Source organism: Pseudoalteromonas sp. Z9A4 (genome assembly GCF_011378845.1).
Taxonomy (GTDB): domain Bacteria; phylum Pseudomonadota; class Gammaproteobacteria; order Enterobacterales; family Alteromonadaceae; genus Pseudoalteromonas; species Pseudoalteromonas arctica.
Genome location: NZ_WTLA01000024.1, coordinates 1 through 57,671, shown reverse-complemented (window position 1 = coordinate 57,671; position 57,671 = coordinate 1). Strand labels below are relative to the sequence as shown.

Below are 57,671 nucleotides of genomic sequence, written 5' to 3'. Positions count from 1 at the left end.
AGCGGCTAAACGCAGCAGTGCTTTAACATCAGGGTCATGAGGCTGTGATGCTAGTGGGTCCCAAAAAAATATTAAAACATGTATCTCATGTTCTGCTATTTTAGCGCCAAGTTGTTGATCGCCGCCCATAGGACCACTTAAAAGCTGAACTACATCAAGTCCCGTGGTTTTTTGAATTAAATGCCCGGTAGTACCTGTGCCATATAAAGTGTGCTTACTTAGTATTTCTTTGTGTTTTTCACACCATAATTTTAATGCTGCTTTTTTACCGTCGTGCGCAACTAAAGCAATATTTTTTTGTGCGGGAAGAGATTGTGTTTTTTGTTCCATGCTAATTCTTTTTATTGGTGAACCTAGACTCGGAAGAATAAATCTCTTAACCAAAGTACAGGTTAGTTAAAATAATAGATTGATAGCAAGGGCAATAAATACAATGCCGGTGATCCTATCAATCCAAAGTTGGCTATTTGGGTTACGTCTAAAAAACTGTGCAATTTTGTCGCCAAAATAAATATACGTGCAGTCAATCGGAAAAGCAAAAAGAGGGTAAAGTAAGCCAAAAAAAGCGAGTTGAAAAGTAGCAGATGAAAGCGTTGGATCTACAAATTGCGGAATAAATGCAATAAAAAACAGCGCCACTTTAGGGTTTAGCACTTCAGTCATCATGGCTTGAAACATGACATTACTTTTTTTACTGGTACTTATATGCGGTTTATCGGTTTGCTTGCCCTCAGATATAGGTTCTGGCTGCTTTAGCGTGCCTTTAATCATCATAAACCCCAAATAACATAAATATGCTGCGCCTGCATATTGCACTGCGGCATAGGCGCTAGGGGAAGCTTTTAGGACTGCGCTTAGGCCTACAACAGCAAATAGAGTATGAATAACCCCACCTAATGCAAAACCAAAAGCACTTTGCATGCCGGCGCTTCGACCATTAGCAAATGTTTGTGCCATCAAAAATGCATTTGATGGCCCAGGTGCTACAGCCATTAAAAAGCTGGCTAATAAAAACGAGACTAAAAAATCAGGATTGATCATTGAGCGCTTTTAGTTGGGTGTAAAGTATGTGCTTTTTTGCTCATTAAAATAATCCAAAGCGGAACTAGTAATAATAAATGAAAAGCAATTAACCACGGTGTACTTAACCCTAAATATTGGGTTAAAACAACGAGTATACTCGCGCCACTCATTTGCATAGCACCAAGTAATGCCGAGGCTGTGCCTGCTTGTTTAGGAAAACTCGACAGAGCCATACCTGCAGCTGAGCCTAAACTTAGAGCAAAGCCTAATGCTGCAATTAAAATAGGTAACATAAGCGCAAATGCCGTTTCTATACCGCTAAGGGCTAGCATTAAAACGCCTGAAAAAACCAGTACACTCACACCGACACGTAAAGCACGTTGGCTATTTCGTTTAATGTACGTTGGTAAAATAAAACTAGCGACAATACTTATTACGGCGTTTAACGTAAACCAAAAAGTAAAGTCGGCTACGGTGCCGCCTAAATGCGTAATGAGCCAGCCTGGAGCTAGCGTCACATAAACTAATATGGCCGACATTGAGACCATGCAAATTAGGCTATTAAACAAAAATACCGGTGTTTTTATAATAGGTGTAAAGCGACGTAAATCTAAAATATGCCCCTGATAATGGCTATCAGCAGGACGAGTTTCTCTAAAAAAGAATAGCGTAACAACAAGGCCTACAATGGCAAACGCGGTTAAAAACATAAAGTTCATACGCCAGCCAAATTGTACGGTAAGCCAAGCTCCTAAAATAGGTGCCATTGCCGGAATAAAGCACACAATCCCGTTAAGGTAGGTGATCATTTGTCCACTTCGTTCACTGCCATATTTGTCACGTACTATCGCAAATGCGACAACAAATGTGGCACAGGCTCCAAAACCTTGAAGGGCACGTGCAATCATCAATATCTCAAAAGAAGGCGAGTAATAGGCAAGTAATGCTGAGCCTGCATATAAGCTTATACCCACTATAGCCACTGGCTTTCGGCCAAACCTATCGGCCAAAGGCCCCGCAATTAATTGGCCCAAACCTACTGTTAGCATAAAAATAGCAACGGTTTGCTGAACTTGTTGTTCTGTAACTGCAAATTGTTCTGCAATAGTAGGAAAAGCGGGTAAGTAAATATCAATTGCCATAGGGCAAAATATAACGAGTAACACTAAGATAAGTAACAAAGTCATATTAGGTTTAGCGGGCTGTGTTTGCATTGAGTCTCCTTTTGCCGAGTATTTTAGGTGGGCACTCGTAAAAAAGAAAGGGCTTATGACCCCTGCATAGGTTGTCATTTTTATTTTTTTGATTGGATTAAGCTAAAAAGGCAGTGTAAATGCACTTTTTAAAACTGGTCTGATGTGTTAGTTTGATAAAAGTAACTGTTGATGGAAAATAATAATGAGTAATAAATCTGCACTTGTACAAACATGGCACAAATTTAAGCACTTACCTTTTGGGAACTGGCTTTTTACTAAAGCTGTTTGTTTTAAAGCGCCATATTTTGGTTCGATGAAACCTTACGTGCTCGATCTTCGAGAAGGGCATTGTAGCGCAGTGGTAAAAAATCGTCGCAGCGTCCATAACCATATTGGAACTATTCATGCTATTGCGCAGTGTAACTTAGCTGAGTTGTGTGCAGGTGTAATGGTAGATGCAACAGTACCCGTTAAAACGCATCGTTGGATCCCTAAAGGGATGACAGTTAGGTATTTGGCTAAAGTAGATACAGATGTAAGAGCCGTCGCTGAAATTGATTTACCACATAAATGGATTGACAAAGAGGACCTAGTAGTACCCGTTAAACTTTATAATACCCGCAATGAACTTGTTTTCACTGCCGATATTACAATGTACATTACAGAGAAAAAGTAACTTACTTTTTCTCTACAGCTTTCTTATTAGTAAAAGACAAACCACTGGCATCATCTTCTTTAAGCAATACTTTAACCTCACTTACAGAAGGCTTAGATTTATCATTAATCAATTCAACATTTTCCTTTTCAAAGCGCTGCTTTAAGCTGCCCTCAATAACTGCACCAGCATCAATACTCAACGTATCATGTAATACATCGCCATTTACATGTGCCGTATGCTGAATTTTTACTTCACTGGCATTTAAGGTACCAATAATTTTACCTTTTACAACAACACTTTTAGCTTCAACAATGCCTTCAACAACCCCAGTAGAACCTATAACTAAATGTTCAGCTTTAATATCACCATCTATACGACCATCTAGTTGCACTTCTCCTTGGCTGATTAAAGTACCAGTCATACGTACATCCTCAGAGATGATAGAGGGAGTTTGACTTGTCTTTTTTAAAGGTGAGTTATTTGAAGATGAGTTATCTACTTTTTGCTTTTTTTTACTGAACACTAGAAAACGCCTTTGTTATTTTTAGAGGATTGACTTGCTTGCCATTAAGTAATACTTCGTAGTGCAAATGAGTACCTGTACTTCGACCTGTGCTACCCATTAGACCAATTACGTCGTGTTTAGTGATTAGCTGCCCTTTTTTAACTTTGATTTTATTTAAATGACCAAATCGTGTTACTAAGCCATTTTTATGTTCAAGCTCAATAAAGTTACCATAACCGCCGTTGCGACCAGCTCTAAGAACTACAGCGTCGGCAGGGGCAAATATTTTGGTTTTATGCCAACCAGCTAAGTCAATTCCTTTATGAAATGCATGATTGCTATTCATCGGATCTTTTCTGAGTCCAAAATTGCTCGAAATATAATATTTAGCATTAACCAAGGGAAGAGTGTTTGGCAACTCAGTCAAAAAATTTTCTAAATTATTTAATACTAATAATTTATCAACAATGGCTAGAAAGTGGCTTGGGATTTTTGTTTCGTCAAATATATCAAGCGGACCACCCTGCGCTGTAATTTGTGCGCTTAATATTAAATGTTGTTCAAGAGCCGACTCAAGACCTGCACCTTTAACCATGGATAAAATAGCTTCGTGTCGCTCTTTTATCTGACTACCTAACAGAGTAAAATTTTGTTCGTAATAGTTATTTAAACGAACAGATCTTTCTGTAAATGTAATTGGGCTTATTGATTGTACTTGTTTATCTTTTTTATTTTCATCGATTAACGGCTCATGAAACTCACCGCTACTTTCATTAATTGGTGATTGAAGTTCTTCATCAAATTTAATTGCATCTTTACTAATCGAATTTGGAAGAGATTCTATCATGTTCTGTAGCAGCGCTTGTTTTTGCTCAAGTACTGCAAGTTGTTCTAATTGGGTAGCTTGAAGGGCATGCTGTTCAGAGGCTTTTTTCTGCCAAAGTGTTTGTTTATTTATTTGACTTTGTTCTATGTCAGAAATTTTATTTGTTTGTGTGTAAACACGAAAACTCGAAATACTCAGCCAAGCAAAAGTAACTAAAATAAGCAATGCTACAAGAAGTTGAAACCAAGGTGCTAAAACAACATGCTTAACCTCTCCATTTTGGCGAATAAGCAGCTGACGAGCCGGGAAAAATTTTTGATAAAAAGACTTTATAAATACTGACATGGCATCTAAATACTGGCTATTAACTAGATTAAGATAGCAATTTGAGTTTAAAAAGCCAGAAAAATATTGTAACTATTCGAAAATTAATAAAAAAGGGCTGCTTTTAGTAAGCATCCCTTTTCATGATGTTTTTTAATATGCGTATTATTTTGTAGGCAGTACTGTGCTCTCTACAGAGCCAAAACCAATACGTACATAACCTTCTTTTTCACACCAACCGCGCATAATAACGTTATCGCCATCTTCTAAAAAGTTGCGTTGTTCGCCATTACTTAGCGTGATTTTTTCTTTACCGCCACGAGAAAGCTCAAGTAAAGAACCCGCCTCTTCATGCGTTGGACCAGATTGAGTGCCAGAACCTAACATGTCACCTGGCATAAAGTTACAGCCGTTTACTGTGTGATGAGTAACCATTTGTGCCACAGTCCAGTAAGAGTGCTTAAAGCTAGATGTTGATACGCGTGTAGGGTTATGCCCTTCGCTGCGCATTTTTTGCGTTTGAATTTTAACATCCATTTGAATATCAAAAGCACCTTGGTCGCGGTTCGCTTTTGATTCTAAATAGTCCATGGGCTGTGGATCGTTTTCATCACGTGTCCAGCTTGTTCTATAAGGCGCTAATGCTTCGGTTGTAACAATCCAAGGTGATACAGTTGAGGCAAAGTTTTTAGCTAAAAATGGACCAAGCGGTTGGTATTCCCATGCTTGTAAATCGCGTGCTGACCAATCGTTAAATACACAAAAGCCAAATACGTGATTTTCTGCATTTTCAATCGCAATTGCATCGCCCAGTGCATTACCTTTACCTAAGTAAATACCTACTTCTAGTTCGTAATCAAGGCGCTTACACGGACCAAATGACGGTACTTCTGCATCTGGCGCTTTAGTTTGACCTTTAGGGCGATGAAATGTTTGACCCGATACGTCAATTGAAGAAGAACGACCATGATAACCAATAGGTACCCATTTATAGTTAGGTAGTAATGGGTTATCAGGGCGAAATAAACTGCCCACGGCGGTTGCATGGTAAATAGAGGTGTAAAAGTCGGTGTAATCACCGATGCGACAAGGTAGTGAAAACTCTATATCAGATTGTGCAACAAGTGTATCGCTAAGTGCTTGTTGGTGCTCAGAGCCTGCTCGTAGTGCTTTTGAAAGCGCTAAACGAAGTGCTGACCAATATTGCTTCCCTAAACCCATAAATGTATTTAGGGTTGCTTCACTTGCTGCATCAGCGGCTGTTTTTGCGTCACCTTTTAAAACGTTTAATTTGCTCAGTTTTGCTAAATCAATTACTTGGTCGCCAATTGCAACACCACCACGAAAGGCCTCATCAGACCCTTTGCGACGAAACTCTGCAAACGGTAAGTTTTGAATAGGGAAGTCACAATTATCAACATTAGCTGACTCTACCCAGCTGGTTAAATTAATATCATGGGTTTCGTTAATTAGGCTCATTACATTTCCTTTGGATTTTACTGTATGGCGACAAGGTATAGTTTATTTAATCATACTTGTACTCAGCGCAATACTTTTTAAATATTAAAACGACAAAAAGCAGCGAAGTTCGCTGCTTTTAATTTACTCAAATATTTTATAAAACGCCGCGACGCTCTTGGTCGCGTTCGATTGATTCAAATAATGCTTGGAAGTTACCTTCACCAAAGCCACCATCATCAACGCGTTGGATCATTTCTATAAAGATTGGACCAAACAAGTTTTTAGAGAAAATTTGTAATAAATAACAATTTTCACTCTGGCTATCTACGAGTATTTGATGCTGACGAATTTTTTCTTTGTCTTCTGCAACCCAAGGTACGCGGTCAAAAATAGTATCGTAGTACTCTGGAATAATATCCAAAGTAGCGATTGTTGATTTATCAAGCTTATCAAGAGAGCTTACTAAATCATCTGTTAAAAACGCTAAATGCTGAACACCAGGGCCGTTGTATTCGCCAAGGTATTCGTCAATTTGGTTATTATCGTTTCCTTTACCTTCGTTTATTGGAATAGAGAAGGTGCCACAAGGGGATTTAAGTGCATACGAAATAAGCGCTGTTTTTTGACCTTTAATGTCAAAGTAGCGTACTTCTGTAAAACCAAATACGTCTTTGTAAAAGTTAGCCCATTTTTCCATGGTGCCTTTATAAACGTTATTAGTTAAATGATCGATTCGGATAAAGCCTTTATCTTCTACAACATTTTGCGTTTCTAAATCTTCAAAATCACTTTCGTAAATAGTGCCTTTGTCGCCAAAATTTTCAATAAAGTAAATTAGGCTGTCGCCAATGCCATAAATTGCCGGGTAAGGCATGTTTTTATGTGTTGAATCAGTGGCTGGTTTTGCACCACGCTCTACTGCAGTTTCAAATGCTTTTTGCGCATTCTCAACACGCCAACCCATTGAACAAATAGCAGGACCATGGCTTTTAGCAAATTCGGCAGAAAAACCTTCACGCTCGTTATTCAGTAAAAAGTGAATATCGTTTTGGTTGTAATAAACAATGTCTTTACCTTTGAATTTTTTAAGCTTGGAGAAGCCAAAATCAGTAAATACTTTATCCATATAATCAGCATCAGGTGTTGCGTATTCGGTAAATTCAATACCGACTAAACCTAAATAGTTATTTACTTCACTCATCATTATTACTCCCGCAATTAAGCACTGCGATTATGTGTTGTTGTCATATTGCAGTAGATAATCAACCAGATTTTTGATTTGGGGAAGAGGGGAGCGCTATTTAGTAAATGTGGTATGTGTAAATTTAATAGGACGGTTATTATAAAGTTACGCGTTTGTAATACAGTTAAGTGAAATGAAGAAATATACCATAGGATTGAATGGTGATCTTTTATCATTAATTAGTTGTTTTTAAACGATAAAAATGAGGTTTAACCTGTGTTAAACCTCCTTTTATAATCAACAAGTCAAAGCCTGTTTGTATTTAATTGTTTACACTTTGAGAGGCGTTACCAAAGAACTTGTTTCGCTGCCCTATCCATAAGTTAGTTTTTATTGCTGGAGCTGCTTTGTAGTGACGTTCAATCGTTTGATTTAACACACGCGTTGGTTGTTCAAAGGTTAATTTTTGTTGTGCAGCGCCCATACTTTTAATTTCGCCACGGGTCATTGCACGGCCAGCATAAAGTAGTGCGTTTAAGTAACCGGGTACTGTTTCGTAGTTATTATCGGTAAATAAAAGTACCGCTTTATCGAGCGCCCAGCGTTTGTCTATTTCACCAAATTCTTTTACACCTGCTAATTCGCCATCAATATATACCTCAAATACGCCATTTGTCGGTGCTGTGTAGAACACAAATGCTACACGGTGCCATTTTTCTGGCTCAGTAGCACCAAAATAACCGCTTTTAAAGGTAGATTGGCCATAGCCACCAGTGGGATCAATAAATATATCAGCATCATCTTCTGAGTAATTCACTGTTTCAGCTTGTATTATAGCCCGATAAATATCTTTGCCTTCAGACGGCCAATATAAATCCATTACTAGAGTATAGTCAGATACCATACCTTCACTTGCAAAGTCACCATTTGCTTGCGTGTTTAATTCAATTTTAAAACCCTCTGTAGGTGAGTGATCAGTAAAAGCCATTACACCAGAAGGACCATCAGTTAAATCCGCAATATCAAGAGCAGTGGTTGTCTCATAGCGTGTATCTTCTGGGCCCCAACCGTCATTTTCTGGATCAAAGTAGCTTAAAACCGATGGGCCAGAGTCTGGAGTTAGTGGGTTTGTTGGATCGTCAAAGTTCCAAGTTGTTATATTAGCCACATCTTGGCAAGCATTAAGCTGTGTGTCTGTATCAAGGTGAAGACATTGAGTTGTTCTAAAGCGTGCGTATTGATCAAGTAGCCACCATGCTTCGGCAATTGGTTTAACATCATTGAAAGTAACACTGCTAAAAAATAAATCTGGATTAAGTGCCGCACCTTTAAATAAAGCGACATTATAATTTGTCGTTACTTGAATATCTTCTGGCTTTAACACAAACCAATCGGGTTGGCTGGCAATCATTGTGTTTAAATCAGTGCCCGTAACAGTTACTTGATACAGTGAATTAAAGCCAGGTGTGTTTGATGGCTGTCTTTCAACATAAAATGTTTTGTGAAAATCTTCTTGTGTAACTGTACCTGGCGTCCATCTTTTTTGCACAAGCTCAGGGTTAAGCAGTGCTGCATTAATTGAGCTTGAATGTTTAGTTGCAAGTGCAGTAATACCCGCAACTTCAAAATCACTCGGATAGTTTTCTGAAATGGCAATTTCGGTATCAGCATCGGGTGCGTAACGTCCCATTATTTCATCGATAGCTAGCTTGGTTTCTTCGTCAGGTTCTATAGATGTTCGCGTATCTACATGTTGATAATCGTAACTACTTAGTGTTTTATTGGCAGTATTAAAGATCAAGTTTAAATCGGTAACACCGCGTGCATAAAAATCAGGCTGAATGACTAATGCGTTATTATCAAGCTCTATAAAGTCCTCACCACCGTGAGTATGCCCGCCAAGTACTAAGTCTATACCCGGTACATTGGTTGCTATCTCAACATCAGTTCCTTTACCTAAGTGGCTTAGCATAATCATGTAATCAACGTCATCACTGTATTGGCTTACAATACTTTGTGCGATTTGTTGCCATTTCCAACTCATTTTAAATTGTTTTATAAAGTCAGGAATAGGGTCACCTTCAATTGGCTTGTCAAGCTCATCCCATGGTACCGAAGTCATCCCAAACACACCGAATGTTATGCAGCCAACCTGTACCTTAGCAAAATCGACACCACCAAATTTCTGGTTTTTCTCTCCCTCAAAACGGGTATTACTGGCAAGTACAACAGCATTGTTGTCTTGTGAAAACTCAAGTAGCTTTTCAGGACCCCACGCATAGTCATGATTGCCTAAAACACGTAAATCAAAAGCCATTAGCTTTACAGTTTCATCAGAGGCTAACCCTTGTGATATTTGCTCTGCAACAGTTCCTTTTTCATAATCATCGCCACCATCGGTAAATAATGTATGCGGCGATTCGCTTAGCACTTTTTTATAATAGGCTTTGATGCGACTAAAGTACTGCTCTTGATACCCAAAGCGAGCATGCATGTCGGCAACGTGAACAAATCGTATTGATTGCTCTGTCGCATTAGCATCACATGTAGGGCCAACATCAGAAAATGCCACAGTACGTTGCATTTCTAATGCATAGCTACCTAGTTGATCTACTTGTGCGCTAACAAAACCTTGCGATACCGTTGAATTAGTAATGCTAGACCAAGAACCCCCGTTTAAATGAGCAATAGTTAGTTGCCCACCTAAGGCGTAGTCGTCAGGTATTTTTATGGTGATTGTCATTAAGCTTGAAAGTTGCAATGTACCTGGAGTGAGCGTATGTATATCTGAAATGATATTTTTTGTTTGATTATTTTCATCGAGGATTGATTTTTCGTAGGTTATTTCAGTATCGCTAGCAACTATTTGCCCGGGGGCATTGATAGTAAAGTTACCTTCATCTAATGACGTTTGTAAGCCATTAATATTGGTAATAATTAAACCACTAGGCTCAGACTCCACTGGATCGTTTGGATTGACTGTTACTTCATCACCGGCACCGCAGGCGGATAAAAAAAAGCTAATAATTATAAATGTAATAACACGTGATATCGTTAATAATTGCATGTACTGCTGTCCCTGAGTCTATTCCATAGCTAATTAGGACATAATATCAGTTAACGAGTGTGTGGGGGCAAAGTTGAATAAAAAAATTCCCCCATAGAAGCTATGGAGGAATGTTCAGGTTATGTTGTTATATTTAAAATAAACAACAATTAAGAGGCTTTCTCTTCTAACCCTTGTTTTTCCCATACTTTAGCTTTAAAGGTCATTAGTACTAAAACAACACCAACACCAATGCTAAATAATGCAATTTGTAAATATAAGTTAGGAATTTCATCAACATTATTCGGATCGAAATTACCAGCAAGTAAACCTGCAATAATATTACCGATTGAGTAAGTTAATACAAATACACCCATCATTTGACCTGTGTAACGTTTAGGCGATAACTTACTTACCGCACTTAATGCTACAGGGCTTAAACAAAGTTCACCCACAGTATGCAAAAAGTACGTAGTAACAAGCCAGTAAGGCGCTACTTTTAAGCCTTCAGCTGCGTAATGAGCCGCCATAAACATAACTAAAAATCCTGATGCCATGATAATTAAACCAAGCGCACACTTAACACTATAGCTAGGTGACACTAAACTTTTAGATAAATTAATCCAAAGCGCTGCAAAAAATGGCGATAAAGCAATAATAAACAGCGAGTTTAATGATTGAAACCAAGTGGTAGGGATTTCAAAAGTACCAATAAGACGGTCAGTATAGTCGCGAGCAAATAAATTTAATGATGAACCGGCTTGTTCAAAGCCTGACCAAAAACATGCAGATGCAATACATACTAAAAAGAGTGCCCACATTCTTTGTTTTTCGGCATCAGTTAATTTACCCGTAAAGTAAATAACACCAAAATAAACAAAAAATATAACAGTGAATACAATCGCGGTGTAACCTGCAACAACTGTAGGGTTAATAATAATAGTGCCAGTCATCGCGGCGGTGGTAATTGCAGCCGCTGCAATTATAAATATAGCAATACCACCCCAAGCGCGTGAAGTGCCTTTTGGACCTAATGGATTAGCTGGTAAAGCACTGTGCTCAGGTAAGTTATTAAGTGAGCGTTTATACTGCACTAAACCAATAGCCATACCAACAGCTGCTGCACCAAACGCCCAGTGCCAACCTACGTTTTCCATAAAGTAACCACAAACGTAGTAACCAATTAAAGAACCTAAGTTAATACCCATGTAGTAAATAGCGTAACCGCCATCACGACGCTCATCAGCATCGCTGTATAATTGGCCGACCATTGCGCTGATATTTGGTTTTAGCAAACCAGTACCTGTTGCTACAAATATTAAGCCAATGAAAAAAGAATAATCATGTGGAATAGCCAAAATAATATGACCAATCATAATAATTATGCCGCCATACCATACTGCTTTTTGACCGCCGAACAATCTATCAGCTAGCCAACCACCAGGTAAACCTAAAAAGTATACTGCGCCTGTGTACAAACCATAGATTGCAGCAGCTGATGCAACAGTAAAGGCAAGGCCTTCTTCTTGTAAGCTTGCTGTCATAAACAATACGAGCATAGCTCGCATACCGTAATAACTCATTCGTTCCCACATTTCAGTGAAGAACAATGTTGAAAGTCCTTTAGGGTGGCCAAACCAGCCACTATCTGGAGCTGAACTCATATTTACTTCCTAACTTTAAGTATTGTTATGATGGCCTTATAATTTTTTGCTTTAGCTATTTTAGAATTTGTAACGACTAAAATGCTCGACCATCAGTATATTATTTGTAGCTAAGATAATGATTTGCTATATGGCAGTAACACCACAAGGTAAGAGACACACCCTTATCCTAGTTACAATTGCGCTCAAGTATACATATACCTTAGTGCTAGGGGAAGTATTCGCGGTATATCACCCTATGCCAAGTTAAAACTCAGCATAAGGAACAATTGGAGTACCTGGAAACTCAAGTGTTCCGTACACAGGATTAAAGTAATAACGTATATAAAGCTGACCAAAATTTGGCTCGTAGAAGTCAGAACGATCAATGGCTAAGTAGCCACCAAAAAACCAATTTGGCGTAATTCTATACTCAAAACTACCTTCAAGGTTATATGAAACACCAGAACTTGTTTCACCTTCAAAAATAGGGTCAACACCTGTTATTGATTCTATAGCGTATGCGTCTAATTGCAGATTAGTGTTGTTGGGGAAGAAATCAATAGATTGAGTCGTTGTTTGTGAATACGAAACACCGGTTTTTAATCGATAAACAAAATCATCGCCCCAACGTGCATCATAAGTGAGAGGTACAGATAAACCTACATAGTTTTGTGGGCTGTAATAACCACCATGGCCCCATGTTTCTTCACTTAAATTATATTTGTATGCCCAATGTAATAAGCTAGCGCCTGCGGTAAATTCACGATCTTGATTGCTAATTACACGGTAATAAGTGCCGCCCATCATACGATAGCGTTGATTGTCTTTTACATTTTGGCCTTTATACAGGGTAAAGTCGGCACTTGACCAAAAACCCCATTTTCCGCCTAAGTCGTGCGATACATTAGCAGTTAGGCCTGTAGAGCGTACACCACCCCAAACTTCACCTGTTTTTACATCTTTAAGACCTGCATAAGAAAGTACCGAACTTGTAACTGGGCGCTTTTCAAGTTCGAGGCTGTAACCAAAGTCGCCAAAACTGTCTGCGTAATTTACACCCCATACAATATCTTCAATTAAAAAGCCGAGTGGGGTCGTACCTACATCAACACGCCAGTTTTCATTTTGCCAACCAATACCTACATCTACACCACTTTCCTGTGGTGTTACTTCATCGATTGAACAGGTGAAAATACACAGTGCACCTTGTCCATAGCGACTGCCAGCAAATTGCTCATCAAAACGCGTTGTTTGTGCGCTAATAGTAGTCGGGTCTATTTTAATAAACCCTTGGCCTTGCCAAAGAGGAAAGTAAGCTTCAATTGGGACTAAGCCTGCACCAAGCGTTGCTTCGCTTTCAGTACTTGTTTGTCCGCTAAAGTTAACACCAATGGCAATGTAAGCTTGGTTTTTATTTTGCTCGTTTATTAGCTCCCGTTTAGCACCGTTTACATACCATTCGTCGTTTTCATCTATTTTTGAAAGCGCCCCGTAAAGTTCTTTTTCATTTAATGTACGATTAGGAAATAGGGTTTGTGCGTACCAAGATTGTGCTTGTTCGGTTTCATTAAACTTACTGGCTACTTGAGCACCTAAATAGCGTAACTCTTGATCGTTGGGTGACTTTTCAACAAGTTGGTTAGCTAAATAAAGTGCATCCCCTGAGTAATTAAACTCATTAAGAGATGACATGATTTGGCGTTGTAAATAACCTTCTTGCGACGTGGTTTGCGTAATCGCTTTTTGCGTTACTTCTTTTGCTTGAAAGTCGTCCCCAAGTTCTAGGTAGGTATTAGCAATAGCGAGCAGTGCCTGAGGCTCTATGGTTTGTTTATTTTGTACTTTTTGCTGATACAAAATAACGGCCGCTTCGCGCTGTTCAAGTGCTAAATTTGCATTAATAAGGGCAGTAGTTGTTGCTGGAGTATTTTTATATTTTTGATCCAGCTGGTTAAGCTTCGCGATTAAATCACTACCAATGTAATACTGAGTAATATAGCTATTTTGTAGTTGTACATATTGAGTTGTTTCGTTTTCAGTGGCGCTCTCTGGTAGTACGTAATTTTCAAACCATTGCTTCGTTTTATTCTCATCACCTTGATTTAAAAGCCATTCACCATAAAGTGTATGCCAATAAGCAGAAAGCGAAGGCTCAGCTTTCAGTGCTTTGTTTATAAGTTTTATAGCGTGCTTTTTTTCGTCGATTCTATACCAGCTTCGTGATAACTCAGCCTGCATAGCAGGTGTTAAGCTCTGTGCTTCTAAGTTACTTAAATGATAAATAGCAGTGGCTTTATCTTTAGCGTCAAGGTGGCGCTCACTTTGTGTTAAAGATTCATTAAGTTGCAGCTGCTGTTCAAGCGCAATAATGTCTTTATCTCTGGATTTAAATGGAATGTACTGCAAGGTTTTAATAGCACCTTGATAGTCATCAAGAGAGCGTAAAAAAAGCGCGTGGCTGTAACGAATCTGAGGGTTCAACGGGAATTGCCACAGCACATTATTAAATAAAGCGCGGGCCTCTTCTGTCAGCCCCTTTTGTTGGTATATAAAGGCTAAATCGTAGTATAACCAAGGCTGTTCTGGCGCTATTTCAATAGCGTCTTTTAATACTTTTTCGGCTTCCTCTAAATCTCCCGACTGTGCAAACGTATTTGCCTTTGCGCGGTACTGACTGCTTAAAGATACAGAATAAGATTCTTTAATTAGTTTCTTTTGATTAAACGATAAGCTGTTATAAAAAGAGGTTAGGGCTTTTTCATTCTGATCTAATTCAGCTATTTCAAGTAGGCCTATTAAAGCGCTGCTATTAAGTGGATCACTTCTTAAAACAATTTGATATGTAAGTGCAGCCTGTGAATATTGCCCTTGAGCAAATTGTAATAAACCTTTGTTATATATTACTGTATTAGTTTCTTGCTCTAAGGTGGCTGCTAAATCAAGCTTAAGCTTAGCCGTTTTAAATTCTTTATTATTAATGGCATTTTTAGCTTCGCGTATATAAAGCCAAAGCTTAGCTGTTTTTGCTAATTCTTGTAGTGTTTCACGTTCAGCGAACTCAGTTGTGTACTTTTGTGCACGAGTAAAATATTGATACGATTTTTGGTTTTCACCAAGGCGTAAATAGAGTGTGCCAAGGCTTCGCATTATAGCGCCGTCTTGCGGTCGGCCTCTTAAAGCTTTTAAAAGTAAAGGCTCTGCGGCAGCAAGTTTATTTTTCTCAAGTAATCTATCGCCCCTAACCCAAAGCTGATAGGCGGGGTCGACAAGAAGTGTTTGACGTTTTTTATAATCTTTTAGAAAATCTTGGTATTGTAATTCACCTTTACTACTAAAAGGATAAAGAGTGAAATAGCGCTGATACTGCTTAACTGTATCATTCGTTAAGGGCATTTCTAGCAAAGCACTAAGCCAAATATATTCTACTTCATTAATAAAAGTAGAGCCTGCGCCATATTTACTTAAAATATCAATCGCTTTTTTATCTGTAAGATTACGCCTAAGTATGTGACGGGCATAAGCAATTTCTATCTGCGCAATACTTGGGTAGCTTTGAGTTAATTTATTATAGCCTTTTTTAACACTTTCCCATTGGGAGCTATCTTGTCCATACCAGCTTAAATGCTCAAGCTCGTAACCTAATGTAGGGTAGACGTTTTTAAAAATATTATTATAGATTTCGCGAGCTTGTTCATAACGACCCGCACGAGCCAATAATTTAGCTTGCTGAATTGAAGATTTGTCTTTTCCTTCAGTACGAGAAAGAACTTTTAGCTTTTCAACGCACGGAGCTTGTTTGGTAAGCCCATTATCTATTTTACTTAGTAATTGGTTGGCTTTCGCTGATTCGCCATTGGCAAAATCATAACGCGCTACTGCGCACTGTGTTTCTATGCGGGCAGGGGCAATAGCGACTAGCTTTCGCAAGCTATCTTCAACTAGTTTTTTATTTTGCTGTGCTTCACCAATACCTATTTGGCTTAGTAACCAATCAACAGATTGCGTATCAATATCGTTGACTGTGTTAGCGCTTAATCCAGAGCTAAGCGCTAATGTGCAAGCGAGGGCAAACCTTAACGGCATTCAGTGCTCCATACCGGTTGTAGCGTCCCATCTGCTGTAATTGAAAAACGCTTATTTAAAGCACTTGTACCAAACAAGTTAAGTACGCTGTCGTAATAACGAGTCTGGGTAAATGATTTATCAATCATTAGTTTTTGCTGAATCGCCATTACTGTAGAATTATCGTTATTAGTCGCTAGTAAAGGTAATAAAGCTGAGTTAAAGCCTAGAGGGCCTCTTTTTTCAGATTTTCCTGATTTAGCAAAAGTATTTAAAGGCACGTAACCACGTTTATTAATTGTTTCTATAAAAGGGTTGAATTGCGCTAATAGCTCTTTTTTATAAGGCGCGTTGTCTGCCATCATACTTGCCCATAAATACACTCTAATAGCGTTGTAACTGCCCAAGTCGCTCGTTTTTTTATCGTAATAAAAGCCGTTATTTGCATCAAACATTACCCAGTCAGGGCTAACACCTTGCTTTGCTGTATCTAAAATCAACTTTGCTGAGCCTTCGTGCAGTTGATGCCAAGGCGAGTGTGGATAAAGCATTTTAAACTGCTGATAAATAAATAACGGTGAGTAGCTCGGGTTTAACTTAAAACGCTCATTATCAAATTCAAAACCAGTAGGGGCGGGTAGTAATGATAAACCTAGCCCCGAAATATAGGCGGTTTCTTCACGCATTATCCGCTTCGCAAGTACGGCTGCTAATATGCTGTAGCGGCGGTCATCCCAAAGAATAGCAGCTTGCGATAAACTGTATGCTATCCATAAGTCAGAATCAGACGCTGGATTTGAATCTAAAATTCCGCCAACATTTTGATTGTTAACACCCCATTGCCATGCTGGTAAACGAGTGCTTAAATCACCCTCTGACAAATGTTCTTGCGTCCAATCCAGGACTAGGTCAAACATTGCTTTGTCATTTGCTACGACAGCAAAAAATAAGGCATAAGATTGGCCTTCAGAGGTTGTGACTTTTTGCTCACTCCCCAAATCAATAACGCGACCATCTTGGCTTATAAAGTTACTTTTAAACGTTTGCCATGCATCCCATGGTTGGCATTGCTCTATTTGTGCATTGGCATTAAAGGTAAATAATGCAATCACGGTAAAAAATACATTAATGAGTGACTTCATTACTTATCTCCTTCAGCTAATCGCTTGTATGTTAATGCTTGCAGTAATCGCCATATTATAAATGAGATCAACAGTAGTGTTAAAATAGACAATAGCGCTAGTACAAATGGGTGATCCGATAAATGGAACCAAATTAGGGTATGCACAGGAATATGACCAACAAAATATTGCTCATCAGTTTTAATTGTCTTAATGCCTTGAGAATTTATGACCGCAGCACTGCCTTTAATTTGCGCAAGAGCTTCTGAACTCATTAACGCATCATCTAGTAGAGTAAAGGCTTTTTGTGATGTTGCACTAAGCGATACAATTGAACGCTCTGAATCAAACGGTGATTGAAAGCCAGTAATAACGGCCATATCACCACTACTTTTTATACTTACTTGGACTTTATCTGTTGTCTGCTCATCGTAAGCACCATTGTATATGGCTTGTTTTATAGCGCGCTGATTATTATCAAGCAGGATATTGGTTTGCGCATCTTCATCTAAGTTATTAGCAATGCTATTAGGTTTTGCGATAACTAAGATATCTTTATCATCTAAGTTGGCATCTTGATTTAAATGAGCAACACTTATTCTATGAGCGGGGTAGCCTGTAATAGCACCAAAGTGGCCTGTTAAATTAAACAATACAGATAGTGCTTTAGGTGATGGAACTTCATCTATCAATACTAAAGTTTGTTGTAAGTCTGCGTATTTTGTAAATGGGAATCCGCTATTTGCAAATACATTTAAATCAGGCAAAGCCATGTAATGATCAAACCCACTTACATCAATGTTAGAGTTTCCATCAATTACCCCGTACTCGCCACCAGGTGGAGCAATGGCACACTCGCCTTTTTTAAGTACTGCAAATCTAAAGTCAAAATTTAACTCATTTCGGCTGGCAAGATTAATACCGTCTAATGAAAAGTCTTCAGCGCTTTGCGTTGTGTCTGTATTAGCGATTAAAGGCAGCAAGGTTTTTGCGGTAGTTAACGATGTGTCTTTTTTATCAAGTAAAAAACCACTTATAAACTCTTGGTTTATTAACATGTTTAAACGTGAATTTAAGGTTTCGCTCTCTGGCGTATTACGGTATTGCAAAGTAATAGGAATACCTTTTTCACGCCAAGTAAATAAATCAGGTGCAAAACGAACATTTAGTTTTATAGGACCGTTGTTAAGTCCCTCAGCCTGTAACTGAGTTGGATAGTCAATAAGCTCGTCAAAGTGCACGGGACGATCGTTTCTAAGCCATCTCGGCGCATCATAAGCTTTACGCAGTGGGAGTTTGTTAATTGCTTCGATGCTTGCACTTCGGCCAGTCATAATTTTATGACCAAACACAAGACCAGTAACCGCTGTTTTTAAGTCTTTTTCGTCACGCCCTAAAATTAGCAGCATTTTATTGTATCTGTGAATAGGGCTTGAAATTAGCTCGACGGTTGGCTTTTCAACATCTGGATAATCTTTTAAAAAATCAGGTTTTGAGTCATTAGTAATAAACACCACACTGTGCTGCTCTGGTGCTTTATTTAAAACTACGGGAAAGTTAGCGCCACGCCAGTCTGCTTGTGCGCCAAACCAACTTGATAAAGTGGCTGCCGCTTCTATAGCTTGTGTATTAGGTGTGCTTGCAAATACAAAAGGTAAGTTTAATTTGTTGTAATCTTTAGCATCAAAAAATGGTTCTGGTAAATATTCAAGGCGGCTATCAATTGCTAACTGTTTTTGATCAAGCGTGATGTGGCTTGATTTGTTTATTTCAGTCCAAATTGAGCGGCTAAAGTAATCTTGGCATCGTAAGTCGTAGTAGCCAACTAGTTCAAAGCGAATTTGGTTGTAGTCTTGAATGTATTTAGCATTTAGGTCTAGACTATGACTTACCGTATTTTTTACAATACTTAATTGCTCATTAATAGGTAAAACAGTAACTAAGTTATCGTTAAAATAAACTTTTAAATGCGATACATTAGCCAGCAATGAAGGTGAGTTAGTATACGAAAAGTTAAGCTTTAAATTAGTGCTTAATTTATCAATTCTATTTGTGAAATCGACTCGAGAATTATTATTCACGCCGTCGAGTTTATAGTCGTTGAATCCTAACTTTTCAAAGCTAAGACGTAGACTAGATACCTGAGCGCTCTCAGGGTAGCCATTTACAAACATAGTTTTGTCGTGCATAGGCTCGATAGCGAGCACTTGATATGCGCTACTAATAAGTAACAATGCTAGAAATGTATTAAGTAACTTTTTAATCATAATTATTATGCACTATCGGTTTTTTTGGAGTAAATGAATTTATGTAAATGACAGTATTAGTCATAAACTTAATTATTGGTTGTAACGCTCTTGGAGCATGAAATAGTAAATTACTAAAGCCCCGTAAACTGGTTTTTTGTACTTCTTTGAAGCTATATGATGGACGGTCATGTCTAAAGTTATTTTGCCAATCTAACCAAGCATCTGCTCTGGAGAAAGTACATTGTATAAAAGCTCTTTGCTTTTCGAGAGATAAATCTTTAAGTGTAAGGCCAATTTGTTTTTTACGGGTATTACATACATAAGTTGTAAACGAAAATTGCTTGTTACCGCGACTCATTAGTAATTCAATTTTATCGTTAACGCGGCATAAATGTGCGTGTTCAGTCTCTATGCCTACACCGTTATCTGAATAATCCGTTATTTTTACTTTTAAAGTATGACCATTTGCTAAACGAACGCCGGCAGGAAAGTTTGCCTTTATACGATGCGAGTGTCTCACTTGGCGAGCCTCAGCAGCAACCGCAACCGCAGCACCCAAAATAATAATATTATAAAAAGCCCAACCCATACTTATTATAAGTACGCCAATCTGGCTTGAATCACCTAAAAACAGACGTAATACACCCACTATTATTCCAAGTAAGTTAATAAGTAAGAGAATTAAATACGGTTTTGAAATCCCCCAGTCGTAATGCTCTTCATCATTTAAACCGCCTTTTTCGGTTACGTTAAATTTACCTTTATTAGGATTAAATAAAGCAACGGTAGTTGGTTTTAATATGTACCAAGCAAGTACTGACTCATACACTTCCCCCCAGAAGGAGTAACGGTATTTACCTTGAATGCGTGAGTTAGTTGCTTTTATCTGAATTAACGTTGGCACCACATAGATAAAAATAGCGATAAAAGGGGCATAAATTATGTACGCGTTAAAATATATCAACGCTAAAGGGGCTGTTAAAAATACAATGCGGGGAATACCAGAAAGGAAATGCAGCATTGCATTTATATAACATAACCGTTGAGGAAAGCTTAAGCCTTTACCCATTAACGGATTATCAAGTCTAAATATTTGCGCCATACCACGCGCCCAGCGAATTCGTTGACCTATATGCGCTGATAGACTGTCGGTGGCAAGACCTGCGGCTTGTGGAATGTTTATATAAGCAGTTTTATAACCAGCTCGCTGCATACGAAGAGCCGTGTGAGCATCCTCAGTTACTGTTTCAAACGCAAAGCCGCCAATATCATCAAGTGCTGCTCGTTTTAATACGGCGCAAGAACCACAAAAGAAGGTTGCATCCCACATGTCGTTACCGTCTTGAATTAGTCCATAAAACAACATGTTTTCGTTAGGGATTTGACTGTGGTTATTAAGATTTCGCTCAAATGGGTCTGCTGAGAAAAAGTGGTGCGGCGTTTGAACCAAACACAGCTTACTGTCTTTTAAAAATTGGCCCATTGTCATTTGCAAAAACGAGCGAGCAGGCACGTGGTCACAATCAAAAATTGCAATATATTCGCCATCAGTATAGCGCATAGCGCTATTCATATTACCGGCTTTAGCATGATTGTTATCCGAACGAGCTAAATAGCCGACTCCAATTTCCTCTGCAAATTCCTTAAACTCTGAGCGCTTACCATCATCTAATATATAAACATTTAACTTGTCTGCAGGCCAATCGATACTTAAAGCAGCGAGAGTAGTGGGTCTTACAACGCTTAATGGCTCGTTATAAGTTGGAATATATACATCAACCGTTGGCCATAAGTCAGTATTTTTTGGTAAAGGTATTGGTTTTCGCTCAAGTGGATTAATTGTTTGGAAAAACCCTAAAATAAGTACAAGCCAGGCATAAGTTTCAGCAAGTAGTAAGCCGCCACCTAGTGCAAGTGCAAGCGGATCATCCCAATTTAAAGTCTCAGTATAACGCCACCATAAGTAACGAGAAGACGTAGTTACTGAAAGGGTGATCATAACAATGGTTGCCATTTGGCCTTTAACTCGCTTAAGTGCATACGCAACTAACAAAATAAAGCTTATAAAAATGGCTTGAGCTTCTAAGCTAAAAGGAATTGTAATGAATATTGCTAATAAAAATAAAATAAACGCGAGAATGACATACTTAACTAATTTATTTTGCCATACACGCGCATCAGCTATTGCCTTAGTAGCACTTTTTTTAGGACCTTTTTTATTTTTCGATAGTAGGCGCTTTAATAATTTACCTAACTTTAAATCAAACCAACGTAATTGCCTTAAAAGAAAGCTAACGCCACCGTAAAAATAATTAATGGCATCTTCTTTTACTGAGCTCGGTTTAAGTTGGTTTTTAAAAAATACTAAAAAAACACTTTGTATAACAAAGCGTAATATATTTGAGTAAATATAGGTTCGGTAAGGTAGCCTTAAATGAGGGTAGTAGTCATAAAGGGTAAACTCAAAGCTGATTTTATGCTGCTTAATGTTTATAAATAGCGAGCTTAAAAGTGTAATAAATGGCATTAAAAAAGCTTCAATTACATTTACTTTGTGTTGATTAAAGTAGCTATGAAACTTGAATAAAATGTACCTTACTAACTTATCAGTAAATAAAACACTTAGCAGCAAGTATAAAGTGCTGTGAATGGGGCGCTGATAAAATAGTGTAATACTCATTTTATAAGTTCGCTTTACTAACTAGCCAACCAGCTAGCGTTTCAAAGTCATCGTTTGCGATACTATATGGCGCGCAATTGAGTGCTACATTTCTATAGGCGGTTGACTCTTTGATAACTTCGTCACTGTTGATAAAAAAGGGAGCTATAAGAGGAAGTGTTGATTGCCATAGGGAAAACAAGTCAAATTCTAGCGTTGATGCAGAATTATAGCGATTAACTAAAAAGTAATGCTTCCAATTGTTATCTGAATTCTTGAGTGTTTGTAGGCGTCTATAAATTAAACTATGGCAAATGGCATCACAATTAACCAATTCAATTACAATATCGTTTTTCTCTAACGGATAGTAAGGAAGGTTGATATGCGAAGGACAGTCAAAAAGTACCCAGGCTTGGTCGCTATAATTTAGATTTTTGCATTTATCGACCATGGTAGTGATGTCATTGATGCTAGTGCCATCGTTGTCACCAAACGGTAAAAATATAACACCATCGTTATCTTGATGAAAATGCGCAAGTGCATCTTCAATGCAGGCTTCATTACTCCAGCCTTTGGTGTATTTCCACGGTAAACCAAAATGCAAACCTAAGTCACTTTTAGTATCTAAATCGATAGCAATAACATCAACGTCAGATTTTTTTAGTACGCACGCAAGGTTAGCAACTACAGAAGTGCTACCTAAGCCGCCTTTGATACCTTTAATGAAAACTCTTTGCAACGGATGTTTTACCTATCGTTAATTGAACGAGCTTGAATGTTTAGTTCGTTATTTATTTCTTTAAGTAATGCATATTTATTAATTGTATTTTTATTTTGCTGCTTGTTTACAATTTCTATGTAGTCATCGCTCTTTCCACCAAAACGCAGTACAAGGTTTTCTACGTCACTTGATGTTAACGTTTGTGAGTTTTTAGAGCTTAAGTTATTCATCTTCACCTTTGTAGTTACGTTAATTATTTTGATTAAAAGTAGACAATATTTTGCTATTATATATAGAATAACGGTTAAAACTAGTAAAGAAGTATTTTTAATAGGGCATTTCAAGTGCATAACTTTAACATAACAGGATTAGAGCCTGTTGCAAAAGAGTTAAAATTGGCTTCAAGTTATGCTGTTTTAGCCCCTTTAGATAATTTAGTGATAGAACTTGCTTTACATGCAATTAATCCAAGTTTAGTTAATGACATATTTATAGTTTCTCAAGAGGTTGAGTCATTTTTTGATTCTTCTTTTTCTGCGCCATTAAATTATGCTTATGAGCATAATCGAGTACATCCTTTTTCGTTGACTCCAGAAACACAGCACTATTCAATTGAGCGAATTAATTCAGGTATTATAAAAGAGATAAGTGCTTATAAACGCCTAAACGAAGCGCTTATTTTTGTTCACTTTAATACGAGACTGCTAAACAGTGCTAGTGAAAAAAGCTTAGAACTGATGATGAAGGGGTACAACGATTTTGTTCGTAGTACAGGGGCAACATTATTATTTTTAATATCAGGGCCTGGTATTGCTAATTATCGCTTTTTAGTTAGGCGATTAAATAATGTATTTGATGGGCTTGTTTTTGTCGATAACGATTCTGTAGCGCGAGTACTTGGATATGATTATTGGCGACATAGCACCGGTGTTATTGCTGGTGAGTATTATCGTCTAATATTAAGTAACAATCAGTTTGTTGTTGAAGCGGGGTCGATAAGTGAGGGGAATAAACCTAAAGGCTCAGACTTCTCTGATGAAGGTGACGTCTGGCTCGTACAAAGTGCTGTGCCCGAAGGTACTAAATTACCTTTGCACTATAAAAGTGTAAAAAATAATAATGATTTATTCGCTATAGGCCCAAAATTAGAAGCTGCCACATTGGTGTTTTCAGTAACGCGTTACACCGATTTAGCATTATTAGGTAAACAGTGCTTTGAACTTAGAAAAAACTGCGGACGCTGGTTAAAACTTGTTATTCAAAATGTAGATGGTGTTATTCGTCATCAAGATGAATGCTTATTTTTAACTTTGGGTGTAAACCTTATTTTGTACAGCTTTTCAGAGCCCTCTCGATTACTCTCACAAATTCAATCTATTCAAGGGTTTAAGTTTTCAAGACCTTTGCCACCCTCAGTTGAGGATGTGTTGAAATACACTGAAAATACCTTTTCTAAAGGTTACTTACCTTTCAATGAGTTTACAAAACAAGTAGAAATTCATAGTGACTCAGCGGTTAACTTAGGTGTGAGTGGTGTGTTAGTGAAGCTTGAATTATTACCAAGAATTGATCCTATTCACCCTTTGCATTTATTTCACATTAAGCGTGAAGGTGATGTATTTAGTCTTGCAGAAAATACAGTTTACTTATACCTGCATGCTTGTAGAGAAAATGATGTTGATAATGCAATTAAGCATTTGTTTAAATTAAAAACGAGTGATTTTTTTGTGCAGCAAAATGTAATTTCTGACCATTTTTATATTCAACAAGAATGTAAGCAATTGAGGCGTTTTTATAAAGGTAAAAGTATTATAGATTTCTCAAAAAAACTTGCTGAAAATAATAATTATAAATTTGCACCTGATATAGCACAAAGTGTTACTGAAAATATGGAAGCACCCGATTTTTCTAACGAAAGCCGCCCCGATGCTAAGCCTTATGTAATGAAATTAAGAGATAGTTTATGAGTATAAACCAGCTTTTAATTACCATATTTTTTGCAATGCTGCTTGGCGCTGTGCTTTGTGTGCTAGGCAAATACATTTTATCTAAAATAACAAAATATTATTATAAACTTACTTTTAAACATAAAGTACTAGAGCCTTATACACCAAATACAGTAAAAAAGGATAAGCAGTGAAATTATCAGGTTTAGGGGTTTGGAACCTTTATTTTTTAGTTAAGTTTGCTCTGTTTTATTACGGTGCAATTGATTTTAACGTATTAACTAATGCGGCTTTTGCTGCATTGCTTGCGATTAAATTTAAACAGCCATTAATAGAGAAGGCAAAACATATAGTAGGTGCTGTGTTTGCTGTGGTATTACTTTACCAAGACTCATGGTTGCCACCAATAAACAGATTGACTAAACAAGCGGGTAACGTTCAAGATTTTAGTTTTGGTTACTTTGTTGAGTTATTAACCCGTGTTATTAACATTGATATGTTATTGGCATTGTTCGTAATTAGTGTGTGTTTTTGGTATACATCGCAATGGATACGCTTTACAACAGTCACTATCATTGGGCTGTTAGTTGTGGGTTGGCAAGGGAGCAGCTCTCAATCACAATTCGTTAATAATGCGGCTAACCCTCAATCGGTTACACAAAATCAAAGCAATCCCCAAACACAAGTGATCACTCAAGCGGCTCAATCTCCCGATCAAAAACTAGCTGATTTTTATCAACAACAAAGCTTATTAATGAGCCATTTTCCAAGCCAAGCAAATGGCGAGTTGTTTGATGTAATTATTTTGAACATATGTTCAATGGCTGTTGCTGATTTAAATGCTATTGGTGTAAGTATTACTGACATGTATAAAGATTTTGATGTGGTGTTTTCAGACTTCAACTCGGCTACATCATACAGCGGTCCGGCTGCGGTAAGGCTGCTACGTGCCAGTTGTGGGCAAACGAGCCAAACAGCACTATTTAAAGAGGCGCCTGAACAATGCCACTTATTTAAAAACCTAGAGAGACTAGGTTATCAAAATAATGTTGTGATGAATCACGACGGACATTTTGATGAGTTTAAAGGCTTAATCAATAAGTACGGAGGCTTAGATAGCACGCCTTTTAATATTGATTCAATGCCAGTTGCGCTCCGAGGATTTGATAATAGTCCAATTTACTCAGATGAAGCCGTGCTGGATAGTTGGTTAGAGCAAGCTGATGATTGTAAGCCTTGTGCAATGTACTACAACACAACAAGTTTACATGACGGTAATCAGCTAGAGAATCAACCAAGGGTGAATAGTAAAGAAACATACCCCATCAGACATAAAAACTTGTTTGCAGATATTAACCAATTTGTAAAAAAATTAGAAAAGCGTGGCCGCAATGTTATGTTAATGATAGTGCCTGAACACGGCGCTAATTTAAAAGGTGATAAAGTGCAATTTGCAGGTTTACGTGAAATCCCTAGCCCTGCGATTGTGTCTGTACCTGTAGCGATTAAATTTATAGGCCCAGACGTACAAAACTACTCGCAAATTGTGGTTGATGATTCAACAAGTTACTTTGCGCTTTCAGAGCTGGTAAGTAAGACGCTGCAAACTGATGTGTTTGGTGGGAATAATAGTGTTGCTAATTTACTTGAAAACCTACCTAAAGCACCTAAAGTTGCTGAAAATGAAGGCACAATAATGATGTATGTTAACCAACGACCATTCATACAATTAGATGGTGGTGATTGGTCAGCTTACCCACAAGGTAAGTAGTTCCATAATAAGATTTAATAAACAGCACTGGTATAGTTAAGTATAAATATCAGTGCTGTTTTTCTTCATTTAATTACATCCCACCCTTTGGCTCTAAAAGCTATTTTGTCCAAAAATGTTTACAATAAACTACCTTCTCAAAGCGACTTAGCGTATTATTCGGCTAATATAGTTTTTCCTTCTTTGAGGATGTATGCGTCTAGATATTCACTGTGCTGATCGAATTGGTATTGCTCAAGAAATCCTTAATATATTAGTTAACTACAGCGTTGATCTAAAAGGAATTGAAGTTGATTCTGTCAACTGTCGTATGTACGTTAGTTTTCCTGAAATTGAATTTGAACAATTCCAAAAAATTATGCCATCGATACGTTTAATCGACGGCGTACATGATGTACGTACCACTGCATTCTTACCATCTGAGCGTGAACACAACGAACTAAATACTTTACTACGTGCCTTACCTGATGGAGTTATCTCTATTGATGCTAAAGGCTGGGTACGCTTGTGTAATGATGCAGCATGTAAAGATTTACAGCTTGCTGAAAAAGAAGTTATTGGGGAAAATATTAATAACTTACTTAAAGGCTTTAACTTTACACGTTGGTTAGAAGGTAAAGAAGTACTCGGACAAACCACTCGCGTTGAAGTTGCTGGTGAGGATTTTATTGCAGACATTTTGCCAATTGCGGTACCGCAAGGTAGTGAAGGTGATGTTCTTGCTGGTGCGGTTATTAACATTAAATCGCAAAGTCGGTTAGGGCAGCAAGTCAGTGCATTTAGACGTTACGGACAAGAAAGTTTTGCCACTATCCATAATTTTAGTACGTCAATGCGCCGAGTAGTGCGCGAAGCACGCAAAATGGCGCAATTAGAAGCCCCAATTTTGATTACTGGCGAAACAGGCACTGGTAAAGAATTATTAGCTAGAGCGTGCCATTATGCTTCCAATCGCTCTGTTAAGCCTTTTATTGCGCTGTCGTGTGCTTCACTTCCTGATGATGTTGCTGAGTCTGAATTATTTGGTTATGCCGGATACGAAGAAAATACAGCGCCAAAGCGCGGTGTATTAGAGCAAGCCGATGGTGGAACTGTATTTTTAGATGAAGTTGGCGAAATGTCGACTCAACTACAAACTAAGTTATTGCGCTTTTTACAAGATGGTACATTTAGAAAAGTAGGTGATGAGAACGAGGTTAAAGTAAATGTTCGTATTGTTGCTGCTACTCAAAAAGACTTACCCGCAATGGTACAAGAAGGGGTTTTTAGAGAAGACTTATATTACCGTATAAACGTGCTCACTTTGGAAATTGCGCCACTCAGAGACAGGAAAGCAGATGTAGGACCACTAGCTGAGCATTTTATTCAAAAATATGCGCAGCAAAATGGCCATGCAATACCTGTTTTATCGCAAGAGTGCTTGAGCTTTTTACAAGCGTATCCGTGGCCAGGAAATGTTCGTCAGCTTGAAAATGCAATTTACCGTGCAGTGTCGTTACTAGATGACAGCGAGCTACGTGTTGAGCATTTACAGTTACCCACTTTTACCCATGATTTAGGGTATTTAGAATCTGATTTTGAAGGCTCACTAGACCAAGCCGTTAAACGTTTTGAAGCAACCTTACTTCGTAAACTCTACCCAGCTTATCCGAGCTCACGCCAGTTAGCTAAGCGATTAGGCCTAAGCCATACAGCCATAGCTAATAAGTTACGTGATTACGGCATTAATCGAAAAACAGTTAAAGTTTAGCTTTTAAATATGGGTACTCGCTTTTAGTGCCCGTTTTGTTATCACCTTCTTTATAATAATATAAGCTTTTTATCGGATAATAATAAAGTCAGTCACTGAAACGTAATTAGGTGTTGTTCTGGTTAGCCAATTGATAATATGAATTCCTATTTAATAGGCTAGTTTTCTTATTGTAATAACGATTTAAGATTAAAGTAGAATATACGTCCTCGTAAGAGGCTATGCTACACTGAAATATATTTAACTGGTAAGACCTTTTTTGTGAATCTATATATTCGACTTTTATTATTATTTTTCAAAATTAAACGTAACAAGCAATATCAAAATTTACTTGATACAGTAAATATTGATTACAAAGCTTTACCTACTGATTGTGACATTAATCTACACTTAACTAATTCACGTTATCTCGCGATGATGGATTTATCTCGCACTTGGATGACTGAGCGAGTTGGTTTACTAAAGCAAATAATGAAACGTCGTTGGTTTCCGATTGTCAACGCGACGGCCATTACTTATATCCGTGATATTAAACCTATGCAGCGATACACAATAAGCACTAGGTTAGTTGGATGGGATCATAAATACTTTTATATTGAGCAAAAGTTTCACTCAGAACGAGGCTTACATGCTATCGCTTATGTACGCGGTGTATTTAAAAGTAAAAAGGGTATTATAAGTATTGAAGAAATGCTTGAAGTTGCTGGTTTTGATGGTCAAACGCCTATATTGCCAAGTGAAGTTATGCACTGGAAAGAAATGCTAGAGCAGAAAAAAATAAGTAACTTACCTAAGTAACTTACCCAAGTAACTTATAATTTTATAAATGAAAAAAGGCCTTTCGGCCTTTCAACACACATTGTAATTGGGTAACTACGTGCTTCTTTATTATATGCTTTAAAAGCTATATCTAACACCGAACATAGCAACAACAGGGTCAAGCTCAACAGTTGATGTAAGTGCTTTTGCACCATTAGCATAAACAGTCGCATCTGTATCAATATCCATAATTGATACCATAGCGTGTAAACCCCAGTTTGCATCAATTTTATAGTTAGCACCTACCTGCGCTATAAAACCAAACGAATCATCTAATTTTACTTCTACATCGTCTGTTCCCAGCGTCGCTTTAAGTGCTTCAGAAGGCTGCTCATCAAAAAATGCAGTGTAGTTTATGCCTACACCTATAAAAGGTCTTAGCGCATAGCTTGTATCTAAAAAGTGGTATTGCGCAACTAATGACGGCGGAAGTTGTTTTATATCTGCAATTTTATTACCCGCTAAGCCACCAGCGCCATTCACATCGTGTGAAAAAGGTGTTGCAGCTATCAGTTCCAACACCCATTGATCGTTAAATGCATAATCTACGGTGATACCCAGTTGAGTATCAGAATCACCTTTAAGACCCAGTGTAGGCGCTTCATTGATTGCTGAGCTACTATTATCAGGATTTACGTTAATAGCGCCAACATTTACGCTAAAGTTAGCGTGCGCAGCAGGAGAGAGTGCTAATAGAGAGGTTAATAATGCGATGCTAATTTGAGTTTTCATGTTGTTCTCCAAGAACTACTGTTTGATTGACGCTAGTATTACCGAGAAATAAATATGAAAACCTGTTCTAGATCAAAGTTTAAAAATATTTTATTCTTGTGAAATTTTTTATTGATTTAGATTAACTTTAGTGTCGTTCTGCTTTCATAAAGATTGACATATTTGTTTGATTAACAGCCACATGAATATATTAATACTGACCTTGCTTGGCTATAGGCTCGTATTTTAATAAAGGCTTTTTGAACAATAAATTTTGCCATAACATATCTTTAGTCGCATTCGTAAAACAATTAAAACAGGGGGATTTAAAAAAGCTCTAGAAGATCCAAAATGCTATTGAGTGGGTATTTTATAAATAATTAAATATGAACTAAGTACTTTGTAAGTTATGAAAGTACTAGGTGGGCTGGTCTTATCATTAATAGTTATTTTAAATAACGTTTAGCTTTGTTTTCTTTAACATTTTCAAGATCGACTAACACCAATCCATCAATGCAATTATTAAAATCGGGATCAATACTAAAACTTAAAAATTGCACGCCACCCGGTTTGCAAAGTTCAGTGTATTGTTTAAATAAAGTAGGGACTTGAGCACCTATATTAGCTAACACATGTTTTAACTCTACAAAATCTTCTTTCACGTTATCTCCGCAAAAAAGAGTATGGCATTGGATTAGCTGTTGCTCAGTTAACTTAAACTCATTATTAGGCGTAGCTAGTTCAATACTGCTTTTATAGTAATGCTGATAGTAATAAACGAGCATGGCTTTTGCTCGCTCGGGTAGTGCGTTTGATACGCTTACAGCTCCAAATAAATATCTGTACTGTGGATAGCTTTTTATAAAAGCGCCAATACCATACCATAAATAGTCGAGGCTCTTACGACCCCAATATTTAGGTTGCACAAAGCTTCTACCAAGCTCAATTCCTTGGTGTAGATAAGGCGTCATAGCATCAGTGTAAGAAAACAAACTATCAGTATATAAACCTTCTCGGCCATGTTTTTGTATTATCTGTTGTGCGCAGGCTAATCGATATGCGCCCACCAACTCCAGTTGCATAGGATCCCACAGTACAAGATGTTGGTAATCCATATCGTATTTATCTATATCACGGCGTTTACCGCTACCTTCGCCTACTGCTCTAAATGCGATTTCTCTAAGGCGCCCTAGTTCTCTAAAAATAGGTGAGCTACCAGTATATTGATATAGATGAATATGCATACCGTCTTGCGTTTTGCCGAGTAGTTGGCACTGCTCAATTGCTTTTTTTAGCTCCTTCCTGCATTCGGGAACAGCGATAGGTGTTTGTGTTTTTAGCGGCAGCGCTTTTTTTGTAGTAAGCCTATAAAGCTGTTTACGGATAAGGTTTACAACTTCTTTATCTTTAAGGTTTTCTATTAAGTAAGATTGAGGAGGGATAGAGGCTCCAATTTCAAACTCTAAAGATTTTTGGCGCTGCTTAAACATTTCTGCGACTAATAGTAAACTTGCCAACGGTTTATAAATCATTGAGGTGCCATAAAAAAGTGGACTGTTTTTGGCTTTAATATAAATAGGTAAAATAGGGCAATTGGCTTTTTTTGCCATACGTAAAAAGCCACTATTCCATTTGCAGTCTTTAATGCCAGTTGGCCCTAATCGCGACACTTCTCCTGCCGGAAATATAAGCAATGCACCATCATCTTTTAAATGGTTTTGTATGTTACTAAGCTCTTGCTTTTTACTCATACCAGATAAATTATCAACGGGGAGCAAAAGTGAGTGCATTGGGGTAACCGACATCAACATGCGGTTTGCCACTACTTTTAAATCCTGTCTTACAGTTGAAAGCACTTTAATAAGTGCTAAAGCATCTAAAGAGCCAATAGGGTGGTTGGCAACGATAACAAGTTTACCTTCATTGGGAATATGCTCTATTTGCTTAGGTTTATAGCGAGTATCAAAATTGAGCTCATCAAGAACTTGCTCTACAAATTCTAATCCTTGTAGATGGGGGTACGTATCACCAAAAGCGATAAATTCTTGTTCATGTAATAAATAGCCTAGGCCTTTTTTTACTAAACCTTTTACTTTTGGAGAGTTCTCTAGTTGTGGTAAGTTTGCAGCAATTACTTTATCAACACTTATCATATTAACCTCATATTCCGTTTGGCCTATTTGCCATACATGTAATATTAAAAAAAGGGTGTGACAGTTACTTTGCAGTTGTGTGACTTTTTAAAGTGCTAACTTATAAACTATGTATTGTTAGGAGAATTTATGTCGGTATTGGTTGCTATAACTGGGCGTGACAACACAAAACTAATAACGAAGTTACAAGAACGATTACCAAATACGTTGATAGAGCAGTGGCCTGATTGCGAAAACGTAAATGATGTGGATTTTGTACTTGCATGGAAGGCACCAGAATCTATGTGGGCGCAGCTCCCTAACTTAAAGGCTGTGTCGTCATTTGGTGCTGGAGTAGACAGCATTGATTTAACACTGCTTGCACAAAATGTTGAAGTAGTACGTATTGTTGACATGCAACTGGCTGAGGATATGGCTGAGTATGTACTTACACATGTGTTGGCGCAAAAGTTACGTTTAAAAGAGTATTACATTAAACAGACGCAGCAAACATGGAAGCCAAAACGTGCATACAGTAATAAACATGTCGGTATACTTGGGTTCGGTGAATTAGGTAGAGCCTGTGCTCAAAAACTTGTAACTAATGGTTTTAAAGTAAGTGCCTGGGCGCAAAGTAATAAAAGCACGACTAATGTAGATATTTTTTATGGTGAAGAAGGGCTTAACTATATGCTTCCTGAGGTTGATTATCTCGTTTGCCTATTACCCCTCACGCAAGCAACGACAGGTATTATTAATCACTCAATGCTTGCAAAGCTACCTTCACATGCGGTTGTTATTAATGTGGCACGTGGTCCTCATGTGGTTGAGCAAGACTTACTAAATGCATTAAATAACGATAGATTACGCGCTGCTACCCTCGATGTATTTGATCAAGAACCATTACCACAAAACCACCCTTACTGGGAGAACCCAAAAATTACGCTTACACCACATTGCGCGGCACTTTCTGATTTAAATAGTGTTATAGATCAAATTGTCGATAATATTGAATGTTTAAAGGAAGGCCTAGCACTTAATAATTCAATAAATAGAACTAAAGGTTATTAGTAGATAGGTAATTAGTTTAAAAATAGCTTGTTAACATAGGTAATTTTTATTAGTCTGAAGATGTTCTCACTAATAAAAATAAAAAGAGGGTCTTATGAAGTCGAATCAAAGTGGTGTAAAGTTAAGTTTAGTCGTAATTTCAATTATTATACTCGGTGTTTCAGCTTGGTTTAATCAAGCTAACGCAGATGATACTCCTCCTAAAATTGAGTCAACAATAGCTGACTAATCTCGCTAACTATACTTTTCCCAATTGTTGTATCTCTACTGGTCGCTATTTTTGTCGGCGTCCTAGTATAACCTTCCCGCAGTGATGATTCAGCACTGTATAGGTGGTTAAAACAGCAAATAGCTATTTTAGCCATTTATTATCGCATTTTTTAGATCCCCAGTTTTATATCTACTTTTAATCTCATGGCGCATTATGCCAATCTGCTTAATTAAGTGGCCTATTTTGAGGTAAGAAAACCGTGTCGATTAAAAGACAAAAATTCGGTTATTTATTTGTTCTATATAAAAATTTTTAACGTGGTTAGCGTCAAGATTTAATTCTTCAAATTGGTTAAAATTATTGCGGATTGGTATTAATACAAAGCATATATCATCATTGATGGCAATCGATTATAAATTCTATTATGTCTTTCACAAAAACTTGCCATGAGAATCTAAAGCTCTGTGCTTTATATTTAGTTTTTATTATCGTGTAAGTTTAATTGTGATGATTGATAGTGCCTTGATGCTATTGTGGGTATCAGGTGTAGTAATTTATATGGAAGATAAAAATAAACAAAGCTCAGATGAAGAGATAATAATTTCTACGAAAATGTATAGGTTAAATTTTATTTTAGTTCAAAGTACCTTCTAATATCTTTAAACTTTTGATAAAAAACCCAGCAATGCTGGGCTATTAACTATTCTAAGGAAAAGTTGTTAATTTTGGGTTACATTAAACTGCCCAAATGTATAAACTTTAAACAAGTAAAAAGTATTGATCAACACTAAACTCATATTTGAAATAACACTCGACGACATAAGATCTAAGCTAAATGATAAGAATAATAAACCACATGCACTAATGGCGGCAACCCGCAGTAGTGTTATCTGGTTAATAAAGAATGCACCTAAACCTAGTGCAAGTAATGTAGTATTTAAAAGCCAATCTAGCTCGTTTAGCATGGTCGTTTCAATAGTTCAGTTGTTGAAAAAAGGAGCGCCATTATGTTGATATTTTGCACACCTTTCAACCAAGTAATTTTAAATTTTCAGATTAGTTTTTTTAATGGTAAAAATGGTTGTCTACTGCCGGAAGTAAACCGCTGTGAGCAATTTCTTGATGTTTTTAGCAGCTTAGTAGCTTTTGTATATAACAGTATCAATTAGGAGGCTTACATTTAGAAGCAAAAATGAGAGGGAGTAGAGCTTACTCTACTATTTTCTTTCTTGGACTATTTTACTTAGCAATAGCTGTTTATTTGGGGTTTTAGATATAAAGCAAATCTGGCCTTTTTTTCTTAGGTCTCTATAATTAAATGAGTGAATTTATAAACTAAGCTAATTATTGTGATAACTTAAAACTAGCTTATAGCATACGAGGAATAAAGATGAATACGCAGCTATCAATTTTAATTGTAGATGACGTTAGCACAGTGCGTAGCTTTTTGAGTCAAACGCTCATGCACTTAGGGATAGACGAAGTAAGGGAAGCATCTACTGCCTCACAATGTATTCGTGAGTGCCAAGCTGCAAATTATAATATCATTTTTTTAGATATTGAATTACCAGACGGTGACGGTAAAGATTTGATTGCACAAATCAACGCGTTAAGCCCTGAGACAAATGTGGTGATGGTATCTGCACACTCTGGTATTGAAAATGTTAAGGACGCAATTGATAAAGGCGCTAAAGGGTTTGTAGTAAAGCCATTCACACCTAAAAAAATAGCGGCAATGCTTAATAAGTTCTACCCGGATTTAGAAAATGTTTAATAACGAAAAGTACATTTAAAAATTTAAACAAAAAAAAACCGGCAAAAGCCGGTTTTTTATATTCTATCAAAAACAAATTATAGAGCTTTAATCTTAGCCGCTATACGGCTCTTATGACGAGCTGCTTTGTTTTTGTGAATTAGACCCTTAGTTGCGTAACGGTCTAGGATAGGTGTAGCAACAGAAAAAGCTTGCTGTGCAGCTTCTTTATCGCCCGCTTCAATAGCAACAATTACTTTTTTGAAGTAAGTGCGCATCATTGAACGACGGCTTGCGTTGTGCTGACGGTTTTTTTCGCTTGTGATAGCGCGTTTTTTTGCAGACTTGATGTTAGCCAAGGTTTGCTCCTAACAATCTTAAAATAAAGCTTAAATTAAAGGCCGTGGAATATGCCTGTTTCTATCATGGATGTCAATTTAAATTTAACAATCCAAGAAAAACTGCACCATATAACGAGCATCAATTTGCCGCTTTAGCAGTTAATACCGACATTGTAACAAAGCACAGACCCCCAGCCTAGTGCTTTAAAGCGATTTATAAAAAAGACTGTGGCATAATCGCTTATCTTGAGGATTTTTGAGTAGGTTTAAGGTGTCAAAAGGTTTATTTCGCTCCGGTATGATTGTTAGTTGTATGACTATGATATCGCGTATTTTAGGGCTCGTTCGAGATGCAGTCGTTGCCAATTTATTAGGCGCAAGTGCGGCGGCTGATGTTTTTTTATTTGCTAACCGTATTCCTAATTTTTTACGTCGTTTATTTGCAGAAGGTGCCTTCGCACAAGCATTTGTACCTGTGCTGAGTGAAATTAAAGAACAGCAAGGCGACGACAAGGTCAGACTTTTTGTTGCACAAGCCGCAGGCACATTAGGAACCATTTTACTGATTGTCACTATTATAGGTGTTGTTGCTTCACCCGTTATTGCAGCATTGTTTGGCACTGGTTGGTTTATAGATTGGTGGCAGGGCGGACCTAATGCCGAAAAGTTTGTACTTGCAAGTTCATTACTTAAATTTACATTCCCTTATTTGTTTTTTGTAAGCTTAGTTGCACTTAGTGGTGCGGTAATGAACGTGTATAACCGTTTTGCTGTTGCTGCATTTACACCTGTTCTGCTTAATATTTCTATCATCACATGTGCAATTTTTTTACATGATAAATTTAGTGTCGGGGCTTATTCTCTCGCAATTGGCGTATTTATTGGTGGCGTTGTGCAGTTATTGTTTCAACTTCCATTTTTATACCGTGCAAAAATGTTGGCGCGTCCACGCTGGGCATGGCAAGACGAAAACGTAAAAAAAGTACGTAAACTTATGCTTCCTGCTTTGTTTGGCGTATCTATTAGCCAAATTAATTTGTTGCTTGATACCATGATTGCTTCATTACTGATGACAGGCTCGATTGCATGGCTTTATTATTCAGACCGTTTAATTGAATTTCCGCTGGGCTTATTTGGTATTGGTATTGCGACAGTTATTTTACCGGCGCTCTCTAGGTTACATAGCAGTAAAAAAAGTAGTGACTTTCAGCATACTCTCGACTGGGGGGTGCGTTTTGTTATATTTTTAGGCCTACCAGCAATGATAGGTCTAATGATCATCAGCCCGCTTATTATCACCGTATTGTTCGACCACGGTGCGTTTAAAGAAGACAGTGTTGATCATGTTAAAGCAGTAAGTTTAGGCGTAGTCGCATATTCAGTAGGGCTTGTAAGCTTTATGCTGATTAAAGTACTTGCTCCTGGATTTTATGCTCGTCAAGATACAAAAACGCCGGTGCGCATTGGTATTATTACCTTAGTGTTGAATATGGTATTTAATATTATGCTGGCTCCTTTCATTGGTTATTTAGGATTAGCACTCGCTACTTCGCTATCGGCTAGTTGTAATGCGTTTTTGCTGTATAGGCAGCTTAAAAAAGAAAATGTGTATCAGTTTTCATCAATGAGTATGCGCTTTACACTCAAGTGTGTTGTTGCAAGTATGGTTATGGGAGCTGTTACATGGTTTGTGAGCAGTTACTATTACTGGGCTACATGGGCTTTTACACAGCAGGTAGTCTTATTAATAGCACTCGTGGCTTTGGCAGGTATTAGCTACTTTGCAATGCTATTTTTGATGGGCGTTAGACTAAATACGATAAAAAGTGTAGCAATTACTGAATCAAACTAAAAAAAAGATTATAATCGGCAACTCTGCGGCTTTAATTAATTTTTAGTCGTAATTAATAGCTCGCTAAACAAGGCATTAGGTGGCATGGAGTTAATTAGAGGTATACACAATATTCGCCCACACCACTTTGGTTGTGTGTTAACTATTGGTAATTTTGACGGTGTTCATTTAGGCCACGCAGAAGTATTAAAAGGCTTACTTACTGATGCTAAAGCGCATAGTTTGTCTAGCACTGTAATGTTATTTGAACCCCAGCCACAAGAATTTTTTGCTAAAAACAATGCCCCAGCACGGCTAACGCGCTTACGAGATAAGCTACGTTTGCTTAGTGATTTAGGTATTGAGCGAGTTATTTGCATTAGCTTTAATCAGCAATTTGCAAACATGCATGCTGAGCAATTTGTTAATGATATTTTGATTAAAAAGTTAGGTGTTAAAGCTCTCACTGTTGGCGATGATTTTAAGTTTGGAAAGCAGCGCCAAGGTAACTTTGACTTACTTGCTAGCATGGGCAAGCAAGCGGGCATGGACGTAAAAAGCACCGCGAGTTTTCGTCAATTAAATGCTAGAGTAAGCAGCACTTTAATACGAGATGCTTTGGCATCTGGCGACTTAGCAATTGCTAAAACAATGCTTGGTCACGATTATGCTATTTCTGGGCGTGTTATACACGGCTGGAAAAGAGGACGTGAACTCGGTTTTAGAACGGCAAATATTGCCCTAAAACGCCAAGTGTGTCCTGTCAACGGGGTGTTTGCAGTGCAAGCAACGATTGCAGGAAAACAGATTTTTGGAGTTGCAAATGTAGGCAATAAGCCGACATTTAATGGAACTCGTGCATTATTAGAAGTTCATCTTTTTGATTTTGCACAGGATATTTACGGACAATTTATGCATGTGGAGTTAATAAAAAAACTTCGCAATGAAAAAAAATTCGAGACATTAACACAATTAACGGCGCAAATAGCAACTGATGTTGCTGCCGCTAAGCAGTGTTTTGGTTTAAATCAGGTAGCCGATAGAGACGGAATGTAGGATAAATGAGCGACTATAAACATACTTTGAACTTACCGGAAACACCGTTTCCAATGCGTGGCAATTTGGCACAACGTGAACCAAAAATGCTTAAAGCATGGTATGAAGACGACCTATACGGTCAAATTCGCAGCGCTAAGAAAGGTAAAAAGACCTTTATTTTGCATGACGGCCCTCCGTATGCAAATGGCGACATCCATTTAGGCCACTCAGTTAATAAAATATTAAAAGACATTATTGTTAAGTCTAAAACATTATCTGACTTTGATTCACCATTAGTCCCAGGTTGGGATTGTCATGGTTTACCAATCGAGTTAATGGTTGAGAAAAAAGTAGGCAAGCCGGGCGTAAAAGTAACCGCGAGCGAGTTTCGTGAAAAATGCCGTGCATACGCTAAAAAACAAGTTGAAGGTCAAAAAGTTGATTTTAAACGTTTAGGCGTATTTGCAGATTGGGATAAGCCTTACTTAACAATGAACTTTGACTTTGAAGCGAATGCAATTCGTGTACTTGGTCGTATTATTGAAAAAGGTCATTTGCATAAAGGTGCTAAGCCTGTTCATTGGTGTACAGATTGTGGTTCTGCATTAGCAGAAGCTGAAGTTGAGTATCAAGACAAGCAATCACCAGCGATTGATGTACGTTTTACATTTGTTGATCAAGATGCTGTTGTTAGTGCATTTGATTTGGCTGATGGTCATAAAGGTGAAGGCAGTGTTGGTACTGTTATTTGGACAACAACACCGTGGACGCTTCCAGCAAACCGCGCAGTAGCTGTGCATGCCGATTTAGAATATGCATTGGTGCAGGTTGAAGATGAAGGCGTACAACAACGTCTAATTTTAGGCTCTGAACTTGTTAAAGATGCAATGGACCGCTTTGGTTTTAATCACTTCCACGTATTAGGTTATGTAAAAGGTGCTGCACTTGAAAACTTACAAGTAGCCCATCCTTTTTATGATTTTAATGTACCCGTGATTGTTGCAGAACACGTAACGACTGACTCAGGTACCGGTGTTGTACATACAGCACCAGGGCATGGTCAAGAAGATTTCGTGGCTGGTTTAAATTACAACCTTGAAGTAGCTAACCCTGTTGGCGCTAATGGCGTTTATTTACCAGATACTGAACTTTTTGCAGGTCAGCATGTATTTAAAGCAAATGCGAGCGTAATTGAAGTATTAAAAGAGCACGGTGCATTAATGCATCATCATGCTATAACTCATAGTTACCCACATTGTTGGCGCCATAAAACACCGATTATTTTCCGTGCTACACCACAATGGTTTGTAAGTATGGATCAGGCTAACTTGCGTGAAGATTCTTTAAAAGAAATTAAAAACACGCAGTGGTTGCCAGAGTGGGGCGAAAGCCGTATTTCGAACATGGTTGAAAGCCGCCCAGATTGGTGTATATCTCGCCAACGTACTTGGGGTGTGCCAATTGCATTGTTTGCTGATAAAGATACCGGTGCACTTCATCCAAATACTCAAGAACTCATTGAGCAAGCTGCACAGTTAGTTGAAAAATCTGGTATTCAGGCATGGTACGATTTAGACCCTGCTACATTACTTGGTGAAGAAGATGCCAAGCAATACATGAAAGTGCAAGATACGCTAGATGTATGGTTTGACTCAGGTGTTTCACACGCATGTGTTGTAGACGCACGTGAAGACTTGGTTGGTCCAGCTGATTTATACCTTGAAGGTTCTGATCAACACCGTGGTTGGTTTATGTCATCAATGATGACATCAGTGGCTATTAATGGTCATGCGCCATACCGCCAAGTATTGACTCATGGTTTTACTGTTGATGAAAACGGCCGCAAGATGTCTAAGTCACTAGGTAATGTTATTTCACCACAAAATGTGATGAATAAACTAGGTGCCGACATTCTACGTTTATGGGTTGCCTCTACGGATTACACGGCAGAAATGACTGTGTCGGATGAAATATTTAAACGCTCTGCCGATCGCTACCGCCGTATTCGTAACACTAGCCGTTACTTGCTTGCTAACCTAAATGGTTTTGATCCAAAAACTGATCAAGTTGCTGTTGATGATATGGTTGAGCTTGATAAGTGGATTGTTGGTCGTGCTGCTCAGTTGCAAGACGAAATTTTAGCCGCATACGATAGCTACCAAATGCTATTAGTAACGCAAAAGCTAATGAACTTCTGTACGGGTGAGCTTGGTTCGTTCTATTTAGACGTCATTAAAGATCGTCAGTACACAGCTAAGAGTGACAGCCATGCACGTCGTTCTTGTCAAACAGCGCTTTATCATATTGCAGAAGCAATGACGCGTTGGATGGCACCTATTATGAGCTTTACCGCACAAGAAATTTGGGAAGCTTTACCAGGTGAGCGTAGTGACTACGTATTTACATCTGTTTGGTACGATGGCTTACAAGCGCCAACAAATAGCCAATTTAGTAACGATGATTGGTTAGAAATTCTAACAGTACGCGACGAAGTAAACCGTTTATTAGAAGCTGCACGTAAAGAAGAAGTCATTGGTGCAACGCTTCAAGCAACGGTTAATTTATTTACTGGTAAAGAGCTTGCCGCTAAATTAAATGCGCTTGGTGATGAACTGCGTTTTGTATTATTAACATCGGCCGTAAATGTTTCTGAAGTTGATAGTCAGCCAGCTGATACACAAGCTACCGAAATTGAAGGTTTATTCATTAGTGTTGCTGCAACAGATGCTGCTAAATGTGAGCGTTGTTGGCATTACAGCGAAGATGTAGGTGTTAACCCTGCTCATCCTGAAATTTGTGGCCGTTGTGTAAGTAATGTTGACGGCGAAGGCGAAAAGCGTCAATTCGCTTAGGAGTTATTCTTAGTGAGCAAACTAGCCCAAAAAAGTGGTTTAGTGTGGCTTTGGTTGAGTCTATTACTATTAGTAATAGACTTTGCCAGTAAAACACTTGTTGTAGGGACTATGGCTTATCAAGAGTCGATAAACTTACTCCCTGTTTTTAGTATTACTTATGTGCATAACTATGGTGCTGCTTATAGCTTTTTAAGTGAAGCGGGTGGTTGGCAGCGTTGGTTTTTAAGTGCGATTGCTATTGCTATTAGTGCTTTGCTTGTGTGGTGGCTAAAACGCTTACCAGCAACAAACAAAGTACTATGCGGTGCTTATGCACTGGTACTTGCAGGCGCTATTGGTAATTTATACGATCGTATTGCGTATGGTTATGTAATCGATTTTATTCACGTATTTTATAAAGACTCACATTTTCCTGTATTTAATATTGCTGATTGCGCTATTTGTATTGGCGCAGCATTATTGTTATTTGATGCCTTTACCGGCGAGAGTCCGAAGGAGCATAAAGCATGAGCCAAGCTGTAATTGGTGAAAACTCGCAAGTTATTTTCCATTTTTCTATTAAATTAGAAGATGGCTCTGCCGCCGATTCTACCAAGGTGCACAACAAACCTGCTAAATTAACAATGGGCGATGGCAGTTTAACGGTAAACTTCGAAAAGTGTTTATTAGGTTTAACTGCAGGCGAAAGTAAAACGTTTGAATTAGAACCTGAAGATGCATTTGGTCAGCCAAATCCAGATAATATTTACTACGTTGACCGTAGTAAATTTGGCCCAGAAACACCAGCTAAGGTAGGTGCAATTATTGCGTTTACTCAACCAGACGGTACTGAGCTTCCTGGATTAGTTCGCGAAGTGCAAGGTGAGTCGGTAACGATTGATTTTAATCACCCTTTATCTGGCCAACGTTTAACGTTTGAAGTTGATATTATTGAGGTGGAAGGTTAATGGAAATATTACTAGCTAATCCACGCGGCTTTTGCGCTGGTGTTGACCGTGCTATTAGTATTGTTGAGCGCGCCCTAGATATTTTTGAAAAGCCAATTTATGTGCGCCACGAAGTAGTACATAACCGCTATGTGGTTGATGGATTAAAAAGTCGTGGTGCGGTATTTGTTGAAGAGCTTGATCAAGTACCTGACGACAGCATTGTTATTTTTAGTGCACATGGTGTTTCGCAAGCTGTTCGCAGCGAAGCTAAACGTCGTGATTTAAAAGTATTTGATGCAACGTGTCCGCTTGTAACTAAAGTACATATGGAAGTTACACGTGCGAGTCGTAAAGGTATTGAGTGTATTTTAATTGGACACCATGGCCACCCTGAAGTAGAGGGAACAATGGGACAATATGATAACTCAGCCGGTGGCATTTATCTTGTTGAAACCGTTGATGATGTTGTTGCGCTTAATGTAAAAAATGCTGAAAATCTTTTTTATTGCAGCCAAACAACACTCTCAGTTGATGACACAGCAGATGTTATTGATGCACTACGCAATAAGTTTCCATCAATTGACGGACCTCGTAAAGATGACATTTGTTATGCAACGCAAAATCGTCAAGACGCTGTTCGCGACCTAGCTGATAAAGTTGATGTGCTATTAGTTGTAGGAGCTAAAAACAGCTCTAACTCTAATCGCCTACGTGAACTTGCAGATAAAATGGGCACTGTTGCTTATTTAATTGATGACGCAACTGATGTACAAGAGCAGTGGGTTTCAGGCTCTAAATCAGTTGGCGTAACTGCGGGTGCATCTGCGCCAGAAGTACTTGTACAACAAGTAATAAGCCGATTAAAAGAGCTAGGTGGTACACAGGTTGTTGAGAATCCAGGTGAAGTAGAAAATATAGTATTTGCTGTTCCTGTAGAGCTACGTTAATTTAAATATATTAAACATTTAGATTAAAGGAGAGTCGTTATGAGCAAGTCACTTCAAAATGATGGTTTGCTTTTTTCGGCTCTTTTTAATGAGCGAGGCGTGTTAGCCACGCTTATTGTTTCTCAAGTTATTGCTATTGTTTTAGCTTTTGCACCTAATGTAGAAGGAGATATTTGGCTTCGACTTGGGATCATTAGTTTGTTTATGCATTTAATTGTTTTAGTCGGTACCTCTTCTTTATACTTCTGTAGATTTTTCTTACAAAAACGTACTCAAGCTTTTCAATTAAGTCTATTTTTTGTCTCTTTTTTATTATCTACCTGTATTTTTAGTATTTTATTTTCTCATTTTGCTTTTGATACAGATGATACAAATAACCTAATTTATTTCACACTTCGCAATTGTATTATAGTGGCTTTACTGGCGGCTTTATTCGTCCAATTTTTATTAATTCATTTTGAAAAAGAGCAGCAAACTAAAGCACTTTCTCGTGCAGAGCTTGATGCCTTACAAGCTAGAATACGTCCTCATTTTTTATATAATAGTTTAAACACTGCTGCAGAGCTTACCCATCATGATGCCGATGCGGCAGAACAGGCTATTTTAGCATTAGCCGCCTTATCGCAGGCTGCAATGCACCCGGGGAAGAATGTATCTCTTGAAGATGAAATAACGCTGAGTAAGCAATATATCGCACTTGAAACATGGCGTTTTGGTAATCGCTTAAGAGTTGATTGGCAAATACCTAATGAACTACCCGCATTGAGCATTCCTTGCTTAACCCTGCAGCCATTAATTGAAAATGCGGTATGCCACGGCGTTGAAACAAGTGAGCATGGTGCAGAAATAAAAGTAGAGCTACATATCACTACCGGCTATATAACTATGATTGTTTCCAACCCTATAACAATTTCTAATGCTCAAACTAGGCCTAATAACGGAATGGCACTTGAAAATATTCGCCAGCGATTAAATATTTATTATAAAAATAAAGCACAGCTAACAATTACTAATAAAAATGATGTGTTTAGGGTCAAGGTCGTTATCCCTAAGCTAATTGAGGGCAGTGTATGAATGTACTCATTGTTGATGATGAACCTCTGGCGAGATCTCGCTTAATCCGTTTGTTAGCACATGATAAAAGTATAGTTGTGCAAGGTGAGGCAAGTAATGGTAATGAAGCCTTAGCACTTGCTAAAAAGCAAACGCCAGATTTGATTTTTTTAGATGTTGATATGCCCGGTATGAATGGTTTACAAGTTGCTAATGAACTTAATAGTTTAACCCTACCTCCTGCTGTTGTTTTTATAACTGCCCACCCTGAGCATGCTTTCGATGCTTTACAGTTAAGTGCTGCAGGTTATTTAGTTAAACCTATTACAGAGCAATCACTGCAGAAGGTACTTAAGCAAGTAGGCCGTTTAAATAAAGTACATATTCAAAAACAACAAAATGTAAAAGTATCTTATCAGTTAGCGGGTACTTTACGTAGTGTTGATATAAATGATGTTTTGTACTTTAGTGCAGAAGAAAAATATACCAAAATGATATTCTCAGGTGGAGAGGCTTTACTTGAACAAAGCTTAAAGCAATTAGAGCTGCAATATCCCGCATATGTTTTACGAATTCACCGCAATACTTTAGTGAATAAACAAAAAGTAATCGCTTTGCATTCAAAAGGGAATGGCAATCATATGATTGAGCTACAAGGGTGCAGTGAGTTATTGCCAGTGAGCCGTCGCGAGCTTAAATTAGTTAAAAATACGCTTTAGACTTATTTCGCAATTAAGTTGCCTCTGAGTTAAATGCATTTACGCTTAATTACTACTTTTTTGTTGAATGAGCCGATTTAATTAACCGTTTATCAACAAATATAACCGCTTGTCTTAGTCCTCATTGATTCCTCAAATAAATAGCATAAACTTATAATCAGATAATTTTTATTTGGTTCTATTATGCAGTCATCTCAAACAAAAGTGCAAAGAGGCTTCACTCTAATTGAAGTGTTAATTGCATTTATTATTCTTAGTTTTGGTCTTTTAGGCGCAGTTGCCCTGCAAGCAAAAGCAAAGCAAGCAAGCTTTGATTCTATGCAACGTGCTGCTGCAGTTGCACTTGGTAATGATATTGTGCAGCGTATCCGTGCTAACGATACCCCTCAAATAGCCGGACTGTACACACAAACATTTAATAGTAAAACTGCAACGACAACCTCGCAGACCTGCTTCACAAGTGCTTGTAGCGCAGCGCAAGTTGCTGCACTAGATCTTGAACAGTGGAAAAGAGCTATAAGAGCTCGAGAAAATACGGGCTCTTTAGATGATGCTACTGTATGTATTGCACCTACAGCTGTTGCTGGCTCAGGTGGTAAGGCATTTAATTTAGAGGTAATTGTTTCGTGGCAAGGGCGACAAGAGTTTAATGCTAGTAGTACGACTGGCGCTATCAAGTGTGGAGCGGCTGATAAAAAACGCCGTTTAGTTGTTTTGACTAGTTACATTTACCTTAGGAGCTAACATGAAGCAAAAAGGTTTTACACTTGTAGAAATGATGATTTCATTATTTATTGGTGGGTTAATTTTAGGCGGCGTTATGTTTACCTATATAGGTATGAAAGTAACCACCAGAGATACGATGACTATTGGTGAACTCCAGGAATCAGGGCGTCTTGCAATTAACATAATGCAACGCGATATCGAACAAATTGGTTTTTGGGGTACTTATTATGATGATTCATTTACAGCGGTAAATACAAAAACATTATCAAACCCAGGAGCTGATTGTTTTGAAGGACTAAACAATGGTAGCTTTCCTGACTTGGCAACTGCGAGTAACTTTAGAACTATTTATGCGAAGGTTGCAGATGTATCAAAAGAATTAAACTGCGTAACTAACCCTGTCAAAGGCACAGATATCATTCAGTTAAAGTTTTTACAAGGTGACCAATTAACTGAAAGTGAGACTCAAGCGGATGAAAACTACTTTGTAGCAGAGCAAGAGAGCGCTCAATTTAAACGAGAGGTGATTTCGGGTAGTTCTGCTAATGCATCTATTTGGCCGTACAGCCACCATGTTTATTATATTTCAGAGCAAACATATAAAGTCAATAACAAGAACCTGACTGTACCTGCATTAATGAGAAAGCGTCTAGTTGGTGGGAGCATCACCACCGAAACTATTATGGAAGGCGTTGAGAACATGCGGTTTGTTTTTGGTCTTGATACAAACAGTGATAACCGTGTAGATACCTACCGAAGTATCAAAGGTATGGAGCATACTGATTGGGAAAATCGAAAGGGTATTTTAACTGTACAGGTTTTTTTATTAATACGCGCATTGCAGCCAGACCCTGGAGTTAAAATTAAAAACCAAACTTATACATTAGGTGAAGATAAAGATAAACGTGAATTGAAATTTACCGATACTTTCAGACGCACGGTATTTACCACTACTATTCGATTAAATAATGTTGGATCAAATTTATGGCGCATTTAAAACAATCACAGAAAAAGCAGCAGGGTGTAGTACTGATCACTGCTCTAATAATGGTAATTGCTGTAACGGGTATAGCTGTGACTCTTATGAGTAGTAGTAGCATCGACATTAAAATTACCAATGCTGCTCAAGAGCGTGAGGTGGCTGAAAATGAACTTATTGGTGAAGTACAGCGCATGATTTCTAATGAAGCAAATAAAGGTGCAAATAACCAGTTTTTCTTGAGTCCTGATGAAGTCACCTCGATTGCTGCTGCTGACAAAGAGGGTATGGTAATTGCGACTCATGACGATATGCAAAGTAAAATGATAAACCTTAATAACGGAGCTCTTGATTTAGAGTGCCCACGACGTTTCAATTTTACAGCGGGTATATCGTGCAACATGGTACAAGTTGCTACCACGATTGAGTACGGTTCTAAAAGCAAGCATACACTCACGATTGTTACTGGCGTAGCACAAGAGATGGCTAGCATAAGTAAGGGAATTTAATATGAATTATAAATTAAACAAAGTGCTAGCAGGATTACTGGGCATAGTAGTCAGTCTAGCAGCAAGCGCAGAAGACATTGAGTTGTATGTTAACCATAATGTAGAAACAGACGAAAAGCCCAAAGTTTTATTAATTTTTGATACATCAGGCAGTATGGCCTTTGATGTTGCAGATGGAGATCGCTGTTACCAGTGGGATGGGGTAGCAAGAACCACTCCTCGCTTTTCACGGATTACGTGTTTTGAAAGTAATGTCCTTTTTAGCGATCAATACCAATGCTACAAAAAGGAGTCTAGTTTTCAAGGTATACGTTCAAGTCGGTTTTATAATGGTACGAAAACTAGTGGGAATAACTATGATTTTGGATATCCTGTTGTGTCTTGTAATGATAGCCGCTTAAACGTTGCGCAAAGAGCTATTACTCAATTAGTTAGTGATAATGATGATATTGATTTTGGTTTAATGCGATTCAAGGACAGCGCTGGTGGGTATGTAGTAGCTAAAGTTGGAGCTAATAAATCTAATATTTTACAAGATATTGATGATTTACCTGCCAATGGTGGAACGCCAATAACAGAGACGTTATGGGAGGCTTATCGCTATATAACAGGGAAAACCCTTGATTATGGTCGATACTATAATGATAGAGACAAAAGTATTGATAATAACGTAACTTATAGATCTCCTTTTGAGCAGAGTAATAGTGATCCATTACGCTGCGATAATTCAATAAACATTATTTTAATGACAGATGGTGACCCTACAAACGAAAATGATAGAGATTCCTTTATTGCCGATGTCCACAATAGTCTTTTTACTGATGCTATTCCTTTTGATGATGGTAAATATAGCGATAGCTATTTAGTCGCAATGGCTAAAATTTTACACGGGACGTCCGATAGACCGGTGGATTTGTATACACCAACAAGTGATGTTTTAGATACAGCTCGCCTTTATACTATTGGCTTTGGTACTGGAATGAGCCAAGGAGGAATTGATTTACTCGATAAAGCAGCAACTGTTGGTGGTGGGCAATATCTAGAGGCTCGAACATCAGAAGCGCTGTCTAAAGCACTAAAAAATACTATTTCACGTATTAGAGAGGTAAATGATAGCTTTTCATCTCCTTCTGTTGCTAGTAACAACGTAGATCAAACCCGTAGTAGAGATGCTATTTATTTTGCAATGTTCTATCCAGAGACAAATACGCGTTGGGGCGGTAACTTAAAAAAATTAAAAATGTCAGGTAGTAATATTGTTGATTCAACAAACAATGTAGCTCTCGATTCTGATGGTTTAATAGATACTGATGCAAAAACATTTTGGCTTCCTGCCGGTAAGTCAGCAGATGGTAACTTAGTAGCGCAAGGTGGCGTTAATTATCAACTAAGCACCTTAACAGGAACTAACGCCGAAGAACGAAGAACATTATATACAGATAAACAAGGTGATATTGTTCGATTTACTACATCAATAGTTAGTGACATTCTTGATTTAATCACTAATAACCCAATCAGCTTATCTAGCTCAGATATAAAATGGGCTATGGGTATTGATGTTGATGACGAAGATGAAGATAAGGATACTACGGATCAAAGAGATGATATTTTTGGTGATCCTCTTCATTCAAAGCCAGTAGCGCTTGACTACGGTAATGATGATATTCGTATTCTTATTGGTACTAATGCTGGCTTTTTACATATGTTCAAAGACGATGATACTAATAATGAAGTGTCTGAGAGCTGGGCATTTATTCCCTCATCACTGTACAGTATTATTCAACCACTACGTAGCAAAGAAACGGGTAAAAAATATGGTATGGATGGTCCAATTAGCGTTTATTTTAATAATAAAAACTTAAATAGTGATGGCTTAAATGACGGTATTATTGATGCTAGTGGTAATGATAAAGTGTGGGTATTTGCAGGGATGCGTCGTGGTGGGGAAAACTATTACGCACTAGATATAACAAATCCCGATCAGCCTAAAAAGCTATGGGATAGTCCGATTGAAGGCGGAAAGGGCGACTTTAAAGAGCTTGCACAAACATGGTCAAAACCGCAAATAGCCTATATTAAAGCATTTGGTGATAAGCCTTTATTAATTTTTGGTGCGGGGTACGATACCAATAAAGATGCGGCAATTAAAAGTGAAGATAATGTAGGACGAGGTATCTATATTGTTGAAGCTGAAACAGGTAAAAGAGTGTGGGCATTAACACCCGATATAAATGGCTTTAAAGGTAAGCATAGTATTGCGGCTAATATAACGACACTTGATTCAGATTATGATGGATATATAGACAGAATTTATGCGGCAGATACCGGTGGAGATGTTTGGCGCATAGATATGCCAGGTACTAATACTAGTGAATTTAGTCACTTTAAATTAGCTGAGCTTGGTAGTAATAAAGCAACCGAGGACAGGCGCTTTTTCTATAAGCCACTCGTAGCACGTACAATTTATAGTAAAGTAAGCGAAACAACAATTAATGGTAGCACTGTTATAACACGCTTAGATACACCGTATGATGCGATAGTTATTGGTAGTGGTAATCGCTCAAAACCAACTGGCACCAATGAAAAAGATCAATTGTTTATGATCAGAGATGAAAATACGGTTACAAAATCGTATAAAACGAATGCTCCAGATACTATTTTACCTGCTGATCTGATGCAAATGAATTCAGACCCATTTGGCAATGCACTAGATGACGTTGATGATTTTGTTGATTTAGAAGTTGATTTGGCTAAATTTAATGGCTGGAGGTATGAGCTAGGTGCAGCAGAGAAGTCACTAGCGGCTGCAACAGTAGTTGGAGGTGTTGCATACTTTACAAGTTTTACCCCATCATCAGGTACATCGACTGAAAACCAATGCTCGCTAAGTGGTGGTGGTGGTTCTTTATATGCATTTCACTTACATTATGGTACGAAAGTGTATGACGATCTTAAATTTACAACAAGCTATGATGTACCAGATACACCCCAGTTATACTTTGGTGAAGGTCCCTCATGTGTGGATGGTAATGGTGACGGTAAATGCGATGACAATCCAACCGTTGACGTAACACAAGAAAGTCAGTTTTATTTAATAGGGCCTGGTATTAAAGGTGAAGATGCTGAAAACCCAATGAAACCACCTGAAATAAAGGGTCCTAGTTTAACTATTGTCGATGGTAAGATTCAGTTAGTAAACGATAATACTCTAGGGTTTGGCTTTAAAACACAACAAACATATATTTATAAACGTGAAGAAAATGACGAAGTTAATAATTAAGGAAATTAGATGAAAAAACAACGAGGATTTACCTTAATTGAGCTGATGATAGCCGTTGCTATTATCGGCATACTCGCTTCAATCGCGCTGCCTAACTATACTGAATATGTAAAGCGTGCTTCTCGCGCAGAGGCCATCGCAGCATTATTGGATGCAGCAAACAAAGAAGAACAGTACTTTGTCGATAACAGAGAGTATACCGAGTTAACGAGTGATATAGGGATTCAGAGTAAGACAGAAAATGGACATTTTGAATTATCAATTAAAGTCATTGATAAAAATACCTTCACAATCTCTGCTAAACCGGTGGCAGGGCCGGTAAAAGGAGACGGCGATTGCACTGAGTTATCAATAACTGATACAGGTACTAAAGGCGCGCAAGGGGACAAAACAGACAAAGGAAAAGATATTGGTTACTGTTGGGGAAGATAATTAGAGTTATTTCTTCTGGCATTTATCTGTTGATTTAATGCGTATTCTACCTGTTTGACTAACAGATAAAGCCAATCCTTCGAGATTGGCTTTATTGTTATTAGGGCAATATATAAAAGTACCATTTTGAAAACCATTTAACGATCCATCAGGACGAAAAGTAATTGCACTACGAGGGTACTCAAGATTGTCAGCTTCGTGCACTTTCTCAAATGTACTTAAGAGTAATTCATCGTCATCTAGCGTGGTCGAATTATCTTTATCGGTAAATAGTGACATTTGACCACCCCATTCACCTTCTTTACATTGGGTGTCTTTTAGCGCACATAATGTAACATAAGTGCTATTCTCAATGGCATATAAGCGGCCGTAATTTATATTTCTGTGTAGGAGACTTATATGATTATCTAACCTGTTTTTTGCTAAAAAATCTGGATAAAACCACATGGATAATTGACTAACAATACTGACAACAGCAATCGATACCATTAATTCAAGAAGTGTTATTCCCTTATTTTTTGATATTGTTAATCTCATCCGTGAAGACCTGAGTTAATAGATGATTAACTTAGTCTAGTAAATGATACGAATATGACAAGATAAGGTTGTATGTTTTTTAATCGCACGTAATAGTGGTATCACCAAGATAAAAAGCAGTCCCAGAGACTGATACGTTAAGTGCTTTATTATTTTCGTTATCGCTATTTGGACAATAGATAAAGCCGGTAAATTCTTTGATTTTTGAGTTGACTAGATTTGCTGTAATTCGGCCGCTAGTATTAAAGCGAAGGCTGCTGTCGCCTGTGAATTTTATTTTATCATTAGATGATATATCCGACATTACGCGTAGTAGACTATCATTCGCACTATCATAGCCTCCATTGTTATCAGAATCTATAAATAAGATCACAGTACTGGTCGAGCCCCACTCACTTTTACACGTTAGATTAGAACTGCCAAACTTTTTGGCTCTGAGTACCGGACACACAATAACAATCTCATCAGTAATTGCTGCTTGAGCACGTGCATATGCAATATTTCTTTTTAATTCCAACAAAAAATTTTCAGCTCTATTTTCTTCTAGCATATCGCTGCTATTCCAAATCGCAATGGATGCAATGATCCCAACGATAGCAACGGTTACCATGAGTTCTAAAAGAGTGAATCCGTTTTGTTTATTTTTCATATTAATCTCATTTACTGCTAGTTATTTAAGTATGCTATTTTTATATAGTAAATTATATCATGATCGGTTGTTTTATCACCGTAATTCAATTGCTTTGTTTGCTATGAACACCATGATTGTCTAAAATCGAGACAACTGGAGCTTTCAAAAGTAATTAATATGAAAAAAATAGAAGCAATTATCAAACCTTTTAAGTTAGACGATGTGCGTGAAGCATTGTCTGATGTGGGTATTACAGGTATGACGGTAAGCGAAGTAAAAGGTTTTGGACGTCAGAAAGGTCACACTGAGTTATATCGTGGCGCAGAGTATATGGTTGATTTTTTACCTAAAGTAAAACTTGATATTGTATTGACTGATGAAGATGTAGACCGTGCAATTGAAGTTATTGTAAAAACGGCACAAACAGGAAAAATCGGTGACGGTAAAATATTTGTCACTGATGTTGAGCGTGTAATACGTATTCGTACTGCTGAGGAAGATGAAGAAGCGATTTAAGATTTTTTACTACGCAGTAAGAAGGCGCTTACTAAGCGCCTTTTTGTTTATTTAGTTCTTTTATTTAGTCTTCGTGTTTGCTTTGCGTGCTCACTAAGCTCAGTTAAACCTAATTGGTCGTAACTTTTTTCCATCATTTCAAGCGCGGGATCCAAGTAACTGCTTTGTGAGTAGTGTTCAACAACAAACTTACCTCTATTAGCAGCAGCTAAATAAGCTTCACGCTCATAATAGTAAGTGGCTACTTTTAATTCATAACGTGCCATACGATTTAAAAGCCATACTAAACGACGCTTAGCTTCAGGCGCGTAATCACTTTTTGGAAAGCGTTTTACTAGTGTCGATAAATCAGTAAATGCAACACGTGTACGGTTTGCATCTCTATCAGCTCTATCTACACCAAAGTACTCTTGGAACGCATTTTTATCTGCTTTAATGTTTACTAAACCACGCATGTAATACATGTAATCTAGGTCTTTATGGTTTGGATTTAAGCGAATAAAGCGGTCAATGGTTGCAAGTGCTTGTTCAGTATTACCTGATTGGTAATGTGCATACACTAAGTCCATTTGTACTTGTTTAGAGAATGGGCCAAACGGGTAGCGAGAATCTATTGCACTCAAAAGTTCAATTGCGCGAGCATATAAACCAGAATCTAGTGTTTCTTTTGCATCTTCATATAAAGCGTGTGCAGACTTATTCGGTACACGTTGAATGTCTTCTTGGTCTGGAGCAGACGAACAAGCGCCTAAACTAAGTACAGAAACTGAAAAAACAATGGCAAATGCACGTTTCCCTATTTTATTTATCATTTTATTTGTTACCTTCGATGTCTTCGGCTAGGCCAAGTCGGTAAAACCGAGTAAACTATGTGTATTATATTATGCTTTTATTAAAAGCGATTCTAACCCAGTCGAGCAAAGCTTGCACTGGTAAATTGGGTAAAGTTACTAATGTCAGAGCAAATTTCTCTTCAAGCCGACGTTCCAACCGAATTAGGTGGTAAACGTCTAGACCAAGTATTAGCACAATTGTTCCCTGATTATTCACGTTCTCGTATAAAAACGTGGATATTGGATGATAAAATCACCGTAGACGGTGAAATTTTCAATACTCCACGCGAAAAGCTACTAGGTGGTGAAGTTGTAAGTGTTGAAACAACAATTGAAGCACCACGCGAATACGAAGCACAAGATATCAAATTAAACATTGTTTATGAAGACGATGATATTTTGGTAATTAATAAACCAATGGGCCTAGTGGTTCACCCTGGTGCGGGTAATCCTAATGGAACAGTGCTAAACGCATTACTACATTACTACCCTGAAATAATTAACGTACCACGCGCGGGTATTGTGCATCGTTTAGATAAAGACACGACCGGTTTAATGGTTGTAGCTAAAACGATTCCAGCACAAACGCATTTAGTAACAGCGCTACAAAAGCGTGAAAACTTCACGCGTGAATATGAAGCACTGTGTAATGGTACTATGACTGCAGGTGGTATGGTTGAAAAAGCGATTGGCCGCCATCCGACTCAGCGTACGCATATGGCAGTACATGAACTGGGTAAACCGGCAATTACACATTACCGTGTTGCTGAAAAATTCCGTGCTCATACTCGTTTACGCCTGCGCTTAGAAACAGGTCGTACGCATCAAATTCGCGTGCACATGGCACATTTAAATCACCCGCTAATTGGCGATCAATCTTATGGCGGCCGTCCGCGTCCACCTAAAGGTGCAACACCTGAGTTATTTGAGTTACTTCGTAGCTTTAGACGCCAAGCACTACATGCTGTAAAATTGAGTATTGCGCACCCAATCACGGGTGAAATGATGACATGGCAAGCACCTATCCCAGACGATATGGTTGCTATGACACTCGCATTACGTGAAGATACTAAAGCTAATCCTGATATCGATAGATAATGCACTTATTGTCAGCGACATGGCAAAACCTTCATAAAGTAGGAACGTTAAGTACTACTTGTGGAGGTGGTGTTTCAAAAATCCCATTTAAAAGTTTTAATTTGGGATTCCATGTTGGTGATAATCAAAATCATGTATCAAAAAATCGCTCATTATTAACAAATCTCCTACCTAAACCTGCCGTGTGGCTAAATCAAGTTCATAGCTCTAATGTTGTTATTGTTGATGAACATTTTGATTTTGATGAGTTACACGATGCTGATGCGCTTTATACTCAGTTATTAAATCAGCCTTTGGCTATAATGACCGCCGATTGTTTACCTATTTTATTAGTCAGTGATGATGAAAAAGAAGTTGCAGCTATACATGGCGGCTGGCGAGGGCTTGAGCAGGGAATTATTAAAAATACTTTGGAATGTTTTAGCTCAAAGTATGAAAATATAAATGCGTGGCTAGGGCCTGCAATTGGGCCAACTCGATTTGAGGTTGGGGCTGAAGTGTTTGAGTTATTTCAAAAAAGGTCCCCTTCATTTATTCACGCATTTACACCACAAGCTAATGGTAAATATCTTGCTGATATCTATGGTATTGCGCGTACTTTACTTACCCAGCAAGGCGTTAAAAATATTACGGGTGGCGACTACTGCACAGTCTCTCAAAGTGACTTATTTTTTTCTTATCGACGAGATGGACAAACTGGACGTATGGCTAGTTTGATCTGGCGCAAGTAATTCACATCTTTAATCATTATATTTCCCCCTACACCTTGAACAAACACCTAAACATACCCATTAATTAAGCAATTAGATTATTTAATAGGTAACACCATGCGTTTAGATAGATTTACAAGTAAATTTCAATCTGCGCTTTCTGATGCGCAATCGCTAGCCCTTGGTCGCGATCATCAATTTATTGAACCCGTACATTTAATGTATTCATTGCTAAAGCAAAGTGGCTCTAGTGTACGTGCATTATTTGCACAAACGGGTGTCAGCGCTGACGAACTCAACACCAAGCTTTCACAAGAAATAGAAAAATTATTTAAAGTAGAAGGTGTAGGTGGCGACGTCCAGCTATCAAACAATATGGCATCACTTATTAATCTATGTGATAAGTACGCGCAAAAACGCAAAGACAAATATATTTCAAGTGAATTATTTGTACTGGCGGCATGCGATGATAAAGGTCCACTTGGCGATATATTTAGGTCGTTAAATATTACCTCGACTAAAATTGAAACTGCAATTAAAGCGATTCGCGGCGGTCAAAAAGTTGATGACCCAAATGCCGAAGAAACACGTCAAGCGCTTGAAAAATTCACGATTGATCTAACTGAGCGAGCAGAGCAAGGTAAGCTTGACCCCGTTATTGGTCGCGATGACGAAATTCGCCGCACGATTCAGGTACTACAACGCCGCACTAAAAATAACCCTGTATTAATCGGTGAGCCAGGTGTTGGTAAAACAGCAATTGCCGAGGGGTTAGCACAGCGTATTATTAATGGTGAAGTACCTGAAGGATTAAAAAATAAACGCGTACTATCACTTGATTTAGGGGCGTTAGTTGCGGGTGCTAAATACCGTGGCGAATTTGAAGAACGTTTAAAATCAGTATTAAACGAATTGGCTAAAGAAGAAGGCCAGGTTATTTTATTTATTGATGAAATACATACTATTGTAGGTGCAGGAAAAAGTGACGGCGCCATGGATGCAGGCAATATGTTAAAGCCAGCATTAGCACGCGGTGAATTACACTGTGTTGGCGCAACCACGCTTGATGAATACCGTAAATATATAGAAAAAGACGCAGCTCTTGAGCGTCGATTCCAAAAGGTACTTATTGAAGAGCCATCTGTTGAAGATACCATTGCAATATTACGTGGCTTAAAAGAGCGATATGAGTTACATCATTCAGTAGAAATTACTGACCCCGCGATTGTTGCTGCGGCGCAGTTATCTCATCGTTACATTAGCGACCGTCAGTTACCGGATAAAGCGATTGATTTAATAGATGAAGCGGGTTCTTCAATTCGATTACAAATTGATTCAAAACCAGAGTCATTAGACAAACTCGAACGTCGTATTATTCAATTAAAACTTGAAGATAACGCACTAGCGAAAGAAAAAGACGAAGCAAGTCAAAAACGCCGAGCTGAAATGCAAGAGTTGATCACCGACCTTGATGGGCAATATCGTGAGCTAGACGAGATATGGAATGCTGAAAAAGCATCACTTCAAGGCACGCAAGTAATTAAAGCCGAGCTTGAACAAGCAAGATTAGATTTAGATGTAGCGCGAAGGGCAAGTGATTTACAGCGTATGTCAGAGCTGCAATATGGGCGAATTCCAGAGCTTGAACGAAAACTTGATTTAGCCTCACAAGCCGAAATGCAAGAAATGACCCTGCTTAAAAACCAAGTAGGTGAAGATGAAATAGCTGAAATACTGTCTCGCTGGACAGGTATTCCTGTTGCAAGAATGCTACAAGGTGAGCGTGAAAAGCTGCTGCAAATGGAAGATAAGTTACACAGTAAAGTAATAGGGCAAGATGAAGCGGTTGTTGCTGTTTCTAACGCAATACGACGCTCACGTGCCGGGCTTGCAGATCCTAATCGTCCTATTGGTTCTTTCTTATTTTTAGGTCCAACTGGTGTGGGTAAAACAGAGCTGACAAAAGCACTGGCTGGTTTTATGTTTGATACCGAAGATGCCATGGTGCGTATCGACATGTCTGAGTTCATGGAAAAGCATTCAGTTGCACGTTTAGTAGGGGCACCTCCAGGTTACGTGGGCTACGAAGAGGGCGGTTATTTAACCGAGGCAGTACGTCGTAAACCTTACTCAGTGATATTGCTTGATGAAATAGAAAAGGCGCATCCTGATGTGTTTAATATTTTACTGCAAGTATTAGATGATGGCCGATTAACTGACGGGCAGGGTAGAACCGTTGATTTTAAAAATACTGTTATTATCATGACCTCAAATTTAGGCTCAGATATTATCCAAGAGCAAGCGGGTAATAATGATTACACGACCCTTAAAGCTAAAGTAATGGAAGTATTAATTAATGAGTTTAGGCCTGAATTTATTAACCGTATAGACGAGACTGTCGTGTTCCACCCGTTAGCAAACGAGCATATAAAAGAAATAGCTGATATTCAGTTAATGAAATTACGTGAGCGTTTAACTGAGATGGGATATCTGCTTGAAATAAGCGATGCTGCTCTTGAGCGAATTGCAGCAAGTGGGTTTGATCCTGTGTACGGTGCACGTCCGCTTAAGCGTGCTATTCAACAAACGATTGAAAACCCGCTGGCACAAAAGTTACTTAATGGAGACTACTTACCAGGTTGCGTGATTGTTATTGATGCAAATGATGGCGGCCTTGTATTTACCAAACGTTAATTGTAAATAATTAAACTTAAAAGCCGCTTTATAGCTAACACCATTCAGTTAAGCATGCTTTGACTTAATGGTGTACCGAGTTTTGAAATTCGAACGGTCCTACTTTTGGGCCGTTTTCTTTTTTCTGGAAGAATATAACGTTTCACTCGTTCTCGCATTGCCCTTAATT

General features: G+C 38.1%; 47 protein-coding genes (1 of these 47 running past the window's edge). 25 read left to right on the top strand and 22 right to left on the bottom strand.

The window, feature by feature from the left end:
• From GQR54_RS15585 to GQR54_RS15575, 3 genes are all read right to left on the bottom strand, one after another.
• Positions 1–330 carry the 5' portion of a methylglyoxal synthase gene (locus tag GQR54_RS15585; RefSeq protein ID WP_002958191.1) on the bottom strand. 135 nt of this gene lie to the left of the window's left edge, so only the first 330 of its 465 coding nucleotides appear in the window; it begins with the start codon at positions 328–330; the stop codon falls past the left edge of the window.
• 66 nt (positions 331–396) lie between these two features.
• Positions 397–1,041: a LysE family translocator gene (locus GQR54_RS15580; RefSeq protein WP_166378843.1), complete on the bottom strand. Its 645-nt coding sequence runs from the start codon at positions 1,039–1,041 to the stop codon at positions 397–399.
• Positions 1,038–2,237: a multidrug effflux MFS transporter gene (locus tag GQR54_RS15575; protein WP_166378841.1), complete on the bottom strand. Its 1,200-nt coding sequence runs from the start codon at positions 2,235–2,237 to the stop codon at positions 1,038–1,040. The genes GQR54_RS15580 and GQR54_RS15575 overlap by 4 nt, the downstream gene beginning before the upstream one ends.
• 184 nt (positions 2,238–2,421) lie before the next feature.
• On the opposite strand from GQR54_RS15575, the gene GQR54_RS15570 reads away from it, so the two are divergent.
• Positions 2,422–2,895 carry a hotdog fold domain-containing protein gene (locus GQR54_RS15570; protein WP_166378839.1) on the top strand — a complete coding sequence of 158 codons (474 nt, stop codon included), beginning with the start codon at positions 2,422–2,424 and terminating at the stop codon, positions 2,893–2,895.
• Position 2,896: 1 nt separating this feature from the next.
• On the opposite strand, the gene GQR54_RS15565 is transcribed toward GQR54_RS15570, so the two are convergent.
• From GQR54_RS15565 to bcsR, 12 genes are all read right to left on the bottom strand, one after another.
• Positions 2,897–3,400 carry a polymer-forming cytoskeletal protein gene (locus GQR54_RS15565; RefSeq protein WP_166378837.1) on the bottom strand — a complete coding sequence of 168 codons (504 nt, stop codon included), beginning with the start codon at positions 3,398–3,400 and terminating at the stop codon, positions 2,897–2,899.
• On the bottom strand, positions 3,390–4,553 hold the full coding sequence (locus GQR54_RS15560; protein ID WP_166378835.1) for a M23 family metallopeptidase: 1,164 nt from the start codon (positions 4,551–4,553) through the stop codon (positions 3,390–3,392). The genes GQR54_RS15565 and GQR54_RS15560 overlap by 11 nt, the downstream gene beginning before the upstream one ends.
• 144 nt (positions 4,554–4,697) lie before the next feature.
• Positions 4,698–6,011, bottom strand: coding sequence for a fumarylacetoacetase (gene fahA / locus GQR54_RS15555; RefSeq protein ID WP_166378833.1), 1,314 nt, complete (start codon positions 6,009–6,011; stop codon positions 4,698–4,700).
• 136 nt (positions 6,012–6,147) lie between these two features.
• Complete coding sequence (gene hppD / locus GQR54_RS15550) at positions 6,148–7,194, bottom strand: 4-hydroxyphenylpyruvate dioxygenase (protein WP_024589439.1); 1,047 nt, start codon at positions 7,192–7,194, stop codon at positions 6,148–6,150.
• 304 nt (positions 7,195–7,498) lie between these two features.
• Positions 7,499–10,243, bottom strand: a complete 2,745-nt coding sequence (locus GQR54_RS15545; RefSeq protein ID WP_166378830.1) for a metallophosphoesterase — start codon at positions 10,241–10,243, stop codon at positions 7,499–7,501.
• 149 nt (positions 10,244–10,392) lie between these two features.
• Positions 10,393–11,886: a peptide MFS transporter gene (locus GQR54_RS15540; RefSeq protein ID WP_166378828.1), complete on the bottom strand. Its 1,494-nt coding sequence runs from the start codon at positions 11,884–11,886 to the stop codon at positions 10,393–10,395.
• A 246-nt stretch (positions 11,887–12,132) separates the two neighbouring features.
• On the bottom strand, positions 12,133–15,951 hold the full coding sequence (locus GQR54_RS15535) for a cellulose synthase subunit BcsC-related outer membrane protein (RefSeq protein WP_166378826.1): 3,819 nt from the start codon (positions 15,949–15,951) through the stop codon (positions 12,133–12,135).
• The gene (gene bcsZ / locus GQR54_RS15530) at positions 15,942–17,072 is read right to left on the bottom strand and encodes a cellulose synthase complex periplasmic endoglucanase BcsZ (protein ID WP_166378824.1); all 1,131 of its coding nucleotides are present in this window, start codon (positions 17,070–17,072) and stop codon (positions 15,942–15,944) included. The genes GQR54_RS15535 and bcsZ overlap by 10 nt, the downstream gene beginning before the upstream one ends.
• Entirely contained in the window at positions 17,072–19,318 is a 2,247-nt protein-coding gene (bcsB, locus tag GQR54_RS15525; RefSeq protein ID WP_166378822.1) for a cellulose biosynthesis cyclic di-GMP-binding regulatory protein BcsB, read from the bottom strand. The genes bcsZ and bcsB overlap by 1 nt, the downstream gene beginning before the upstream one ends.
• Positions 19,311–21,980, bottom strand: a complete 2,670-nt coding sequence (bcsA, locus tag GQR54_RS15520; RefSeq protein ID WP_166378820.1) for a UDP-forming cellulose synthase catalytic subunit — start codon at positions 21,978–21,980, stop codon at positions 19,311–19,313. Before bcsA ends, bcsB begins: the two co-directional genes overlap by 8 nt.
• 1 nt (position 21,981) lies before the next feature.
• Positions 21,982–22,698, bottom strand: a complete 717-nt coding sequence (gene bcsQ / locus GQR54_RS15515; protein WP_166378818.1) for a cellulose biosynthesis protein BcsQ — start codon at positions 22,696–22,698, stop codon at positions 21,982–21,984.
• 8 nt (positions 22,699–22,706) lie between these two features.
• Positions 22,707–22,910: a BcsR/BcsP family cellulose biosynthesis protein gene (bcsR, locus tag GQR54_RS15510; protein WP_166378816.1), complete on the bottom strand. Its 204-nt coding sequence runs from the start codon at positions 22,908–22,910 to the stop codon at positions 22,707–22,709.
• Positions 22,911–23,024: 114 nt separating this feature from the next.
• On the opposite strand from bcsR, the gene bcsE reads away from it, so the two are divergent.
• The 4 genes from bcsE (at position 23,025) to GQR54_RS15490 (ending at position 28,945) form a co-directional block, all read left to right on the top strand.
• On the top strand, positions 23,025–24,647 hold the full coding sequence (gene bcsE / locus GQR54_RS15505) for a cellulose biosynthesis protein BcsE (protein ID WP_166378814.1): 1,623 nt from the start codon (positions 23,025–23,027) through the stop codon (positions 24,645–24,647).
• Positions 24,648–24,816: 169 nt separating this feature from the next.
• On the top strand, positions 24,817–26,397 hold the full coding sequence (bcsG, locus tag GQR54_RS15500; RefSeq protein WP_166378812.1) for a cellulose biosynthesis protein BcsG: 1,581 nt from the start codon (positions 24,817–24,819) through the stop codon (positions 26,395–26,397).
• A 193-nt stretch (positions 26,398–26,590) separates the two neighbouring features.
• The gene (gene tyrR / locus GQR54_RS15495) at positions 26,591–28,147 is read left to right on the top strand and encodes a transcriptional regulator TyrR (RefSeq protein WP_166378809.1); all 1,557 of its coding nucleotides are present in this window, start codon (positions 26,591–26,593) and stop codon (positions 28,145–28,147) included.
• A 261-nt stretch (positions 28,148–28,408) separates the two neighbouring features.
• Positions 28,409–28,945: a thioesterase family protein gene (locus GQR54_RS15490; RefSeq protein ID WP_166378807.1), complete on the top strand. Its 537-nt coding sequence runs from the start codon at positions 28,409–28,411 to the stop codon at positions 28,943–28,945.
• Between the two features lie 99 nt (positions 28,946–29,044).
• On the opposite strand, the gene GQR54_RS15485 is transcribed toward GQR54_RS15490, so the two are convergent.
• Positions 29,045–29,698, bottom strand: a complete 654-nt coding sequence (locus GQR54_RS15485; protein WP_166378805.1) for an OmpW family outer membrane protein — start codon at positions 29,696–29,698, stop codon at positions 29,045–29,047.
• A 425-nt stretch (positions 29,699–30,123) separates the two neighbouring features.
• Entirely contained in the window at positions 30,124–31,830 is a 1,707-nt protein-coding gene (locus GQR54_RS15480; protein ID WP_166378803.1) for a lysophospholipid acyltransferase family protein, read from the bottom strand.
• A 129-nt stretch (positions 31,831–31,959) separates the two neighbouring features.
• Between GQR54_RS15480 and GQR54_RS15475 the strand changes: the two genes are divergently transcribed.
• Together GQR54_RS15475 and GQR54_RS19735 are read left to right on the top strand one after the other, a co-directional pair.
• The gene (locus tag GQR54_RS15475; RefSeq protein ID WP_166378801.1) at positions 31,960–32,880 is read left to right on the top strand and encodes a glyoxylate/hydroxypyruvate reductase A; all 921 of its coding nucleotides are present in this window, start codon (positions 31,960–31,962) and stop codon (positions 32,878–32,880) included.
• A 94-nt stretch (positions 32,881–32,974) separates the two neighbouring features.
• Positions 32,975–33,109, top strand: a complete 135-nt coding sequence (locus tag GQR54_RS19735) for a hypothetical protein (RefSeq protein WP_269435507.1) — start codon at positions 32,975–32,977, stop codon at positions 33,107–33,109.
• 701 nt (positions 33,110–33,810) lie between these two features.
• Here the strand turns inward: GQR54_RS19735 and GQR54_RS15470 are convergent.
• Positions 33,811–34,056, bottom strand: coding sequence for a hypothetical protein (locus GQR54_RS15470; protein ID WP_138681448.1), 246 nt, complete (start codon positions 34,054–34,056; stop codon positions 33,811–33,813).
• Between the two features lie 425 nt (positions 34,057–34,481).
• On the opposite strand from GQR54_RS15470, the gene GQR54_RS15465 reads away from it, so the two are divergent.
• Positions 34,482–34,865 carry a response regulator gene (locus tag GQR54_RS15465; RefSeq protein WP_166378798.1) on the top strand — a complete coding sequence of 128 codons (384 nt, stop codon included), beginning with the start codon at positions 34,482–34,484 and terminating at the stop codon, positions 34,863–34,865.
• A 77-nt stretch (positions 34,866–34,942) separates the two neighbouring features.
• Here the strand turns inward: GQR54_RS15465 and rpsT are convergent, their stop codons facing one another.
• Complete coding sequence (rpsT, locus tag GQR54_RS15460; protein ID WP_002958225.1) at positions 34,943–35,203, bottom strand: 30S ribosomal protein S20; 261 nt, start codon at positions 35,201–35,203, stop codon at positions 34,943–34,945.
• A gap of 253 nt (positions 35,204–35,456) precedes the next feature.
• Between rpsT and murJ the strand changes: the two genes are divergently transcribed.
• The 13 genes from murJ to GQR54_RS15395 all read left to right on the top strand — a co-directional run bounded on the left by murJ (position 35,457) and on the right by GQR54_RS15395 (position 50,483).
• Positions 35,457–37,037, top strand: a complete 1,581-nt coding sequence (gene murJ, locus GQR54_RS15455; protein ID WP_346766090.1) for a murein biosynthesis integral membrane protein MurJ — start codon at positions 35,457–35,459, stop codon at positions 37,035–37,037.
• Positions 37,038–37,121: 84 nt separating this feature from the next.
• Positions 37,122–38,072 (top strand): bifunctional riboflavin kinase/FAD synthetase, encoded by a 951-nt coding sequence (gene ribF, locus GQR54_RS15450; RefSeq protein WP_166378796.1) that lies wholly within the window; start codon positions 37,122–37,124, stop codon positions 38,070–38,072.
• A gap of 5 nt (positions 38,073–38,077) precedes the next feature.
• Entirely contained in the window at positions 38,078–40,906 is a 2,829-nt protein-coding gene (gene ileS / locus GQR54_RS15445) for an isoleucine--tRNA ligase (RefSeq protein WP_101164150.1), read from the top strand.
• Between the two features lie 12 nt (positions 40,907–40,918).
• Positions 40,919–41,419 carry a signal peptidase II gene (gene lspA / locus GQR54_RS15440; protein WP_007376920.1) on the top strand — a complete coding sequence of 167 codons (501 nt, stop codon included), beginning with the start codon at positions 40,919–40,921 and terminating at the stop codon, positions 41,417–41,419.
• Positions 41,416–41,856 carry an FKBP-type peptidyl-prolyl cis-trans isomerase gene (gene fkpB / locus GQR54_RS15435; protein WP_166378794.1) on the top strand — a complete coding sequence of 147 codons (441 nt, stop codon included), beginning with the start codon at positions 41,416–41,418 and terminating at the stop codon, positions 41,854–41,856. The genes lspA and fkpB overlap by 4 nt, the downstream gene beginning before the upstream one ends.
• Positions 41,856–42,785 carry a 4-hydroxy-3-methylbut-2-enyl diphosphate reductase gene (ispH, locus tag GQR54_RS15430; protein ID WP_007581370.1) on the top strand — a complete coding sequence of 310 codons (930 nt, stop codon included), beginning with the start codon at positions 41,856–41,858 and terminating at the stop codon, positions 42,783–42,785. Before fkpB ends, ispH begins: the two co-directional genes overlap by 1 nt.
• Positions 42,786–42,824: 39 nt before the next feature.
• The gene (locus GQR54_RS15425; RefSeq protein WP_166378792.1) at positions 42,825–43,859 is read left to right on the top strand and encodes a histidine kinase; all 1,035 of its coding nucleotides are present in this window, start codon (positions 42,825–42,827) and stop codon (positions 43,857–43,859) included.
• On the top strand, positions 43,856–44,557 hold the full coding sequence (locus GQR54_RS15420; RefSeq protein ID WP_166378790.1) for a LytTR family DNA-binding domain-containing protein: 702 nt from the start codon (positions 43,856–43,858) through the stop codon (positions 44,555–44,557). Before GQR54_RS15425 ends, GQR54_RS15420 begins: the two co-directional genes overlap by 4 nt.
• A 183-nt stretch (positions 44,558–44,740) precedes the next feature.
• Positions 44,741–45,301 (top strand): type IV pilus modification protein PilV, encoded by a 561-nt coding sequence (gene pilV, locus GQR54_RS15415; protein WP_166378788.1) that lies wholly within the window; start codon positions 44,741–44,743, stop codon positions 45,299–45,301.
• A 1-nt stretch (position 45,302) separates the two neighbouring features.
• Positions 45,303–46,280 carry a PilW family protein gene (locus tag GQR54_RS15410; protein WP_166378786.1) on the top strand — a complete coding sequence of 326 codons (978 nt, stop codon included), beginning with the start codon at positions 45,303–45,305 and terminating at the stop codon, positions 46,278–46,280.
• The gene (locus GQR54_RS15405; RefSeq protein ID WP_166378784.1) at positions 46,268–46,771 is read left to right on the top strand and encodes a pilus assembly protein PilX; all 504 of its coding nucleotides are present in this window, start codon (positions 46,268–46,270) and stop codon (positions 46,769–46,771) included. Before GQR54_RS15410 ends, GQR54_RS15405 begins: the two co-directional genes overlap by 13 nt.
• Before the next feature lies 1 nt (position 46,772).
• On the top strand, positions 46,773–50,051 hold the full coding sequence (locus GQR54_RS15400) for a PilC/PilY family type IV pilus protein (protein ID WP_166378782.1): 3,279 nt from the start codon (positions 46,773–46,775) through the stop codon (positions 50,049–50,051).
• 9 nt (positions 50,052–50,060) lie between these two features.
• Positions 50,061–50,483 carry a type IV pilin protein gene (locus GQR54_RS15395; RefSeq protein ID WP_166378780.1) on the top strand — a complete coding sequence of 141 codons (423 nt, stop codon included), beginning with the start codon at positions 50,061–50,063 and terminating at the stop codon, positions 50,481–50,483.
• A 6-nt stretch (positions 50,484–50,489) separates the two neighbouring features.
• Here GQR54_RS15395 and GQR54_RS15390 read toward each other — a convergent pair whose 3' ends face one another.
• The gene (locus tag GQR54_RS15390; RefSeq protein WP_166378778.1) at positions 50,490–51,020 is read right to left on the bottom strand and encodes a GspH/FimT family pseudopilin; all 531 of its coding nucleotides are present in this window, start codon (positions 51,018–51,020) and stop codon (positions 50,490–50,492) included.
• A gap of 79 nt (positions 51,021–51,099) precedes the next feature.
• A complete protein-coding gene (locus tag GQR54_RS15385) occupies positions 51,100–51,669 on the bottom strand; it encodes a GspH/FimT family pseudopilin (protein ID WP_166378776.1) in 570 nt (189 codons plus the stop codon).
• A gap of 159 nt (positions 51,670–51,828) precedes the next feature.
• Between GQR54_RS15385 and glnB the strand changes: the two genes are divergently transcribed.
• Complete coding sequence (gene glnB / locus GQR54_RS15380) at positions 51,829–52,167, top strand: nitrogen regulatory protein P-II (RefSeq protein WP_002962211.1); 339 nt, start codon at positions 51,829–51,831, stop codon at positions 52,165–52,167.
• A gap of 47 nt (positions 52,168–52,214) precedes the next feature.
• Here glnB and GQR54_RS15375 read toward each other — a convergent pair whose 3' ends face one another.
• Positions 52,215–52,979, bottom strand: a complete 765-nt coding sequence (locus GQR54_RS15375; protein WP_007581382.1) for an outer membrane protein assembly factor BamD — start codon at positions 52,977–52,979, stop codon at positions 52,215–52,217.
• Between the two features lie 141 nt (positions 52,980–53,120).
• Between GQR54_RS15375 and rluD the strand changes: the two genes are divergently transcribed.
• The 3 genes from rluD (at position 53,121) to clpB (ending at position 57,502) form a co-directional block, all read left to right on the top strand.
• Positions 53,121–54,098 carry a 23S rRNA pseudouridine(1911/1915/1917) synthase RluD gene (rluD, locus tag GQR54_RS15370; RefSeq protein WP_007581384.1) on the top strand — a complete coding sequence of 326 codons (978 nt, stop codon included), beginning with the start codon at positions 53,121–53,123 and terminating at the stop codon, positions 54,096–54,098.
• A complete protein-coding gene (gene pgeF / locus GQR54_RS15365) occupies positions 54,098–54,829 on the top strand; it encodes a peptidoglycan editing factor PgeF (RefSeq protein ID WP_166378774.1) in 732 nt (243 codons plus the stop codon). The genes rluD and pgeF overlap by 1 nt, the downstream gene beginning before the upstream one ends.
• A 96-nt stretch (positions 54,830–54,925) precedes the next feature.
• Positions 54,926–57,502, top strand: coding sequence for an ATP-dependent chaperone ClpB (clpB, locus tag GQR54_RS15360; RefSeq protein WP_166378772.1), 2,577 nt, complete (start codon positions 54,926–54,928; stop codon positions 57,500–57,502).
• Positions 57,503–57,671: the final 169 nt, after the last annotated feature.

Coding starts and splice junctions, on each gene's coding strand:
- GQR54_RS15580 (WP_166378843.1), bottom strand. CDS start 1,041: ATGATCAATCCTGATTTTTTAGTCTCGTTTTTATTAGCCAGCTTTTTA.
- GQR54_RS15575 (WP_166378841.1), bottom strand. CDS start 2,237: ATGCAAACACAGCCCGCTAAACCTAATATGACTTTGTTACTTATCTTA.
- GQR54_RS15570 (WP_166378839.1), top strand. CDS start 2,422: ATGAGTAATAAATCTGCACTTGTACAAACATGGCACAAATTTAAGCAC.
- GQR54_RS15560 (WP_166378835.1), bottom strand. CDS start 4,553: ATGTCAGTATTTATAAAGTCTTTTTATCAAAAATTTTTCCCGGCTCGT.
- fahA (WP_166378833.1), bottom strand. CDS start 6,011: ATGAGCCTAATTAACGAAACCCATGATATTAATTTAACCAGCTGGGTA.
- hppD (WP_024589439.1), bottom strand. CDS start 7,194: ATGAGTGAAGTAAATAACTATTTAGGTTTAGTCGGTATTGAATTTACC.
- GQR54_RS15545 (WP_166378830.1), bottom strand. CDS start 10,243: ATGCAATTATTAACGATATCACGTGTTATTACATTTATAATTATTAGC.
- GQR54_RS15540 (WP_166378828.1), bottom strand. CDS start 11,886: ATGAGTTCAGCTCCAGATAGTGGCTGGTTTGGCCACCCTAAAGGACTT.
- GQR54_RS15535 (WP_166378826.1), bottom strand. CDS start 15,951: ATGCCGTTAAGGTTTGCCCTCGCTTGCACATTAGCGCTTAGCTCTGGA.
- bcsZ (WP_166378824.1), bottom strand. CDS start 17,072: ATGAAGTCACTCATTAATGTATTTTTTACCGTGATTGCATTATTTACC.
- bcsB (WP_166378822.1), bottom strand. CDS start 19,318: ATGATTAAAAAGTTACTTAATACATTTCTAGCATTGTTACTTATTAGT.
- bcsA (WP_166378820.1), bottom strand. CDS start 21,980: ATGAGTATTACACTATTTTATCAGCGCCCCATTCACAGCACTTTATAC.
- bcsR (WP_166378816.1), bottom strand. CDS start 22,910: ATGAATAACTTAAGCTCTAAAAACTCACAAACGTTAACATCAAGTGAC.
- tyrR (WP_166378809.1), top strand. CDS start 26,591: ATGCGTCTAGATATTCACTGTGCTGATCGAATTGGTATTGCTCAAGAA.
- GQR54_RS15485 (WP_166378805.1), bottom strand. CDS start 29,698: ATGAAAACTCAAATTAGCATCGCATTATTAACCTCTCTATTAGCACTC.
- GQR54_RS15480 (WP_166378803.1), bottom strand. CDS start 31,830: ATGATAAGTGTTGATAAAGTAATTGCTGCAAACTTACCACAACTAGAG.
- GQR54_RS15475 (WP_166378801.1), top strand. CDS start 31,960: ATGTCGGTATTGGTTGCTATAACTGGGCGTGACAACACAAAACTAATA.
- GQR54_RS19735 (WP_269435507.1), top strand. CDS start 32,975: ATGAAGTCGAATCAAAGTGGTGTAAAGTTAAGTTTAGTCGTAATTTCA.
- GQR54_RS15470 (WP_138681448.1), bottom strand. CDS start 34,056: ATGCTAAACGAGCTAGATTGGCTTTTAAATACTACATTACTTGCACTA.
- GQR54_RS15465 (WP_166378798.1), top strand. CDS start 34,482: ATGAATACGCAGCTATCAATTTTAATTGTAGATGACGTTAGCACAGTG.
- ribF (WP_166378796.1), top strand. CDS start 37,122: ATGGAGTTAATTAGAGGTATACACAATATTCGCCCACACCACTTTGGT.
- ileS (WP_101164150.1), top strand. CDS start 38,078: ATGAGCGACTATAAACATACTTTGAACTTACCGGAAACACCGTTTCCA.
- fkpB (WP_166378794.1), top strand. CDS start 41,416: ATGAGCCAAGCTGTAATTGGTGAAAACTCGCAAGTTATTTTCCATTTT.
- ispH (WP_007581370.1), top strand. CDS start 41,856: ATGGAAATATTACTAGCTAATCCACGCGGCTTTTGCGCTGGTGTTGAC.
- GQR54_RS15425 (WP_166378792.1), top strand. CDS start 42,825: ATGAGCAAGTCACTTCAAAATGATGGTTTGCTTTTTTCGGCTCTTTTT.
- GQR54_RS15420 (WP_166378790.1), top strand. CDS start 43,856: ATGAATGTACTCATTGTTGATGATGAACCTCTGGCGAGATCTCGCTTA.
- pilV (WP_166378788.1), top strand. CDS start 44,741: ATGCAGTCATCTCAAACAAAAGTGCAAAGAGGCTTCACTCTAATTGAA.
- GQR54_RS15410 (WP_166378786.1), top strand. CDS start 45,303: ATGAAGCAAAAAGGTTTTACACTTGTAGAAATGATGATTTCATTATTT.
- GQR54_RS15405 (WP_166378784.1), top strand. CDS start 46,268: ATGGCGCATTTAAAACAATCACAGAAAAAGCAGCAGGGTGTAGTACTG.
- GQR54_RS15400 (WP_166378782.1), top strand. CDS start 46,773: ATGAATTATAAATTAAACAAAGTGCTAGCAGGATTACTGGGCATAGTA.
- GQR54_RS15395 (WP_166378780.1), top strand. CDS start 50,061: ATGAAAAAACAACGAGGATTTACCTTAATTGAGCTGATGATAGCCGTT.
- GQR54_RS15390 (WP_166378778.1), bottom strand. CDS start 51,020: ATGAGATTAACAATATCAAAAAATAAGGGAATAACACTTCTTGAATTA.
- GQR54_RS15385 (WP_166378776.1), bottom strand. CDS start 51,669: ATGAAAAATAAACAAAACGGATTCACTCTTTTAGAACTCATGGTAACC.
- glnB (WP_002962211.1), top strand. CDS start 51,829: ATGAAAAAAATAGAAGCAATTATCAAACCTTTTAAGTTAGACGATGTG.
- GQR54_RS15375 (WP_007581382.1), bottom strand. CDS start 52,979: ATGATAAATAAAATAGGGAAACGTGCATTTGCCATTGTTTTTTCAGTT.
- rluD (WP_007581384.1), top strand. CDS start 53,121: ATGTCAGAGCAAATTTCTCTTCAAGCCGACGTTCCAACCGAATTAGGT.
- pgeF (WP_166378774.1), top strand. CDS start 54,098: ATGCACTTATTGTCAGCGACATGGCAAAACCTTCATAAAGTAGGAACG.
- clpB (WP_166378772.1), top strand. CDS start 54,926: ATGCGTTTAGATAGATTTACAAGTAAATTTCAATCTGCGCTTTCTGAT.